Genomic DNA, 57,671 nt, shown 5'->3' on the forward strand with positions numbered 1-57,671 from the left:
ACAACACCACCCCGGTGCCGCCCCCTGACTCCTGGTGGGGGGTCTGGCGGGCGCCGGGCGGCCCCGCGGGGGGGGGGCCGGGGGGGGGCGCGGGCGCCCCGGGGAACCCGCCCGCGGCGGCCGCCGCCCCGCCCCGGTTCGACCTCAAGGACCCGGTGCCGATGTTCGAGCTCAGCCCTGACTTCGTCGCGGGCAAGGCGCAGGCAACCCCCGAGGCCGCACTGCGGCTCACCTATCTGGCCTCCCGGGTGACCGCCTCCGACGGTCACCAGGCCGCCGTGCTACTTACTCCCCAAGGCACTGGCGCCTCCGCCGCCTCGGGCAGCAGCGGGCAGAACGTCGGTGCCGAGGGCTGGCAGCTGGCCGGCATCCGCGACGGCGACACCGACCTCGGCCTTGCCGAACGCGGCACCCCACAGGCCCACACCTTCAGCGAGCCGCAGATCCACGCCTGGTACCGGATCACCACCGACGGCATGGTCGAGCCGCTCAACGAGGAAGCCAACAGCGGTCTCGGCGGACAGCACGGCATTCCCCTCGCCGCCTACCAGAAGCTCGTCGCCACCCGCTACGGCGACAAACTGCCCGGCTCGGAATACGACCACAAGGGCCTGGCCGGCGGCTTCGCCGGCCTGGCGGACGGCCGGCCGCAGCAGACCCCCAGCGCGACCGCAGCTCCGTCGACCGGACCTGACTGGACGCCGGCGGCGCTCACCGGCGCCGCGGCCCTCTCCGCGGTCGGCGCCGCCATGGCGTACCGGCGTCGCCGACAGGCCGCCACTACGCGCTGACCCATCCCAAGCCCCCGGCGCCGGTCCCCCCGGAGTCACTGGCCGGCGCCGGGCCACACGCTGCCATGGCCGTGCGTCCGCCGACGACCGCCCACCGGAAGCCGCACCGATCGATCCGGCCGCCCCGCCTACCGCGTCAGCCATGCGAGCGATGCCGCGGGTGGTGCCTTGCGATTCAAGACGCACGTCCCGCACAGAAAGGCCGCATGAGTGCGCCCCGTCATGTCCTCCGTCCAGTCCGGGGCGGCGCATCCGGTCGCTTCGCCCGGACCTGGGTCACTCGTCCCGGAGTCCGCTCCAGCACCGGTGTTCGTCTCCCGGTCCGGCTTCCGGGGCCGCCTGCTGCGAGGTATCGGTTGGCCGGTCAGTGTGATCGGCTCGATCCTGGCGGCCGCGATGATCACCAGCCTGATCGGTATGCAGTCCGACGCGCCGCCCATCGACATCCCGCCCCGGCACACCACTCTGCCGACGTCCACGCCTGCGCCAGGGTCCCCTGCCGCTTCGCCGGCACCTGGTACGACCGCGCCGACACCGCATCCGTGACCCTCCGCAAGCGCCCCCGAGCGCTCCCGTCACGTCACCCACGCCGCCGGGCTTTCACGGCGTCCGCCCACGCCCGGCCTCTGCAGAACCCGCTCCAGGAGCATCCTTGTCCCGTCACCAACGCCCTCGGCAGTCGCTGCGGCGCCAGCGCCGGTTGGCGGCACCGCCGCTGCGCTTCTTCATGCCCCTGTGTCTGCTAACCTGTCTGCTCGCGCTGCTGGTGCTGCGCGGCCTCGCCACCAACGAGGTGTTCCACGACAACCAGGTCGCGCCGTCCATCGACAAGACCACGGTCCCGCAGAGCGTCCTGACCGGCGGCCCGATCGTCGACGCCCGGGGGGTGAACAACGCCAGTCCGGTGAGCTATCGGGTGCCGGACCACACCGCCGTGCTGAGTTTCGACGACGGCCCGTCCCCGGAGTGGACGCCGAAGATCCTGGACCTGCTGGCCGCGTACCGCATCCACGCCAGCTTCTTCGTCACCGGCTCCATGACCTCACGTAATCCCGACCTGATCCGCAGGATCGTCGCGGGCGGCCACGAGATCGGCGTCCACACCTTCACCCACCCCGACCTGGCGCTCGAGTCCCAGACTCGGATCGCCTGGGAGCTGGCCCAGACACAGCTGGCACTGGCCGGGGTCGCGGGCGTGCACAGTTCGCTGTTCCGCCCGCCGTACTCCTCGACGGCGGACGCGCTGGACGACGCCTCCTATCCGGTGGTCAAGTACGTCGGCGAGCACGGCTACCTCACCGCGTTCATCGACTCCGACACCGACGACTGGCAGCTCCCGGGCACCGACAAGATCGTGAAGGCCGCCATGCCGAGCAAGCCGGGAGCGGGCGAGCTGATCCTGCTGCACGACGCCGGCGGCGACCGCTCACAGACCGTCACCGCGCTCGGGAAGATCATCGACAACCTCCGGAACCAGGGCTACCACTTCGCCACCATCTCCGAGGCACTCGGAGCGTCCCCTGCCACGGTGCCGGTGCACGGCCTCCCCCTGTGGGCGGGCAAAGCCTTCATCTGGACCACCAAGTTCGCGGTCCTCCTGCTACCGGTGCTGGTCGGCCTGCTGGCCTTCGTCGGCTTCCTGAACTTCGGCCGCTTCGCCCTGATGATCGTGCTCGCCACGCGCCACGCCCGTCGCACCCGGCGCCCGGACTTCGCCTGGGGACCACCCGTCACCGAACCGGTCACCGTCCTGGTCCCGGCCTACAACGAACGCGAGTGCATCTCCCACACCCTCAACTCGCTTGCCGCCAGCGACCATCCGATCGAGGTCGTCGTCATCGACGACGGCTCCACCGACGGCACGGCCGACATCGTCGAGGAAATGGACCTGCCGTTCGTCCGACTGATCCGCAAGGCCAACGGCGGCAAGTCCACCGCCCTCAACGCCGGGATCGCCGCCGCCTCGCACGACATCATCGTGATGATGGACGGCGACACCGTCTTCGAACCCTCCACCGTCCGGGAACTGGTCCAGCCCTTCAGCGACCCCACCGTCGGCGCGGCGGCCGGCAACGCCAAGGTCGGCAACCGGCAGACGCTCATCGGTGCCTGGCAGCACATCGAGTACGTCCTCGGCTTCAACCTCGACCGCCGCATGTACGACATGCTCAACATCATGCCGACCATCCCCGGAGCGATCGGCGCCTTCCGCCGGGACGCACTGCGGCGGGTCGGCGGAATGAGCGACGACACGCTCGCCGAGGACACCGACATCACCATGGCCCTGCTCCGCGATGGCTGGCGGATCGTCTACGCCGAACGGGCCCGGGCCTGGACCGAGGCACCCGCCAGCATCCAGCAGCTCTGGTCCCAACGCTACCGATGGAGTTACGGCACCATGCAGGCGATGTGGAAACACCGCCGCTCGCTCACCGCCCGCGGCCCCGCCGGCCGCTTCGGACGGCTCGCACTGCCCACGGTGGCACTGTTCGGCGTCGTCTGCCCGTTGCTGGCCCCCCTCATCGACGTCTTCTTCCTCTACGGCGTGCTCTTCGTGGACGCCCCGCTGACCATCTCCGCCTGGGCCGGATTCCTCCTCGTCCAGGGCGCACTCGCTTGGTACGCCTTCCGGCTGGACGGCGAGAAACCCTGGCACCTCATCACTCTGCCGGTCCAACAGGTGGCCTACCGGCAACTGATGTACACCGTCCTGCTGCAGTCCTCGATCACCGCGCTCACCGGAGGCCGACTGCGCTGGCAGAAACTGCGGCGCACCGGCGAGGTCGCCGCCCCTGTGGAGGCCTGACCATGGACCGTTCCCTCATCCAGGACACCCTCCAACTCCGCATACCGCCGTCCCCGCCTCCGCAGCGGCCGTCCGCAGAGCCGTCCTCGCAACCGCTGAAACACAACGGCGGCGGCCGCGACCGCTACCTCGACCTGCTGCGTGCCCTGGCACTGATCCGCGTCGTGGCCTACCACAACTTCAGTTGGTCCTGGCTGCCGACCATCTTCCCCTCCATGGGCGTGATGTTCGCCCTGGCCGGCTCGCTCATGGCCCGCTCGCTCGCCCGCCCGGCGCTCGGCGTCATCCGCGGCCGACTACGGCGTCTGCTTCCGCCCATGTGGCTGTTCGGCGCCATCACGCTCACCGCCATGCTCCTCGACGGCTGGGGACCGAACTCCGAAGGCCACCCCGGCCGGTGGTGGCCAGAGCTGGCCTTCTGGATCCTCCCGCTCAGCACCCCGCCCTACCCCACGTCCCCGCTGCCCGGATTCCACATCCTGCAGACCAGCTGGGCCGAACAGGCCGCGGTACCCCTGTGGTACCTACGCGCCTACCTCTGGTACGTCCTGCTCTCCCCGCTGATGCTGCACGCACTCCGCCGCCGCCCATGGACCACGCTGCTCACCCCACTGGCACTGTGCCTGGCCATCAACTCGGGCCTGTTCACCGCCGAAGGCCGCATCTGGGAAACAGCCGGCGACTTCGCCACCTTCGGCTCCTGCTGGCTTCTCGGCATGGCCCACCAGGAAGGCATACTCAAAAAGCTCGCGCCCTACCTCATACCCTCCGTCGCACCACTCATCATGGCCGCGGGCCTGTACTGGCTACTCACCCGCCCGGTCGACCCCTACACTCCCACCGACATGGACAGCGTGCCCATCGCCCAGGCCCTGTGGTCCTTCGGCTACGTCGCCCTGCTCCTCCACCTCAGCCCGTCCTGGAACCAATGGCCAAAACCACTCCAGCGCTGGAACGGCCTGGTCGGACTACTCAACGCGCGCGCCGTCAGCATCTACCTCTGGCACACCACCGCCCTCATCCTCGCCATCCCACTCACCGACACCCTCTGGTCCGTCAACTTCCTCTACCAACACGCGCAATGGCTGCTCACCAGCCCATGGTTGCCACTGATGACAGCGATCCCACTCATCGGCCTCCAGGTCCTCATCTTCGGCTGGATGGAAGACGTCGCCGCCAAGCGGCCCCTACGACTCTTCCCCTGGCCCCGCCGCCCACACGGCAAGCGGCGAGCGTGATCCACCAGGTTGGGTCGGCCGCGCGGCGAGGTGCCTGCCCGAGGCAGGTCCTTTTCCGCACGGCCTCCCGCCGAACCGGACATGACAGTTTCCTGGTCATCCGGCTCTCCAGTGATCACAACGTGAGTGATCCGGCCGTTCGTGCTTCGTGGATGCGGTCATGGCAGGCGGCGCAGGCCACGAGGGTCTTGCGCCGCCGGTCGAGCATGACGCGCGCCCAGTCGGACGGCGGCCATCCGGCGCGAGCGAGATCGGCAAGGGCCCGGACATGATGCACCTGGACATCACCGGTGGCCCCGCAGACCTCGCACGTGTCCGCCAGGAGCCGGGTGATCAGCTCCTTCTGCGGATAGTCCACCCAGACAGGCCGACGGTCGACGACCTTCGCCGACCGCTGCTGCTGGAGAGGGATTCCACCGAACCGTGCCACCAGCGGTTGCCTGTTCTTCCGCTCGATGCGGGCCTCGAAGCAGATTCGGGGCCCATTGGGTGTGTCGATCCTGGCCTTGCGCTTGGCGGCCATCTTCGACGCGGTCGAACGGTGCTTGCCTGCAAGGGTCTTGAGCATGGAGGTTTCCATGACCCACTGCAGCCGGTGCAGCCGGAAGACGTCTCCGGCGAGCAGGTAGTACTGGACGATGCCCCGGTAGACGGCCCCAAACGTGGCAACGATCGCGTGATCGCTGCCGTTGGTCAGTTCCGTTCGCTTCGCGGGCTTGCCACGAACCAGGTAGGGCTCGCACTTGGCCTTGATCACGTCCCGGGGGACACGGAGGGCGATCTGACCGTTGACCCTTCGGTAGCGGCCGGTCTTCTTCGTGTCGTTGTGCTGGGTCGTGACCTCGTAGCCGAGGAACCGCGCCGCCCGGGTGCGGGCGTGGGTGATCAACGTCTTTTCCTGGGAGAGTTCCAGCTTGAGTTCGTCACGCAGGAACTCGGCCAGGCGCCGTTTGATCTGCTCGGCCTCGGCTTTCGGTCCGGTAAATCCGAGGAGGTGGTCGTCTGCGTAGCGGACATAACGCAGCCTGCGATATGACGGATCGTTCGGATCCGCGCTCGGCAGGCTGGTCATCCGCTGACGCAATGTCCGGGCCTGGACCTGGGCACCGCGCCGGCGGGCTTTCGCCAGCAGATTCTGCAACTCCAGGTATGCCGGGTTCCTGGCCCGGCGCTCTCCGCGGGTGTACTCCGGGATCAGAACTTTCTCGACGAACTCGTCCAGCCTGTGCAGGTAGATGTTGGACAGGATCGGGGAAGCCACTCCGCCTTGCGGCGCTCCGGAGAGCGTGGCTCCCCATTTCCAGTCCTCCAGGTATCCGGCTGTGAGCATGTTGCGCACCAGCCGCAGGAACCGCTGGTCATGGATCTTCTCGCCGAGGATCGACAGCAAGACCTGATGGTCCAGGCTGCCGAAGCAGTCAGCGATGTCCCCTTCAATGAACCAGGAAGTCCCGGTCCAGGTGTGGGCCACCTCCCGCAGCGCGGTGTGGCAGCCCCGGCGGGGACGGAATCCATGGGATCGGTCGGAGAACGTCGGCTCGTAGTACGCCTCCAACAGCAGGCGGACCACCTCGCCGACGAGCTTGTCCGACCAGGACGGCAGACCCAGCGGTCGCGTCGTCCCGTTCTTCTTCGGGATGTGCACGCGCCTGACCGGCTTGAAGCGGTAACGCTCGTGACGCATCGCCTCGATGATCCGGCCGATCTTCCGCTGGGACATGCCGTCCACGGTCTCCGGCGTGACCCCGGGCGTCATCGCGCCATGGTTGGCGTAGATGCGGCCGTAGGCCAGCAGATACAACTGCGGGTTGAACAACTGTCGATACAGCTCATCGCACGGCAGATGGCGCCTGCCGCGCTCACGCAGGACACCCAGCACCGTTGCGGCGCTCTGCATTTCGCATACCTCCCCATATCCGGGTGTCCGAATCACCTGGCCTCCTTCGCCCTGCGGACGGCTTTCCCGCCCTCCCCGGCCGGGCGTTACTCCGGCGACTACTACGAGGCCTCCGTCGCCATAAGACTCGCGTCCCGTAGGCGATCCCACGTTCGTCCCTGTCTGTACGTTCTAGCGCGACACAGGCGTCCCACTCATCTCCTTGAATGTCCTCGCTGGACATCGCTCCGCGCTCCGGAGGTGCACCACCTCAACCAATCGACGGCGGTGCAGAGTGCGGCGTCGGTTTCAGCTGTCTTTCCGACGGATGGGAACTTGCATCTTCTGGAGATTGGGCTTCAAACAATCCAGTCTTCGCCATATCGCGCGGGCCGCCCAGCACACCGTCCCTGACAACTGGGCCCGGTCACCGGTTTACTGACATGCTCTTGTCCCCTTCACCTTTCGGATCCAGGTGAGTCATCCGGCCCAGGAACCTCCTTCCGAGTTCCTCCCGGCTGAGCCGGGGATACAAACAGAGCGCCTCGTGGCGCACAGGCCCCGTTCGACCACCCACCGTCTTTTCACGACGCCAAATCCAGGGACGTCGCACTTTCGGTGGACGACTTCGACGTCGATGCCCAATTCGCGCCGTGCTCGACGACGGCGTTCTTGGAGCCGGTGTCGACAACCTGTTCCCCTCAAGAACGACGGCCGAGAGATCCCCAGGACGGCGCCGATCCGGCGACGCAGGTACCCCAACCAGGTTGACGGAGCGCCGAGGAAGGCGGGGCAGTCTCTCGTCGGCGCTCAGCAGCCGTGCTGGGCCCGGAGGTTGTTCAGGATGTCCCGGAAGCCGTCGATCAGCACGGACAGGCCTGTCTCGAAGGCGAGTTCGCGGAAGTCGGGCGGAGCGTTCAGCAGCGGGCCGAGCACATGCCGATCCGGGGGATCGCCCGGCACTGGGTATCTCGAAGAACACGATGAAACGGGCCCTGGCCAGCGATCGGCCGCCGGTCTACCAGCGGCCGCTGAAGGGCTCGGCGGTGGACGCCGTGGAGCCCGCGATCCGCGAGCTGCTCAAGCAGACCCCGACAAAGGTGACGAATGTCCGCATTGTCGCATCCGAAAACCGCCAAAAGGCGGCCTACTCTTTACGAGTAGACCGCCTCTGACCTGCGACATCACTGTCGGGACGACAGGATTTGAACCTGCGACCCCTTGACCCCCAGTCAAGGGGTTCAACTATTGTCGGCAGCCGGGACCTCAAGGTCTCGGCTTCTTTGATGTTCAACTAGACTGAGGTACGCGTGAGTTGGAGACTCTCAGCGGAAGTGATGCCACGAACTCCTGACGGTGGCCCAGTGTTTACTTTGCGCACAAGCGTCCGCTTTCGACCATCAGCGTTCATGAGCGCTCAGCTCGCGTGGTCCCAAAGTGGTCCCAGGGCCAGCGACCCCGCTGCAGCTACTGCCGGTGACCGAGATCTGTCGGCCCTTCAGCAAGCACCACCGTGCGCGCCCGACAACCGGTGCGCCGGCCGGCTCCTGCGGGCGGATCACGGTCGCTTACCTACCGGCTACAGATCGTGACCTTCCGGGCGGTGTGTCGTCTTGAGCGTGTCTTCGCCATGTGGATCTGAGTGCTTCGCGCACCGCCCCGCACGCTCTGCCGCCACACCCGGCGCGGAAGCCACTCTTGCCCCAGTGGCACCACCCAGTCCGAGAGAAGGGGAAGCTCATGGGACAGCGTGCGCAGCGTGGTCGGGTGTACCGGCGGTGTGGTTGTTCGGACGGGCAGAGGAGGCAGTTGGGTCCGTGGTGTGTGCGGTTGCTGGAGGAGGCGGGTCATGGGTCGTGGACGTACTGCGTCGACCTGACCCCTGAGGACGGGAAGCGGAAGACCCGTCGGCGCGGCGGGTTCGCCAGCCGCGCCGAGGCGGCCCGGGAGATGCGGGCGGTACTGGACGGTGAGCTGCGCGGTGTCTACGAGGACCGCCGCATGACCGTCGCGAGCTTCTTGCGGCAGTGGCTGGCAGTGAAGAAGGAGGAGCTCGCGCCGAACACCTACGCCGGCTACGAGGCATGCATCGAGCGAGACCTGATCCCCGCCTTCGGCCACTACCGGCTGCCCGACCTGCGCCCGAAGCACATCGCGCGCTGGATCGCCGCCCAGCGCAAGGCCAAGCGCGGCAAGGTCACCGTCCACCGGATCGTCTCCACCCTGCGCAACGCCCTCAACGCCGCCGTGCGCGCCTGGGGGCTGCGCTACAACCCCGCCAAACACTCCGTCCCCGCCAATCCCCGCGCCGCCAAGCGCACCTGCTGGACCCCCGACGAGGCCGCCACCTTCCTGCGCCACGGAGCCGAGCACTACGCCGACCAGCTCACCGACCTGTTCGAGGTCATGCTCGGCACCGGCATGCGCCGCGGCGAGATCCTCGCCCTCCACTGGTCCGACGTCCACCTCATGGACCGCAAGCTCTACGTCCGCTGGACCCTCGCCGCGCCGCTGCCGACCGCCTCCTCGAACGGGACCCGTTCGGGCCGCCGGAGCTGTTCTCCGACATCAACCCCACCGCCGCAGCCGTCGCCGCGGCCCATTGGCCCGCTGCCGCAGCCGAGGTCGCGGCAGAAGCCTCCGGCAAGGCGCCAACCGCAGTGGTCGTGGAGTCCGACAACACGGCAGGCCATCGATACCCTCAGCACCGCCCTCCGCGATCACGCAGACGGCACAGCCAAACTCGGCGACGGCAACGATCCGCCACTTTGTGCACGGACGTTGCCATCAACTACTGCCGCCAGACGCCCAGAAGCCCCGCTGAAGCCCGGATTCAACGGGGTTTCCTATTCAGCGCATCAGGGCCGAATACACCAAGCAAGCAGCCCAGAAGGCGACAATCGCTAAATTAGACCTGGGCGATCCGCCAAATTGTCGAGCAGTTGACGCGCAACCGCAGCCACAGCAATGTCGGAGTCCTGCGTAAGCGACTCTATGATTTCCCTGGACGCCGCCACCGCCGCCCTAGACTTCTTCTCCCAGGAGACCTTTTCCTCATAAAATGAACGGTACTGCGGCGCGGCAGCAGCCGCAGCATCGGCCCATTGCCGGGCAGAATTTACAGCGGCAACCAACCGCAGGATCTCAACCCGACAATTCACATCGGGAATTTCTGCCAATTCCATAAGAAATGGAATTACGCTAGCCGTGGCCTCCGCGAGAACAAATCCCAACGCACACACCCGATCCGCCAGCTCATCAATGGCATCACGAGCATCGTTCTCGCCGGCCCAGGCCAACTTTGCAAGCAACGCCGGAATTTCTACCGCCGAACCAGTAGCGTCAGAGAGTTCGCCCCATCGAACAGCAGAGAGTCGCTTGAGTGGTCTTCCCATTGCATCACCCTTTGAATAGGTCAGTTACCTGGAGTCTCGACATCACGGCCTGGCACTGCGGACACGCCGGGAGCAAGTCCCTGTATCGGGCGTGGTCAAATGGCTTTCGGAGCATCGCCAGACTACTGCTTCCACGCACCAGGTCACCAGCCTCCATCGCCTGGGCGATGCAGCCTATTTCGGCACACCCTCCGTGATGGCCAGTTTGATCAATAACTCGACGCAACGGCAGGGGGAGACTCCTCAAGGCCTCACTCGATCTGCGGGTGCTGATATCGAAATAAGTATTCCCTGAAGGTGTCAACAGAACACTCGCCGCACCCTCATTCTTCCCAGGTGCAAGCCTGGCCAGATCCGTGTACGCCCGGAGATCACACTCCAAGGCGCTCGCATTGTGCACGAGGACGGGCCTAGCCCCCGCCAGCACATAATACGTATGGAGGAAGTTAACGGTGAGGTTGTGGGTGGTGACGGCGTAGGGGTAGTTGTGGAGAGACTGGATGGTGAGGGTGCTGCCGTCTGACTGGCGGAGGCGTTCGCCTGGGGCAAGTTCGCCTGCGTCGACCCACTGTTGGCGAGTTTCGCTCCAGTAGGGGTGGTGGTAGGTCGAGGTGATCTTCGACTGGGGGGCGTTCGGGGCCGTGTCGATGGTGAGGGTGAGGTCGGTGAAGTCCTTGTCGTCGGGGGTGGTGATGGTGGCGGTGACGGGTTCGGGGCGGGTCTCGCCGGTCTGAGGGTCGGTCGCCATGACGACGTCGCCCTCGTGGATGTCCTCGATCGACTTGAGCGAGCCATCGGCCATCAGCACCTTGGTGCCAGTGGGGAAGCTGTTTCGGCAGCCAGCAGGGGCTGCTTCCTCGGCTTCCTTGGCGACCGCCTTGCTCTCGGTACCTGCAGCGTCTGTTGCTACTTCCTTTGCTGCTTTTTCTTCTGCGGCCTTGGCTGCTGCTGCTTCTGCCGCACGTGCTTCGGCAGCTGCTGTTCGGGCAGTGACGACGGCTGCTTCGGCTTCCTTGGCGAGGCGTTCACCGGCCTTGATGGCGTCGTAGGCCTTGCCGATCTCCTTGTAGATCTTGAAGGCCTGGATGCCGATCTTGATGGCCTTGAAGATCTTGCCCCAGGGGACGGCGTTGAGGGCGGTGTTGATGCAGGCCATGACGTCGCCCTTGGTGAAGCAGTCGCGGGCGTCGTTGAAGCCGATCAGTTCTCCGACGAGGTCGATGACCTTGTGGACGATCTCGTCACGCTTGTGCTTGGCCTGGTTGACGGCGTCGTCCGCGTCCTGCTTCGCCTTCACTGCCGCCTGCACGGCTGCGGTGGGCGGCGGGGTCGGGGTTGCGGCGACGACCGGGCTGTAGGTGAAGACTGCGTCGACGGCGCGGCCAGTGCTGGCCACCGTGTCCGAGTGGTTGTTAGCGCACTCGGCCGGGGTGTCGCAGGCGACCTTCAGGCCGTTGGCGTCGGCCTTGTTGATCGGGCTGTTGTTGGCGTAGGCGTAGGCGTTCCACTGCTGTGGGTCTCCGGCGTCGGTGACAGGGTCAGGGCTGATGAAGCGGCCCGTCCTGGAGTCGTACTCGCGTGCGCCGAGGAGGGTGAAGCCGGTGGCCTTCTCCTTGGTCCCGCCGACGAATCCCTTGTCGCCGGCCCACATGCCGTCGCCGGGCTGCGGACCGCGGTCGTTGCCGAAGGGGTCGGTGGGGCGGCGGACCTGGGCGAGGTTGTAGGCGTCGAATTGGACCCCGTTGGTGCCGTGGGGGTCCGCGGACTGGTAGGCCAGTGTGGACTGGCCGTTGACGATGGTGCGGGTGATGGACAGGCCGTTGGGTGCCCCGTAACTGCGGATGTTGGTGACGGCCCCGGTGGTGGTGTCCAGGCTGAGCTGGTCGGCGCCGAGGTTGAGCGTCGTCTTACCCGGGTCGCGGCGGATGAGCTGGTTTCCGGTGAGGTCGTACAGGTAGCTGGTGGCGCCGCTCTGGCCGGTGCCGGTGATCTGGTCGAGCTTGCCCTGGGCGTTCCAGGTGAGGTTCCTGGTGCCGGGGGTGTCGGTGATCGAGGTGGTGTTGCCGACGGCGTCGTAGGTGTACGACGTCACGGCGGTTCCGGCCGGGCCGGTCTGGGTGGACTTCAGCAGGGCGTGCGGACCGCCGGTGCCGCCGCCCGTCCTCGGGTCGGTGGACGGGGTGTTGGGGCCGCTGCCGAAGCCCTGGGTGGTGGTGACGTCCTTGGTGGCGTCGCCGGTGATGTCCTTCTGCACCAGCTTCGTGCGGTTGCCGATCAGGTCGTACTCGTACTGCTGCCAGTACGGCGCCGGCCCGCCGACACTCGGCCTGCCGCCATCCGTCGACGGCCCGTTGGTGTTGGTGCAGGAGCCGACGCCGGGGACGCTGGGCTGCGGCGCGGTGGTCTGGCTGCCGGTGTCGGTCCAGGCCTGGGTGAGCCGGCCGAGGTAGTCGTGATTGAAGCACTGCAGGTCGGCGACCTGACCGTCCTGCGCGTTGCGGGCCGAGGTGAGCTGGCCGAGCGGGTTGTAGGTGTAGTCGATGGCGTCGACACTCGCGGTGGGCGCGTTCTCCTTGTCGAGGATCGAGCGGGTGACGCGGCCGGTGGCGTTGTCGACCAGCATGGTGGCAACCACATGAGCTCCGGGCCCGCCCAGTGTTGTGCGGATCGACCTGCCGTACACGTCGTACCGGACGTCGGCCACGAACGTGGTGGCCGGGTTGAATCCGAACGCGCTGCTGAGCGAACCGAGCTGGCCCACGGTGTCCGTAGTGAAGGTCAGCGTCTCGCGGCCCATGCCGGCCACCGCCGGCATCACCGTGCTCGCCAGCCGGCCGGCCTCGTCATAGGTGTTGTCGGTCTGGTAGGTGCCTGCGAGATTGCCCTCGACCGCGGGAATGGTGGTCTTGGCGCCGAGCTCGCGGTAACCGACGTCGTAGCCGGTGATCTCCGAGGTGTACGCTGCCCCGCTCGCACCGCCGACGTAGCGGGTCGAGGAGGTCGGCTTGCCCAGGGCCAGCGTGTCGTAGGTCCAGCTCGCGACCTGCTTGGCCGGGTCTGGCGCCGTGCCCTCGTAGGCCGCGACCTTGCGCCCGAGCAGGTCGGTGACGGTGGTGGCGCTGACGCCGCGGGAGTCGGTGGCGGTGGCGAGGTTCCTGCTGTCGTCGTACGCGGTGGTGCCGATGCCCGAGTCCGGGTCTGTGGACTTCACGGGGCGGCCGAGCAGGTCGTACTCGTAAGTCCAGAGGTTGCCGGCCGCGTCCTTGCGCCACGACTCCTTGCCTGCCGGCGTGTAGCCGTAGGTGGTCTCGTCGTACGGGCCGGTCGGGGTGTTGGCCTTGTACTGGCGCAGGGAGATGGTGTTGCCCCGGGCGTCCTTGACGGTTGCGGAGGCGTAACCGCCCGCCGGCGGGGTGGTGCGGACTTCGTCGGCGCCGAGGAAGTCGGTGTGGGAACGCCACTGCTCGATGCCGTAGGACTGGAAGACCGAGTCGGTGACCCTCCCCATGCCGTTGTACAGCTGGACGGTCTGCGCGGGGACCTTGCTGTCCGGCTGCACTCCCCCGTTGGGCAGGAAGAGCTGTCCGCCGGGCGAGGCCTCGTCGTTGTAGAAGGCGGCGCTGGACTTGGTCTGCCAGCCGTGGGAATCAAACCGCGCCTCGGTGATCATTCGGCCGGTGGCGCCCGAGGGAACGCTGGCCTGGGTCTGGCGCACGCGGCCGAGGCCGTCGTAGATCGTGTAGCTGGAGGTGTAGGTCGGGGTGGAGTCAGACAGGGTGCTGCCCATCAGCGCCTGGGTGAGCACGTAGGAGGGCGCGTTGATGCCGTTGACGGAATAGGAGAACTTCCGGTTCGGGTTGTTCGGGTTCCTCCCGCGGTCGTTGCCCGGACTCCAGCCGGCGACCGAGCGGCCGAGGGCGTCGAACTCCTGCTCGCTGACCCGCCCGTTCTCATCCGTGACCTTCAGCGGGGAGCCGCGGCCGACGTCGAGGATGCTGACGCTCTGCCAGCCCATGGGGTTGGTGTGGGTGACCTGGGTCGGCAACTGCCCGGTGGCCGGGGAGTAGTCCGTCCTGGTCTCGGCGCCCGTCGGGTGGCCGGCGTCGGTGCGGGTCGGGTCGACGGTGCTGATGATCCGGCCGTAGGCGTCGAAACGCGTGCGGGCGGTAGTGCGGTAGACCGGTCGGCCGGAGTCGTCGTAGCGCTCCAACACCTCGGTCGCGGTCTGCTCCGACGTGGTACCGGTCTGGCCGAGCGACAGGTTGTCGAAGTACGACCGGGTGTCGGCGACCGTGTTGTCCTTCGTCGCGGTCTGGCCGCAGGCGCCCTTGAGGACCAGGGTGCGTGCGGCCAGCTGGGTCAGCGCCCCGTTCGGGCCGGTGGCGTACGTGAAGGACGTGCAGAGCAGCTGTTCGGGATGGGCCAGGTCACCGTTGTCGTAGACCGCGGTCGGCCGGGCGTAGACCGTGCCGTCGTACTGGGTGGAGCGCTCGCTGGTGCGCCAGCCGTTGGCCAGCTTGTCGCGGTTGGTCACCTTGGCGGCGTTGACAGCGCGGGCCGTGATGGGCGGCATGCCGCCCGGCTGGCTGCGGGTGGCGGTGACGGGGCCGATCCACGGGTCGGAGACCACGGTGGAGACGGCGCTGCCGTTCACCGCGTCGTAGTTGGCGGTGTCGCGGATGTAGCCGGCCAGGACGTTGTCGTCGGTGATGCTCCCGCCGTTCACGTCGGCCACCGACACCTGACGCTTGCTGCCGTTGGCGAGGACGTCACCGTCCATGCCACGGAGGAAGGTGGAGACCGTCATGGTACGCGGCGCCTCGACACCGCTGCCGTTGCCGGTGAGCGTCGTGACGGTGGCGTAGCCGCGGAACTGGTCCCAGGTGCGGGTCTTGGGGTCGGCCAGGGCGGAGTCGTTGCGGTGCCAGGCCGCACCACCGCCGTAGATGTAGGTGGCGACGACCGGGACTTGGTCGGTCACCGCGTCCTGCTGAGTGACGGACTGGACGATGATCTTGTTGAACCAGTCGTTGGCCGGGTCCGGCGCGGACTGCCCCGGCATGTACCACTTGACCGGCATGCAGGCCATCGTGTTGCCGTCCTCGGAGGACGGCATCTTGCCGCCGGCCTCGCGCGAGCACTCGGCGGGCTGGTAGACGACGTTGATGAATCCACCGGTCTCGGTGGTGATCTGCTGGATCCGCGGACGCTTGAACGGCTCGACGGACATGGCCGTTCCGTCCGGCCAGACCACCTGCCCTGCGACGCGGTTGGCGATCGGGAGCGGCTTGAAGGAGACCGGCGGAACCGAGATCTTCGTGCGGCCGTTGGTGGCGGAGCGCTGAATGGAGTCCAGCCACAGCGAGGGCGAAGTGCCGTCCCCCGAGGGCGGGAACGACTGGTTCAGAGCATAGGAGTCCACCGGGCGGTAGCCGGAACCGTCCCAGACCTCGGTGTCGATCTGCGACAGCCGCTTGGTGGTCCAGAACGTGGGTGAGTTGATGGAGCAGTCGCCGGTCGCGTCACAGGTCTGGTCGACCGGGGTGTCGGCCCATGCCTTGGCGTTCGCCTTGCGCTGGGACGGGTCGCAATTGGTCGTCGCATCGGCGAAGCAGCGCTCGGCCGTACGGAACCACACCTGGGCGGCCGGGTTGGCCTTGCCCTTGGCGGCGATCTGATCGGGAAGACGCTGGCCGTAGCCGACCCAGACCGGGTAGCTGCCACGCTGGTACTGGGTCCGAGGGCCGTTGCCGTTGTTCTGGCCGCCGCCCTGGACGTAGTAGTTCTGCTCCTGCTCGTACCGGTAGGTGATCAGGTTCTGGTGCGGGTCGACGACGTAGTCCAGCGACCACTGCCAGCCCATCTGGGACCAGGAGTTGGTGGCGGGCGAGCCGTCCTTCAGGCAGGGGTCCTGTCCGCCCGGCCAGTAGATCGGCACGGTGGAGACGGAGTTGGCGGCCTGGTCGGTGCCGTCCCCGCCCGGCAGGTGGTTGGCACCGAAGTAAAACTGGGTGCCGTCGAGGGTGGTGACCCGCCAGGCTTCACCGTTCCAGGAGCCATTGTTCTGACCGGTCAGACGCTCGACCTTGGTGCCGTCCTCGCCCTGGAGGTGCCACTCGCAGGACTTGTCGTCCTTGACCAGCTGGCCGGCATGGCCGGCGAGCGACAGTTGGAGCAGGTCACCACCCCAGCATTGGTCCCCTGAGTTCTGGACACCTGCGTCCTTGCACGCCTTGTAGCCCCGGACGATGGATCCGGGATGCCACTCCCAGCCCTCACCGATCCACGACGGCTGGGCGTTGGTGGAAGCGGTCTTGCCGTCCACGGAGGACGAGTCGTAGCCGAGCGAGACGCTGGGTGCGGCGCCGGCGAGCGCGGAGGGCAGCTCGACGGTGTAGCCGTAGGTGAAGTTGCCCGCGTTGGCGCCGGCCTGCCAGGCGGCCGAGGGGGTGATCGGGGACGCGGTGAAGTCACCGGTGCTGCCCTTGGAACTCGCCTCGACCGCGAGCGCCACCGCGGGGGTGGCCGATGCCTGCGGACTCGCGAAGGCACTGGAGGCAAGGGACTTGGTCGCGGCCCCGCTCGCCTGCGGGACCTCGACCTCCGCGACCAGACGGCCGGTCGCCTCGTCACGGTGGGACGCCACCGGGGTGCGCGTGGTGCACCCGGGCACACCGGGCGTGGTCAGCGCGCAACCGGGCAGCTGAACGATCCTGGCCCGGGACGCCCAGTCGGCGCCGGCGTTCTGCGCCCAGGACCGGGTGTCCACACCGATCTGGACGCGGCCGGGAACCGCCCCCTCACCGGTGTCCGTGAGGGCGACGAGCGCCCCGTTGACTCCGGCGGATTTGGCCGTGCCCTGATCGGCGAGTTCGACCTGGACGCTTGCTGCGCCGTCCTTGGCCGGGGCCAGCGGTACGGCCCTGGACATGGGCTTCGCGCCCTGCGTCGTGGCTATCCACACGGGCAGCGCGCCGGCCTGAACCGGCGCACCCGCAGCGGCAATTGTGGGTGACTCGCCCGTTCCGGCCTGCGCAGACATCGCACGGGCACCGGCACTGCCGAGGACCGCGACGGCTCTGCCGGCGGGCGGGCTGGAGTCTGCCGGCGGCGACCACTTCTTCCCCGTGTCCACGGTACGAGCGGAGGGCTTGGCGTCCGTGCCCTTCACCGGCTGAGTCGCTGGCAGCGGAGTGTTCGGCGGCACCCAGATCTTGTCCTTGGCCCCCGCGGCAACGGCCTCCGCTGAAGGAATCGTCACCAGGGACATGAAGACGGCCAGTGCTGCAAGGGCAGCGACTCTCGTCCGGCGATGGCGTGTGAACAAACGGGCACGACGTGACAACTGATCCCCCCAAATGAGTTGAGCCTCAGGAGACTCGACTGCGGATCCAGGCCACAGCGCACCCTATGTGCACACGATCGACCACGGAAAGTTAATCCTTAAAAAACGCTTATGTGATCAACATCACCCCGAGTGCAATGCATCATGAGCCCCGACAACTCGGACAGTCGGACAGGGAAAGCCTTTGACAGTGGACGAACCGCAACGGCAGCGTGCGGCTGGCCTGCACTCAATTCCCAAACCATGATGGGAACTTCATGTTGAGGTCGAAACTTCACGCTCCCCCACCAGACCGGCATCGGGACAGGAAGCGGACATTCGGCGCCGCTCTCCTTCCCGTTGCCTGCACCGCGATCCTCACGCTCAGTGCTGGAGTCGTGGTGGTCCCCAGTGTCGCCACCGCCGCCACCGCCGACCGAGGCCACGGGCCGGCGGATCCGTCCTGGCCGTCACATGCAGCCAAGCCGGCCGGCGCCACGACACCCCGGAACGAGGCGATACATGCCGCCCAGGCCAAGGCGAAGAGCACTGGGAAGCCCGTCGTCGTCGACCTCTTGACCACGGGAGGAAGCCAGACCGCCGCCAACCCGGACGGAACGCTCACGACCACGTCGGCCCCGGTGACGGAGCGCGTCCAGAGCGCCGACGGAAGCTGGCGTCCCGTCAACGCGACCCTGCGGGCCAACTCCGACGGGACACTCTCCCCGACCACCGTGCCGTCGCCGCTGACCTTCTCCGGCGGCGGCAGCAGCCCGCTGGCCACCATGGCGACACCCGACGGCAGGAAGCTCGCGGTCAAGGCGCCTTTCGCCCTGCCCAAGCCCGAGCTCAACGGCGAGACCGCCCTCTACCGTTCCGTCCTGCCCGACGTCGACCTGGAACTGACCGCGACCACCGCCGGTGGCTGGCGCCAGGTCCTGATCGTCCGCACCGCTCAGGCCGCGGCCAACCCGCAGATCAAGAAGCTGCACCTCGACACCGTCGGCGACGGGCTGGCCGTGAAGGCGGGCGCCTACGGAAACCTCACGGCCGAGGACGCGTCCGGCAAGGTGCGCTTCACCGCGCCGGCGTCGGTCATGTGGGACTCGACACCCGCGCCGGCCGCACCTGCCGCTGCTCCGGAGCCGAAGACCCCTGGCAAGTCTGCCGAAGCGTCCCCTGCGGACACCACGTCCGTCCCGGCAGAGTCGACCACCAAGGCCCCTGGCGGCAACGCCAAGATCGGACAGATCACCACCACCGTCAGCGGCGGCGGCATCGACCTGGAGCCCGATCCGTCCGTGCTCGGGAAGGGCACCGGCCCGTGGTACATCGACCCGGGCTGGAACCCCAGCGTCGACAACGGTGCCCAGGCCTGGGCACAGGTCCAGTCGGCCTACCCCACGAACCCGGAGTACAACGGCACCCAGTACGGCCAGGACACCCCGGCAGCCGGCTACTGCGGCTACATCGACACCAACAACCGCTGCGAGAAGCAGGGCCGCGAACGCGCCTACTTCCAGGTCGGCCTGAACTCGCAGTTCTGGGACTCGGCCGTGCAGTCCGCAAAGCTGTACGCCACCGTCGCCAGGTCGTCGAGCCCCTCCACACCCACGCCGATGGGCCTGTACTCCACCGGTTCGGCGAACAACAACCCGATCAACCAGTGGACCCGCTGGGAGGCCCAGCCCTGCCCGGATCCCTCGAACTGCACCAAGGTCGATACGGCCTTGATCTCCGGGGAAGGCGGCAAGGAGTTCAACGTCTCCGGTGTGATGACGCAGGCGGCACGTGAGCACTGGGGTGGATGGACGTTCATGTTCACGCCCGACGACGAGACCAACAAGTACTACCACCAGCGGTTCGCCAACAACCCGCACATCGTCGTTACCTACGACTTCGCCCCCTCCATTGGCACCCCGGCCACCAGCCCGACCCCCGGCTTCGCCGCCAACTCCGACTACAGCAACGCCTGTCAGACCCCGGGCACCGTCAACCCGTGGGACAACCCGGGCTGGGTCGGAGCCAACACCGACATCAACCTGAGCGTCGACGCCTGGTCCCCGACCGGCGAGCAGCTCTGGACGACTTTCAAGATCTGGGACGACGACGCCGGCGGCGCTTCCTTGCTCTACGACACCAACTGGGCCGCCAGCTCCGGGCGCAGGACCGTCAGCGTCGGCTCACTCGCCGACGGCCACCAGTACGGCTGGTTCGCGGTGACCGACGACGGCACCCTGCACAGCGCGAACACCCCGATGTGCTTCCTGCGCATCGACCGGACACCGCCCACCGCCCGGATCACCTCGACCGACTTCCCCGAATCCGGCACCCTGGGCGGCCATCCGAAGCTCGTCGGCCAGGAGGGCACCTTCGTCCTCACCGGCACCGACCCGGCTCCGCCCACCGGGAGCCGCTCCTCCGGCCTGGCCTGTGCCCGCTGGACCAACGACCCGGTCCAGGCCGCGTCCACCAACTGGAACTGCAACGACGGCGGCAACGTCGTGAAGATGGACGCCAACGGCACCTACACCCTGAAGTACACGCCGTGGCACTGGGGGACCAACTTCCTCTACCTCCAGACCCAGGACAACGCGGGCAACATGTCACAGCCGGTCGCGTACACCTACTACGTGCCGAGCAACCCCGACGCCCCCGCCCCCATCATGGGCGACATCGACGGCGACCGGAAGGCCGACGTCCTCCTGCCGGACGCTACCGGCGCACTGCGCATGATCGGCGCGAACGCAGACCCGTACGCGGCTCCGAACGCCAAACCGCAGTCCGCGCCGGGCACTACCGACTGGAGCGGCGTCCAGACCACCCACCGCGGTTCGTTCAGCGACCGGAACGTCGACGACCTGATCGCCCACGCGCCCGGCGCTTCCAAGCTGTACCTGTATGCCAACGACGACATCGCCGCGCACCTCGACGGCCAAGCCGCCGTGGAAATGGCCAAATCCCGGCAATGCGCGCTGCCCGACGCGACACCGATCACCTGCACCGACTACGGGAACGGCGGTGACTGGTCCGCGGTCACCCAGATCGCCGCATTCGGATCGACCTCCGGCGACACCCCCGTCAAGGCCGGCACAGGCCTCTCCGGGCTCCCCCGCTCGTCGCTGCTCTTCGTCGAGAACGGCAGGCTCTGGCTCGCCAAGTCGTACAGCGCCAAGACCCTCAACGGACCTGCCATCCTGCTGTCCGGGAACAACCAGGACTGGAACCTCTACGACCTGATCACCCCCGGGCCGGCCAACGGCACCGACACGCCCACGCTGTGGACCCGCTCCAAGAACGACGGCACCATCCACACCTACCAGCTGGCCACGACCGCATCCGGTGGCTTCGACGCCACGGCATTCACCGACCCCACCAAGGGCGGGATCGCCGGCGGCATCGACCCGAAGCTGTACCCGAAGGTGGGCTCCAACGGCGACCTCACCGGTGACGGCCTACCGGATCTCTGGGCCGTCGACACCAATAACCAACTGGTCGCCTGGGCCGGCACCGGCACCAAGTCCCCCGGGACGGACAAAAGCGGCCCGACCGTGACCGGGCTGGAGCAGGCTCCAGTCGTCCTCGGCAGTCTCAACCGACCGCTCGGCAACTGGCTCGCCGCCCCCGACGGCAGCACCAACATCCTCGACGGCCAGGGCAAGGCAAACGGCACCGCAACGGGCGTCGGCTGGAGCGGAGACCAGGTGGACGGCCGCCCCGCCACCGTGGCCACCTTCTATCCGGATGCCGGCTCGAACATCACGATGTCCGACCCGGTGGTCGACACCCGCAAGAGCTTCACCGTCTCCACCTGGGCCAAGTCGGGACGGGCCGGCGGTGTCATCGCCGGCCAGGACACCGTCCACGGCAGCAACTTCATGCTGTACAGCGACGGCGCCGGAAAGAACTGGACCTTCGCGATCGCCAACGGCGACAACGACAACTGGCCGTACGACTGGACGTCCACGGCCAACGCCAGCGCGCCGGTCCGCCCGGGCGTCTGGACACGGCTCACCGCCTCCTACAACGCGGGCACGGGGCTGATGTCGCTCTACGTCGACGGCGTCCTCGCCGCCACCGGCTACCACCAGGCCCAGTCCAGCCCACCGTCCACGGGCCCCTTCACGCTCGGCCGCTACAAGTACCAGTCCAAGCCGAGCGTCTCCTTCGACGGCAGCATCAGCAGCACCGCCGTCTACCCGTTCCCGGTCAGCCCGACCGCAGCCGGCGCGAGCGCGCTCGTCCAGTCCGCCGTCAACAGCTCGATGTGCATCGACGACAACAACTTCGGAACCACCGACGGCACCGCCATCCAGCTCTGGCAATGCAACTGGCGATCGTCACAGACGATCACACTGAACAGCGACGGCACCATGCGCGTGCTGAGCGGCTGCCTGACCCCGGCCAACAGCGGCCGCGACAACGGCACGCCCATCGAATACCACACCTGCAGCGGCACCACGGCACAGCAGTGGCTCCCCCTCGCCAACAACACGCTCTACAACCCGGCCTCCGGCCGCTGCCTGGACCTGCCCGCCGGAAACCCCGTCAACGGCAACCGGCTCCAACTGTGGGACTGCAACTCCGGCGCCGGCCAGCAATGGGTCAACGCCAGCCTGCGCACAGCGGTGCTGCCGGCCCCTCCGCGCTCATAGCCTCTGAGCCCTGAGCAAGCATCTCGGGCCCGTTCCGCCAACCAGCGGAACGGGCCCGCGAACGTTTCGCCCACGCGCCTCCGCGCACCCCGACACGCCGCTACACGACTCCGAGGTCAACCGCCGTCCGGTCAATGCCGGCGACCGACGACATCAACGTCCAGGGCCATCTGGCCATCGAGGTGATTCATGCCAACGGCTGGCGCAACCTCGCTTCCCTCCGTTCGGGCAACCGTCGCGACGGGGCGATCTCTACCCAGCACTCGGAACTCCTGAATCACCGAACACACCAGACCCGTCACACAGGCGCAGGCCGTCAGTGTGGGCTCCGGTGGACGGTAGGCGCAGCCTCGAACGTGTACCTGGTGGCGGCCTTCGCGGTCACCCTGCCCTGCACCACGGGGCAAGCACGCGCACCTGGGGGCGTCTTCTTACCAGTCGAGATGGTGGTCGGTGGTTCTCCGGTATCGCATGGAGACCACCGACCACGTTGTCACGCTGCGAGGTAAGGAGCGTTCTCCGCGCGAATCGAATCCTTCTCCCACATCTCCCTGTCGCGGAGGTAGCGGGGCTGATCGGCCACGATGGACCTCGTTTCGGCGCCGCCGGCGGTCAGCCTCCAGCGCACGGTCCCGCTGACTCGCCGCGCGCAGATGTCGATGAATGCCTGCAGCGCACCGTGGAGTTCGCCGTACCAACGCCCCTCGAGGGACTCCCGAACCCACAGTTGTTCAAGGTGCATCTTCTCGCGGATGGTCTCCGCCCCCAGGGAGGCGGTCTCCAGGTGGCGGTAGGTCCGCAGGAGCAGCCAGGCGGCTGGCATCTCCCTGATCTCAAGCACCTTTTCACCGTTGTCGAGGTGCTCCAGGCCGCTGTAGCGGCCGATGCCGAAGGCGCCGACTCGTGCGTTCAGGTCATCGATGAGTTCGAGGAGAGGCTTGTGCACACCGTCGACCGCAACCGGAACTCCCTCGTGGAACTGCACTTCCAGCGTCTCCGGCCGGTGTCCGGATTCCGTCCGGCTCCAGCGGTACATGTGCTCGGGTACGGCGTGGTCCTCGGGGTCGTCGAGAATGCCGGACTCGAACTCGCGGCACCACAGGTTGGAGTCCCCACTGACGATGCGCTCGCTCATCTGGTCCAGGCCGACCTCCTTGAGCTCCTGAATCTTCTGGTCGCGGTCGACGGGCTCGAGGTCGTACGGACTTCCGTAGTGGCCGTCGAAGCCCAACAGGGTGAGGGCGCCGTTGAGCCGCCGCAGGGTGTTCTGCGAGCGGTTGGCCGTGTGCAGGACGGCGGCCGCGCCGATTTCCCGGGCGAGTTCCACGGCGCAGCGGGCGATGAGGGGGCGGCTGAGGGTCGAGCTGACCGGGTGGGTGTCGAGGTAGACCGCCTGTGCCTTGATGGCGGCGCGGACGAACTCCTCGGCGAAGGCCTGCCGGCCGTCGACGATGTGCAGACGGACCCCGAGTTCATCGGCGATGCGCTGCTTCTGCTCTCGCGTCTCGTCCTCGTCGAGGTCGACGCTCAGGGCGTGGACATTGGTGAATCCGGAGTTCCGCAGGCGGAGCAGCAGGTAGCTGCTGTCCAGCCCGCCGCTGAAAAGGGTGACGATCGGGGCGTCCGGGCTGAGGACTTCAGGGCTGAGCTGGCGAAAGGAACGGATGATCTGCTCTGGCTTGTGCACGGCACGCTTTCCGGGTTGGCCGGTGGACGGGACGGACGATGGGGTGATGGTCATGGGCCGCTCGTTGTGCTGCTCGTGGCGCGGGTGAGCAGGATGGCGAACAGGACGAAGGCGGAGACCAGGCCGGTGCAGGCGGTCCCGATGGCGGTTCTGAACGGGATGTGCTCGGCGAGCATCCCGCCGAGCGCGGCTCCCAGCGCGATCGAGGTGAAGGCGCTGGTCCTGAAGACGGCGGCCAGCCGGCCCTGAAGCTCCCTGGGTGCGAGCTCGTGGCGGAGCGTGTTCGAGTGGACGTTGAACACCGTCAGCCCGAACCCGTAGAAGCAGAAGGTGAGTCCGCTCACGGCGATGGACACGATGGGCGATCCCTGGGGAACGAACGGGAGCGCGCACGGTGCGATGGAGGCCAGGCCGGTGGAGAGCAGGAGGATGGTGGAGATGCCGCGCGCGCTCGTGAACCGCGGTGCGAGCCAGGCTCCCGCCACGGACCCGATCGCACCCGCGCCGAAGACGAGGCCCACCTGGGTGGAGTCCAGGTCCAGCTCGCGGAGTGCGAACAGCATGAAGAGCGTGATCACCGCTTGCTCGAAGAGGTTGAACAGGGTCATCTGGAGCAGCAGCACCCACAGGGTGGTGGTCCGGCGCACGAACCGGGCTCCGGCGACGATCGTCGCGAGCCAGGAGTCCGCAGGCCCGCTCTCCTTTTGCACTTCGCGGGCCCGGGTGCGGACGATCATGGCCGCGGCGATGCCGAAGGCCAGTGCGATGGCGAAGAAGACCAGGTTCCCGGAGATGGCCAGCAGGAGGCCGGCAGCCGACGGCCCGATCACCTGGGTGATCGACATGGAGAGCTGCAGGCGGCTGTTGGCCTTGGCCAGGCCTCCTTCCGGGGCCAGGTCCGGCACCAGGGCGAGTGTGCCGACGCTTGCGAGGGCGTTGAGCGCACCTGCCAGGAAGACCGTGAGCCAGAGGACCAGGGCGGACAGCGAACCGTTGGCGGCCAGCAGGCCGACCAGTGCCAGGAGGACCGCGCGCAGTGCATGGCAGGCCATCACCAGCCGGATGCGGTTGACGCGGTCCACGATGATGCCGGCGATGGGTGTGACCACGAGGTAGGGGATGAACTGCAGCGACGTGGTGACCGCGACCTCGGAGGGCCTCAGGTCGAGCAGTGCCGCGGCGATGAGCGGGAATCCGACGTTGAGGACCTGGCCGGCAGCCTGAGCGAAGGATTGACTCGCCCAGTAGTTGTTGAACTGCCTCCAGCTGATGTGCTGTTCGCGTTCGAGGAGCTGGCTAGCCATGGTCGACCGCCCAGCTGAGGAGTGTCTCCTCGGGCAGTTTCGGGCTGCTGGCGCGAAGGTCGGCGAGCCGCATCCGGTCTCCCCCGGTGGTTACGGTGACACCGAGGTCGTCAGGAAGCCGGACGAGGCTGTACAGCGGCACGGCCTGCGCCCCGCGGAGCATCTTGGCGTAGAGGGCTCCGACGCCGAGGTCGACGGCCCGGATACCCGTGCGCATGGCGTACACCAATGGCTCGTAGGCGAGGACGCGTGGGTAGTCCGTGGCTCGGTTCCCGACTCGCTCGTCGTCGAGGCCCACTACGCGGACGGACATCAGGTGGCTGTCCTGCACGCTCAGCGAGAAGGCCTTGGGCTCGGTGAGGCTTCCGGTGAGGAAGAGCTGCGGCTGCAGGCCGGAGTTGGCGCTCGCGCGGATGTACGCGGCCATGCCCGCCTCGTCTGCCGGCTGGCCATGGCGCTGGTTGAGCTTCACGAGGAGAGGAGCCAGTATCGGGGCCAGTGCCTCGATCTCGCTGACCGTGTCGATGCGGATCGCCGGGGCTTCGTCGGCGATGGTGCGCAGTTCTGCTCGGATACGGCCGCGTGCTCGGTTGTCGGGAACTGTCTCGGCGAAAGAGTCGGCGCCCGTTCCGTCGTCCGGCACCCGAAGCTCGGCTGCCGCGTCGACGAATCCCGCGTGCCAGTGCGGGAGTTGGCCGCGGACCTCGTCCAGGAGCGCCCGGTCGAGGTAGAGCATGCTGACAACGCTCGTCCGGTACTCATCGGTGATCGCTTGGAGGAGTTGTCCGGCGAGCGCCGGGTCCGGCCGGCGGGCCGAGCGCAGGAACCCGTTGCGCTGTCCGTTGCGGGTCCCGATGAGGACATGGCGGCGGCCGCGGTGCTTGGAGCCTGCAGCGGGCTGGAGATCATGCCGATGCAGTGACCACACGTCGTAGGTGGACCGGCCGGGTGCCTCCGGGTAGATGTGGACGGGTATGCCCAGCAGCCAGCCTGCGCTGTCGCGAGCGGCCCAGAACTCCACGGGGACAGCGGGGTTGGAGCGCCGTAGGGTCAGGCTCCAGTCGCGGGTGGTGAAGAGGGAGCTCGGTTCACTGAGGTCGCGCCAGACGCTCTCCGGCACCTCCTCGATCTGCGTGAACCTCTGTATCTCGGGGTGATGCATCGGTGGATCCTGTTCTGTGACGCTGGTCAGCCGTGGGGTACGAGGCGCGCCTTGTGATTGCGGTCGAGAACGGCCTCGCCGAAGCGGACGGCCGATGGGACGGCGTGCGCGGGCAGCTCGCCGCGCAGATGCCGCCGGAGCTCGGCCGAGGTGACAGAGTCCCCGTCCCGGACGGTGACGGTGATGGCGAGGACGTCGCCACGCGGGCCCGCTTCCAGCGCGGCGGCCGCCTGGGTGACCTGCGGATGGCGGGTGGCTGCTGCTTCGATCTCCTGCAGGGCGACCCGGTAGCCGTTGACGGATATCTGCCGGTCGGCTCTGCCGGTAATCCGCAGCTCGCCGTCGGCCCCGCGGACGCCCAGGTCTCCGGTCAGGTAGAGCCGGTAGCCCTCCTCGCCCCGCGGGTCCGGCCGGAATCGGTTGCCGGCTCGGTCATCGCCGAGGTAGCCGAGTGCCAGGTTCTTGCTGCGGACGACGATCTCGTCCGCTGCCAGGCCAGCGCCAGGTATCTCGGATCCCAGCAGGACCACGGCTCCTGCCACGCCATTGCCGATCGGCACTCGCTGCCCCGCATCGCTCGGTACGCGCAGCTCGTAGGCGGCCGCTATCTGCGGCGTCTCGGTCGTGCCGTAGACGTTGAACAGGCGGGCGGTGTCACAGAGGGTTCTCGTCCGTTGCGCGATCTCGCCCGGCAGGGAGGCTCCGCCACAGAGGACCAGCCGGAGCTTCGGCAGCCGGTGGTCCGGGTCGGTGCCCAGGAGCAGACCGAACTCGAGCAGGGCCGGCGTGCCGTGCAGGACGGTGAGCTCCGCGTGTTCGGCAAAGGCGACGAGTCGGCCCGGCATACTCAGTACTTCGGGTTCGGGCACGACCAACGTCGCGGTCCCCAGGAGCGCGGCGATCACGTCGCGCAGGATCGGGTCGTGGCCCAGGCCGCCCAGCAGGCCTACCCGGTCCGTCGGGCCGGGGTTGAACTCCTGCGCGTACCAGGCGGACATCGCCCGCAGCGGCTCGGACCCGACGGCGACCGCGGCGGGATCGCCGGTGGTGCCGGAGGTGAAGAGGATGTGGCTCAGGCCGTCCTCCGGCGCCGGTGCGTGGTCGTCGTCGAGGCGAACCAGAACCGGCTCCGGTGTCAGCGACAGCACCCAGTCGGCCTTGGCGGCCTCCCGGTAGCGTGTGATCCGGGCCTCCGGGTGCGCGCCGTCGACCGGAGCTGGCACTGCCCCTGCCGACCAGGAGGCGAGAAGGGCAGTGACGAACAGGCTGCTCCGCTCGCCCCTGATGAGGATTCGGTCCTGAGAAGCGACTCCCTGCTTCCTGAGCCACGCGGCCAGGCCGGCTACCTGTCCGCCGAGTTCCCGGTAGCTGATCGTCCGGTCCGGTGTTTCGATCGCGGTGCCTTCGGGACGGGCCTCGATCGCCCGGTCGAGAAGGCTGACGACCGGGTGTGCCGTTGACCCACAGGGCCGCTCTGTGTTCAAGGATGTCCCCCCGTTTCGGTTGCGTGTGCGGGCGAGTAAACCGTCGGTGGTCAGCCCGCGACCTTGGCGCCAAGGTCGGCCAGGGCGACCGCCATCTCGCGTGCGGTGGGGTGGTCAAAGATCACGCCGATGCTCGGCTCAACGCCGAAACGCTCCGCGATCTCGGGCAGCAGCCGGATGGCGGTGATGGAACTGCCTCCCAGGTCGAAGAAGTCATCGTCGACGGCCACACTGTCCAGGCCCAGGGCCTCCGCCCACAGGGCCGTGATCTCCTTCTCCATGACATCGAGTTCGGGCTGCATTGGTGTTCTCCGTTTCTGACACGGTCGTGCCGGTGGTGGTGAGGTGCGGATCCAGTCCGGCGGCTAGCGGGCCGGGACGGATTCTGCGAGGGCCGCGAGGTGTCGCCCGAAGCCGTCGATGAGCGCGGCCGCCTGCTCGTCGGTGAGCGCGTCGGTGCGCGTGATCATCGACACCGACACGGCGTCGGCGTCGTAGGAGCCGATGAAGTTGACCGGCCGGCGCGCAGACAGGTTCGCCTTCTTACGGCTGGTCCGCGAGGTCTCGATCCCGGGCAGCTTCAGCTGCCGTTCGGCCAGTTCCTTCGGCTGGAAGGCGAACTTCACCGGGTACAGGTCGTCCGCGTCGTAGTGGGCGAGGAGGTCTTCCCACTGGATGCGTGCGCAGTGGTGCCAGCGCTTCAGGCCGCTGTTGACGGAGGCGATGAGCTCGTCCGCGGACTGGTAGGCGCTGAGGTCCTCGCCGACGAACAAGGTCGTCGAGTAGTAGCCGAGCGCGTTCGCGGACGCCGCAGTGGTCCGGCCTGCGTAGGCGGAACCGAACACGGCCTCCTGGTCGCCGAGGACGTCCGCCAGGGCCTGCAGCATCGCGACCGAGGCGATGACGAACGGGGTGACCGAGTGCCTCCTGGCCGCGCCGACGACTCCGGCGCTCAGCCCGGGCCAGACGCGGCGATGGACCGCGCCGGGGCCCTTGGGCGCCTCGGCGGCGGCGTCCAGCTCCCTGGTCCGTCGGTATTGACGGCCGAACAGCACGGACCACCCGTCCAGCGCCCGTTCGTCCTGCGGTGCCTGGGCTTCGGCGTACTGCGGCGGCAGGCGTCGCGACTTGCCGCCGGTGGTGATGGCCCGGTACTCGGCGGCGAGGTCCTCGTAGAACAGCATGAACGTCCAGGCGTCGAACACCAGGTGGTGTCCGCAGACGATCAGGACGGCCTCAGCCGGATCCAGGCGGGTCAGCCACATCCGGAGCGGGGGCTCGACGTCCAGGCTCATCGGCCGGGTCGCCGTGTCCAGGCCGGCGGCCAGCGCCTCGTCGGCCGAGGCGAAGTTCCCTCCTGGTGCCTCGGTCCAGATCCGGTCGATCAGGTCCGTGCCGGAACCGGTGGTCCGGTAGCCGTCCTGACCGGCCGGGTACACGGAGCGGAGCACCTCGTGCCGGTCAAGGACGCGCAGGACTGCCTGCCGCAGGGCGTCGACGTCCAGCTCGCCCTTGAGGACGAACGCCTCGACCATCAGGTAGTAGGAGTCCGTCCGTCCGCCGATGAACTCGAGCATGCGAAGCTGCTGCGGGGACAGGGGGTGGACGGTCGCGGCCGCCGCTGGCGTGTCTGTGGTGGTCATCTACCGGTCCTGGTCTGGCGTCGTTGGGGTCATCGCAGAGGCGAACGCCGCGGCATTCGCCTCGAGATGGCTGATCCGTGTGGTGCCGGTCAGGACGACCGCACGCCGGAAGGCTTCCGCGTGGAAGGTGAAGGGGTTGCCGGTGCCGGCGAGTGCGCCGGACGCCATCGGTCGGTTGAGCAGGGGCAGGTGCGAGCGCTCGGCCTCGGCGAACGCGGTGGTGAAACCGGCGTTGGCGGAGTTCGACGGGAACTGGACGGTATCGAAAACGGCGGCGTCGAGTGCCGTGCGCAGCGCCTCCTCCGAAGAGACGCTGACTCCGATGGCGCCCACCTCGCCGGAGGTCCGCAGTCCCTCGAACCAGGCGAGAAGATGCTCGTCGCGCAGGTCGTCGACCGTGCACTTGTGGAGCTGGAGAAGGTCGATGCGGCCCAGCAGCAGGCGGGAGCGCTCGAAGCTCGTCTCCAGGGCGCCGAGCGAGTGATCCGGCTGGGCGTCCTCGGGGGCCGGCCAGACTTCACCGCACTTGGTCGCGATCAGCAGTTCCTCCCGCCGAGCGGCGGACAGGCCTGCGAGGTACTCGCCGAGCACTGCCTCGCTTTGGCCGTATGCGGCGGCCGTGTCGAAGAAGCGGATGCCCAGCTCGATCGCCCGGTCGAGCAGAGCCCAGGCCTGCTCGGTGGGGCACACCGCGGATTCCGGGGTGGGCCACGGCCGGCCGATGCCGATCAGGCCAAGCCCGAGCTCGACTCCGCCGACTCGGTGGGTAGTCGCACTGTTCATCACTTGCTCCGCGGGTGGTAGGCGAGCTGGCGCTCGACGGTTGCTGTGGCGAAGTCGCCAAGGCCGTTCACGACGTCACCGGCCTCGAGCCGGGTCCCGCGGGCGAGCCCCGTTCCCTTGAGCACGGCGCCGCGCAGGTCGGGGTCGGAGCCGGTGAAGTCGTCGCCCCCGGCAAGCTGGACACTCTGCGCCGAGATGGCACCGATGACCTGAGCGCCGTCACCGATGGCGCTGGAGCCGACGATCTCGGCGCCGTTAAGCAGCCGCGCTCGGTTGCCGACCGACAACACCGAGCCGGGCTGGTTGGCCTTGATCTGCACGCCGCCGGGGCCAAGGGAGCACTCGTCGCCAATGACGATCCGCCCGCCGTCGGCAGCGATCAGCAGCGTCGACGGGTAGAAGGTGTTCCCGCTGCCGATGGAGCACGTTCCGCCGTCGCACTGCACCACGACACCGGGGAAGAAGGTGTTGCCCTCGCCGATCACGGCGTCGACGGCGATCAGGGTCGAGAACGGGTCAAAGACCGTATTCGTCTCAGCGAGGACGGCCATGTTGGCGAGCGTCAGGAACCCGTTCCTGCGCCGGTGTTCGTCCATCAAGCCGGTGATCTTGTCCTGCATTTCCGGTCAGCTCCTCTGGTTGGTCAACTCGTAGGTGTCGATGGGGCGGGCCGTGACGCCGCCCTGGCCGAGCATCTCGAAGACGTGGCTGGCGACGACATTGGCGCTGTAGGGGGCCTCGGTCATCTTCCCGGGCAGAACGACCACGACGTTGTCCAGGACGGGAAGCATCCGGATGTTCAAGGACCGCGCGCTGTTCTCGTGCGCCGCGTAATCGACCTTCACGCAGGCGGTCCGCTTCGTGGCAGTGAGATCGGCCTTGGGGAACCGCCACCGCACGGCCTCTTCAAGCCGGTCGGCAATCGCGGGATCCACGTCGAACGTCGGCCGGTCCACGACGGTCGCGTCCTCATTGAACCCGATGATGCTCCACGCCCCGTGATTGATCATCGCGGCCTGCTCTGGGGCCACGCCGAACACCGACACTGGTGCCACCTTGGGCACGGTCACCAGGTGGCTTCGCCACAGCCGGACCTGCACCGGTGGGATCTCCAGGTCGGCACAGGCGCGTTCCGTCTCGAAGCCGGCCGCACAAACGATGAACCGGTGGGCGAGGTCGAACCTCTCCTCCGCAGTCGCGACGTGCAGACGGTCGTCCGAGCGGCCGAGGATCTGGGCGCCGAGGAGGATCCGCACGCCGCGGGTGCGCAGTTCGGCGATGAGACTGGCCGCCAGCATCCGGGTGTTGATCCCGACGTCGTCGACCGAGAAGGCGACTTCGTCCGCTCCGATGCGAACGTGACCGGCCAGTTGCTCGTACTGCCAGTCACTCAGCTGCACGTGGCCGACACGGGCCTCCTCCCAGCGACTCAGCGACTCCGGCAGGTGCGCTTCGGGAAGGATGGCAACGGCCTTGCCCTTTTCGACCTCCACGCACTCGGGGAAACGGCGCTGGATCTCCTCCCAGCCGAAACGGCAGCGCTTGGCGACGGCCACGGCCTCTCGGCGATCGCGAACCGACAGCGCGTGGTACGTGCCAGCGTGCAGCCATCCCTCGTTCCGGCTGCTGGTGCCCGCCAGAGTTGCCGGCGCCTTCTCGACGATCGTGACCGCATATCCAAGCCTGGACAGGCGATCGGCACACATAAGTCCGGCAAACCCGGCGCCAACCACCACAACGTCGCAAGACTGGACGGAATTCATGAAGCCCCCAAAGATTCAGACAAGCAGAAGGAGATGGCCAAGGCCGATCGAGCCCCTATTAGAGGCCCCGGAGAAACTCCGATCCTGAGACGCCAGACCGCCATCGATATAGCTATGTCTGGCTACCGCCCCCGCGATATGCCCCCTCACCACAGGTGTTCTTGCGGTGAACAGGAGGTAACCATACACGGAGGGTCGGACACCGCAACGGAGCTGTGACCCGGACCACAGAAGCGATGCCGCCGCAGGCCAGGGCACCCTCAGGCCAGGCTCAACTCAGTTGCGCGCGGCGCTCACGGGCCGTAGCGTCGGGGCCCGAGAGTCGCGTGGGGAGCGGCCTGTCTCGCCATCTGCCGCCTTCGGCGAAGCGCGCCCGGGCCGGGGTCCAGGCTTCTGATTTCCTTCACGCGGGCGATATCTCTTCGAATCCATCAATGGGGGGGATTATGTCAACGGAACCGTTTATTCTCGTCGTGGGATCCGGCCCAAAGGAATACCGGGAGGAACTGTTCCGGTCACTCTCCGGAAGTCGCGTCTGGCTGCTTTCCGATCAAGAGCCCACCTGGCAGCGTGACTACATCTCGGGATACACCGTGATACCTCGCCTGAAGGCGGCACAAGTCAGCACAAACATCACTTTCCTCCTCGATACCGTACGAAAGCTCGCCGCATCGGCCGCCATCCGAGGCGTTCTCACCTTCGAGGAGATGTTCCTCTCCGCTACCTGCCAGATCGCCGACGAGCTCGGCCTTCCGTCACTGGGCCGCGGTGTCGCCGAGAACTGCCGTGACAAGGAACGGACCCGGCAGCTGCTCACAGACGCCGGGGTCCGACAGCCCCGCTTTGCCTTCGCCAAAACCGCGGAGGAGGCTGCCGAGATCAGCGAGGAGTTCGGCTACCCAGTGGTCCTCAAGCCCCGGGGCCTCGCCGGCAGTATCGGCGTCATCATGGTCCGCTCGTCAGCGGACCTCGAGGCCGGATTCCACGTCGCGGCCTCGGCTGCGCGAGACGGCGCCCAGCGTCACGGCGGCGGCGCGCTGGTTGAGCAATTCCTGGCGGGCCCGGAGATCGCCGTCGACGCCGTCGTCGTCGACGGACAACTTGAGCCGATGTACATCATCCGCAAGCGCTTCGGCCCGGAGCCGTTCTTCGAGGAGACCGGCCAGACCATCAACGCCGATGACTCGCTGCTCTTCGACGCTGGCCTGATTGAGATGCTGCGGAATGCACACACGGCCCTCGGTATCCGCACCGGCATGACGCACACCGAGATCCGGCTGACTCCGAACGGGCCAGTAATCATCGAGGTCAACGGCCGGCTCGCCGGTGACTTCGTGCCGCACCTGGCGAAACTTGCAACGGGACTGAACGGCGCCACCATCGCGGCCCGGGTGGCCTGCGGAGAGCCTGCCCTCATCGAGCGCAATGTCCAGCGCAGCGCAGCGCATCAGATCGTGTATGCCGACCGGGACGGAACGTTCAATGCCATCAGCCTTCCCAGCCCCGAGTCCCACCCCAACCTCGTAGCCACCGGGACGCTCCTCGCCGCGGGCACGCAGGTCGCGCTTCCTCCGCGCGGTTACATGGCGCGCCTGGGATACGCGATCGTCGCGGCACCGTCAGCCAGCGAGTGCGAGGCCTCCCTCATGGCAGCCGTCGCCGACATGTCGGCCGACATCACTCCGTCGCAGTGACCTCGTACGAGTTCAACCGCGTTTTGTACATGACCCAGCTTCGGCCGTTCACCTATTCGGCTTCCCGCCGTAAGTCGGTGGATCTGACGCGCGCAGGACTCGGAGCCGAAGGACGCCGCCGAGGCCGCAGCCGTCTGTGCCCGGTACCGCGGGGCTGACGAACTGACCGGCGGCACCGTGAGGCAGGCCGTCTGACCCCCAGTTCTCCCTGTCGGCGAGGCTTCGCTGGCAGGGAGAACTGGGGGTCAGGATTAGGCACACCCGGCCATCGTGGACCGGGACCGCGCACACCCGCGTGTCGGCGGCGGCTGAATCCCGTCGCCGAGACCGCGCGCGAGCCGGTGCGGCGCTCGCGCCGCGTGGTCATCGCCAGGCCCACGTCGTGCATGCCGGCTCGTGTCTCCGTACCCCGCTCGGCCGGGGCGCCCCCCTTCTCGGCCGGGGCGCCCCCCTTCTCGGCCGAGGCCGACCCGTCAACGTGACGGGGTTGGCGGTGAGCGCCCGCTAACGAGTTCGACGGCCTCTCGTACCGATGGTGTTTGCGGGTCTCTCGCACAGGAGCGGCGGGTGCTGTCAGTCGCGGCTTCTCCGCAGGGACGACCGCGCGGACGGATCCGGCGGCTTCTTGGGAGGCCGGTGGCCGTGGGTGCGGAACTCGGTCTCGTCGGGGTGCAGCCTGACCCGGGCGGCCCGCCAGGCTGTGTCGAAGTCGATCTGTCCGCTGGCCGCGCGTGTGAGGCGCCAGGCGCACCAACTGGTTCGCGGGGCGAACACCCAGCGCAGGACGGTGGTTTTCATCGTGCCGGTTCCAGCAGGTCGGTTCCCTCCGCCGGGGCGGCCGGGCCAGGCGGGCCGGCGAGCGCGTCGAGGTCGTCCGCGAGGTCGCGGTGGCCTGCCTTACGCATGTAGTCGGAGGTGAAGGCGAGGAGCATGCGCCGCTGGTGCAACTGGTCGAAGCGGGAGAAGAACGTCCGCAGGATCTCCAGGAACTGGAGGTCGGCCGGGCCGGTGGCTGGGGCGCGGGCGGTCGAGAGCAACTGCGACAGGTTTGTCAGGGCCTTGGTGAAGTTGATCCTGGCGCTCTCGTCGGTCAGCTTGAAGTCCTTGAGGTGCTCCGCCCAGGTTTCCGTGTCGGGCATGGTCAGGGCGACGGCCAGGATCGCCGGGTCGGCGAGTGCGTGAGCACGGGCTCTGGCCGCCTGGAGGAAGACGGTGTCCTCCAGTGCCTGGCTGCGGCGGGCGCGTATCAGTACGGCGGTGGCCTCGGTGGCCGTGGGGTCCAGGGCCGTTGTGATCTGGGCCTGCAGGATGACGTCGGGGTTTCCGGGCAGCGGGCGGCAACCGGCCAGGTGCTCGGCCAACGCGTCCTGGGCGCCCGGCAGGTCGGCCGGGTCCAGCCGGGCGGCGGCATCCACGGCGGCGCGGCGGAGCGTGGTGCGGATCAGCCGCGCGAGGGCCGCTGTGCCGTGGCCCGGCAACTGTTCGGGGTAGGTGGTGGCGGTGATCTCGGCGGTGAAGGCGATGGCCGGGTACTGGGTGGGCAGCACGGCCGGGAATGCGGTCACCGCGCGCCGTAGTTCCCGCCGCTGTGCGCGGGTCGGCTGGTCGCCTCTCACGACGGCTCCGGTCGGGCGGAGGGGAAGCGGCGGCTGATCAGGCGCCGGCGGAACTCGCGCATGGCCTTCGACTCGGTGTTGACCTCGCGGCCGATGACGACGGCGGCGACCGGGTCGAGGCTGATGCGGCCGCTGACGACCCGCTCGACGAGGTCGAGTACCTGGTCGGCTGGCAGGGTTCCGTCGATGCTTGCCTCGGCCCAGGAGGTGAGGGTGTTCTCGCAGGTGTGTGCGAGTGACGTGTCGGGCAGAGTGGCGTTCCAGGCTGCGACGATCTCGTCGGTGACGGACTCGTCGTGGCTGGCCGCGGCGAGCAGGAGCTCCGTGGGGTTCGGGTCGGTGGTCAGGTCCGCCAGGGCGAGGAAAGCGCGCCGGCCCGCGCGGGACCGGCCAGCTCTGGCGGGACTGCTGCTGTCCGGCGGTCCGATCCAGTCGTTGACCGCCGCCCAGGTCACGGCGAGCTTGTTGTGCTCGCTCACCAGGGCGCGAATGGCCCGTCCGGCCTCGTCGTTGGCCTGGTCCTCCGCGTCGCGGGCAAGGACGTGGCGAAGGCGTACCAGGGCCTGGCCGGGAAACTCCGCGGCAAAGGCGCCCTGGCACACCAGTGCGGCAACCCTGGCGACCTCTTGGTCCCGGCTCGGCGCCCAGCTCTCGCGCAACTGTTTGCGCACGCCCGCGCCGAGGACCGGGTGCCTGGCGGCGGAGGACAGCATGAGGGCGGCGGCGTCGCCGCGGCTAAGTGCGGGCGGAGCGCCGCCGCCCCGGGTCGTGGGGCTGGGCAGGACGCTGTTGTCGTTGTACTCGGCCGCCAGCTTCGCCAGCAGGTCGGCGATAGTGGCGAGTCGGTCGGCGCCAGTCTCGCCCGTGGCCGTGATCCGCGCGATCCACTGCCTGATGTGGCTTTGGGTGTTGGCGAGTTCGGTCCAGATGTGTTTGAGGACCGCGTAGCCGTAGCCGGGCCGGTGGGTGAAGGTGACCTTGTTGTCGCTGACATTGGCTCCTGCCTCGCGCAGGCGGCTTCCCAGGTCCAGGCCCGACAGTGCGTCGCGCACGCTGTTGTTGTCCGAGTCCCCAAGCAGGTCGCGGGCCGCCTGGTGCACCTGGGAGGGGCTGGCGCCTTCCAGGAGTACCGCGGCCAGGAGCAGTGCGCGGTCCTCCGGGCGTTCGACGGTCCGCCCGAAGAAGCCGGTGATGTAGTCCTTCCAGCCGGCGAACCGTTCAACAGCCGCCGCGAGTCTCTCCTCGCTGTCTGCCGCATCGGCGAGCAGCCGGGCGAGTTCGGCGGCGTCGGCCGGGTGCATTCCCTCGGTCACGAGATGGGCGAGGTCCTGCTCGTGCTTCCGGGGCTCGTGTCCGGACTGCAGCCGCTCGAGGAGTTCCGGGCGGCGGTGGTACAGCCCGAGGTGCGATCTCACCAGGTCCAGAGGGGCTGGCGGCCGTGCCCGCACCAGCGCTGCGGATTCGGGGCCCATGCTGGGCCAGCCGTCACGGCCTGCGATCACGACCAGGCAGGAACCGACCTGCGCGAGACGGCGACCGTAGTCGCTCAGCTTCGAGGGCATCTCCTTCGGCCAGTCGGCGATCTCGGCAGAGACGTCCAGCAGGTATCCGCAGTTCTCCTCGATCGGGAGCAGGCTGGTGTCCGGCGGATCCCAGTCCGGTGTGATCTGCCACAACCGCAGCGAGGATCTTCCCTCGCTGCGGCGCGGCTTCTCCAGCAGAACCAGGGACCGGACCGCGATGGCATAGCGCCCGTCGCCGCCGTCTCCGCCAACGACCGCCAGACCGCCTCCGCGCAGGAGCACGTCACGGGTCTGCTCCGCGGCGAGCACCTCCGTGCCGTCGCGGCCCGTCCTGACCCATGCCTGCCGCACCGCAGAGATCACCGACGGATCGACGGGGTGGACCGGCAACAGTTCCTTCTCGTGGATGTTGACCACGGCAAGCACGCTGGCCCCGCCAACAGCCTGGGCCTGGACGATCACCGACCGGTGGTTGCCATCGGCTCGCTGGGCTCCGGGCGTGTCAGGGCGCGGCTCCTCCACGCGCTGTTCCACCGTCACCGCTTGGGCCGCGTGGAGGCGGTGATGGAACCTGTCCCCGTACTCACGTTGCCGCTTGCCTGGATGACGACACTGCCGGTGTTGCCATTCGCGTTCATCACGGAGCCCGCCTTCCTACTCCCGTCCCCCAGCCCGGCGAGCAGCTGCTCCAGTTCCTCGATCGCGTCGGGGTTGCGCTGCAGATAAGCCCCGAGCTGCCAGAAGCACTGTGCCCGGAGCGCGCCGTACGCTCCGTCACCGTCCGGGCCCTTCTCGGCGGCAGCGTCGAGGTCCGCCAGCTGCCGCTCCACGGCCTCGGGTTCATCGCGCCTCAGGAAGCGGGAGATCCGCTCCTTGACCAGGCCCCACCCGGACCGTGCCACTTCCACGGCCAGCGCCTCGGACGCCCGCGTCGCCAGGTCCATCACGTCGATTTCGGCAGCACCCATGTCTCACCTCTCGTCCGGCCCACGCGACGGGCCGCGCCACGAAAGGATGCGAACGGAATGTGACGCCGCACAAGCCAATCGTGCACATCGACCGGATCCCGCTCACCCGGAGCTCCGACCGGCCGCCGAGGCATCCCGCTCTCGTTCGAATCCTGTGCACGGCAGGTATGTCGACACATGCACAGTCTTCGGCCAGGGGCAGGCCCGTCTTGTTCGACTGCCGGAAGCCCGGCCGCGGCGCGGGGCGGCGGCCTCAGAGTGGCGCGAATCCTGCGGCGGGCCAACACGACCTGCCCTACCGCCCGTTCGCCAGATGGCAGCGGCCGTCCAATTCTCCCCACGAACCGCAGCTGGCTCGAGGGCAGCGCCGACACGGCCGCATCCACGCAGGCCCAGGAGGATTTCCCGACTGCAAGCTGAAGCCTCCCGAACCAGCGGGTGGCCGACGCTTCACGCGTAGGGGTCACGCAGCGGGCGAGGCTCGCGGACCCCGCGGGTGAGAGTCTCGGGGAGGTCCGGCCCCGCAGTGTAGTAGCGACCCTGAGCCTCGCCCTTGGCGGTGAGCCAGCCGGCGCGGACGAGCTCGCGGATGTCGCGTTGGGCCTGCTGTTCACTAAGTTCGGCGTCGGCCTGGTAGGTGGCGCGGCGCAGACGGTTACCCATGGCCGCGGGGTAGAGGGCGTAGAGCATGCGGTCGGGCCAGCCGCGCTGCTCGACGGCTTCGTCGAGGGCGGTCCAGACCTCACGGGTGGTGTTCACCTGGCGTTCGACGCTCTGGGCCTGCTGGTGGTGGGCGCGCAGGCAGAACCTGACCCAGGGCAGGGCGTCCCGCTCCGGGGTCCAGACGGGGCCGCCGACGTCCGCAAGGACGTCGTAGTAGCGGTAGGTGTTGCGGGCCCGCCCAAGCCACTCCTCGATACTGGAAAACTCGGGCGCCATGATCCCTTCACGGGCCAGGACCAGGGTGTGCAGGGCGCGGGACATCCGGCCGTTCCCGTCCGACCACGGATGGATGGCGACCAGGTTCAGGTGCGCCATCGAGGCCCGGACGAGCCCCGGCGCGTCCAGGTCGCCGTCGTTCAGCCACTCCACCAGCTCGCCGGCCAGGCCCGGCACCCACTCGGCGTCGGGAGCCGTGTACGCGGCGATGGTCGGATCCTCGGCCGAGGTCACGTACACCGGCCCGGTGCGCCACCAGCCGGGCCGCTTGAGAAGGTGGTGGCCCTGCATCATGAAGTGCAGCGAGTTGAGCAGGCCCTTGCTGTACGCGAAGTCGTCGCCGGCTTCGGCCAGGCGCTGGATGTAGGTCATCGCCTGCCGATAACCCTCGATCTCCGCCGTGACGGTGTCGTTCGCATCGATCGGCGCCTCACCGACCATGATGTCCTCGACGTCCGACACGCTCGCCGCGAAGCCCTCGATCGTGTTCGATCCGGCGATCGCCCTGGCGGTCAGGTTGCGGCGCAGCTGCCCTTCCCACCGGCGTGGGGTGCGCAGGTGTAGGCGTAGGCGGTCTCGCAATTCCCAGATCTCGCCCAGAACGATTTGATCGACTTCGTGCAGCACCGGCGTCCTGTACAGCATGCGGTAATGACACCATGACGGCATCAAGCAGTCAATCTGGGTCTCGGCGTGACCATGACTTATGAGTACGTCAACATTCCTATCGAGCTCACCCGCCCACGCCCCGGCCGGCCTTCCGGCTCCGCAGCTCACCCGCCGATCCCGTACAGCACGCCCCGTCCCGGCCTTCGCCCCAGGACCCCTACCGCCGGTGCTGCACCCGGTTTCCCCCGCCCAGACACACGCCTGGGCCGACTTCCTCGGCAAGGCCGTCCGCAACGGGATCGACCCGGCACTGGTCACCCAATGGCTGACCATCCTGGCCGACGCCACGGGCAGCCCCCTGCTCCCCTCCCTGGCCTCGATGCCACTGACCGAGTACGTCAACCGCCGCCTCCCGGCCATCCTGGCTGGCCTCGAGACCACGACCCACGTCCCCTACCTCGCCGGATGGCACCACCGAATCGAGCCCGACCTCGGGCACCTGCCCGTTCGCCTGGTCACCACCGGCGCGATCGCGGGCGCGATCTACAGCTGGATCGCCGAAGGCTGCAGCCGCTCCACGATCAAGAACACCCTCGCCATGCTCTTCCGCATCCTCGAACAGGCCGTCGTGGACGGTCTCATCGAACGCGCTCCCGCTCACGTCACCGGCTGGCAGAGCGCGTACCAGCAGGCGGAAGACGAACTGCTGGACCCCCGGGCCCTCGCCCTGCGCGACTGGGACGCCCTCACCGAACTCGCCGACGCCCTGATCGACGCCTCCTACAACCACTACCGCGGCTGGGGCGACGTCATCGTCCACGGCGCCTGCACCGCGACCCGCATCGGCGAGGTCTCAGGAGTACGGGCCTGCGACATCGACACCAGGAACTGGCTCCTGACCTGCCGCCGGCAGACCACCCCAGCACCCGGCGGCCTCGTCGACAAACACACCAAAGGCAAGATCGCCCGCTTCATCCCGATCATCGAACCGCTACGCCCACTGATCACCCGCCGCCTCGAAGCAACCCACGGCAACCCGGACGCCCGCCTCTACACCGGCCCGCGCGGCGGCCGAATCAGCACCGCTGTCCTACGCGATGCCACTCACTGGAACGACGTCACCCAAGATCTCGGCTACGAACACCTGCGCCGTCACGACCTTCGCCATACAGGCCTGACCTGGATGGCCGACGCCGGAATCCTGCCTCACATCCTCCAGGAGATCGCCGGCCACAAGGAATTCAGTACCACACGGCGCTACTTCCACCCGGACATCCGCGAACTCACCAAGGCCGGCGAAGCCTTCACCCGACACCTCGTCGAACAACTCCGCATCACCGGACGGATCCCCCACCGATGGTGACAGACCGTATCCAAATCGTGCGGGAACAAGCCTCCGCGCATCCACCCGAGCCACGCTCGACCATCCGTCAACGCGCCCCATACAGGGGCGCGTTACCCACTTGACCCCACTTTTCAGCCGGTCAAGTGCGCCACAGGGGCCGAAATCGAGGATTCAATCACCTAATGGCTTCCCCACCTTCACCTTGAAGGCCAAATGGCAACTTGACCTGACAACCAAAGGGTGGGAAAGGTGACGAATGTCCGCATTGTCGCGTCCGAAAACCGCCAAAAGGCGGTTTACTCTACGCGAGTAAACCGCCTCTGACCTGCGACTTCACAGTCGGGACGACAGGATTTGAACCTGCGACCCCTTGACCCCCAGTCAAGTGCGCTACCAAGCTGCGCCACGTCCCGTGGTCTCGGTGCCGGCGGCGGGGCCTGGGGGGCTCTGCCGGTTGGCTTCTCGACCTTGTCTCCGGTTGTTGTCCCGGCGACGTGGAAAACAATACAGCACGTGGAGGGGTGCTCGCTGCCAGGTTTCGAGGTGGGGTGGGTCAGGGGGTGGGGTGGCGGGCGTCGTAGGTGAGGAAGGCGGGGCGGCGGGCGGCGAGGAGGAGGACGGCGGCGACGCAGGCGAGGCCGCCGGTGATCACGGAGGTCGCGGGGCTGGTGAGGGCGGCGACGGCGCCGGACTCGAAGTCGCCGAGGCGGGGGCCGCCCACGACGACGACCATGAAGATGCCCTGGAGGCGTCCGCGCATCTCGTCCGGGGCTGCGACCTGCATCATCGTGCTGCGGAAGATCATGCTGACGGTGTCGGCGCAGCCGGCGAGGGCGAGCAGGAGGAGGCCGAGCCAGAGGTTGTGGAGCAGGCCGAAGGTGGCGATGGCGAGGCCCCAGGCGGCGACGGCGGCGAGGACGGCGACGCCCTGGCGGTGGATGCGGGCGACCCAGCCGGAGAAGAGGGCGCCGATCAGGGCGCCGACGGCGGGGGCGGAGACCAGGAGGCCGACGGTGCGGGCGTCGCCGCCGTAGAAGGTGACCGCGATGGCGGGGAAGAGGGAGCGCGGCAGGCCGAAGATCATCGCGGCGAGGTCGGCGAGGAAGCTGGTGCGCAGGTTGGGCTGCTCGCGCAGGAAGCGGAGGCCGTCGAGGACGGAGGCGCGGGCCTTGCCTTCGCCGAGCGGGCGCATGGCGGGCAGGCGCCACATCGCGTAGAGGGTGCCGGTGAAGGCGACAGTGTCGACCAGGAAGGCCGACTGGGCCCCGTAGGCGCCGATGAGGAGTCCGCCGAGCATGGGGCCCACGGTCATGCCGAGGTTCATGCTGACGGTGTTCAGGGCGTTGGCCGCGGGGAGCTGGTGGGACGGGACGAGGCGCGGGATCATCGCGGAGCGCGCGGGCGAGCTGAGGGCGAAGAAGCAGGCCTGGGCGGCGACGGCGGCGTAGAGGACGGCGACCTGGCCGAGGCCCGCCATGGCCTGGACCGCGAGGACGGCGGAGACGGCGGCCAGGCCGGCGGCACCGATCAGGCCGAGCTTGCGCCGGTCGACGCGGTCGGCGATCACGCCGCCGTAGAGGCCGAAGGCGATGAGCGGAACGAACGAGAAGAGGCCGACCACGCCGGTCGCGAAGGCGGAGCCGGTCAGGTCGTAGACCTGGACGGAGACGGCGACGGCCGTCATCTGCTGGCCTATGGAGGAGACGGCCTGCCCCAGCCAGACCCGTCGGTAGTCGGCGTGGTCCCGCAGCGGGCTGAGATCGGCGAACGCCCGTCGGTACCACGGAGCAGCCGGCGAAGGCGGAGCAACCGGAGCGGCCGCAGGAGGCGGAGCAGGCGGCGAGACGGGGTCGGCGGACGGCGGCGAGGCCTCTGAAGGGCGCGTTGATGAATGGTGGTCGTTCGGCACAACCCTCCATGCTCCGCCCCGCCGTCCGCGTGCTCCCCACCGGGGCCCGTCCGAGCAACCCCAGGGCCGCTCCGGGGCAACTCCCGGCCCGGCCCGGCTGCGGCTACCGGGTCAGGACCTGCTTCTCCCCCGCCTCCACCGCGAAGTCCAGCCGGTTGCCCGGTGGCGGGAACGGGCAGATGAAGTGGTCCGCGAAGGCACACGGCGGCAGGTAGGCCCGGTTGAGGTCGAGCACGGTGTGGCCGTCGGCGTCGGGCGCGGGGAGCGTGATGAAGCGGAAGCGGTAGGTGTCGATGCCGCTCGTCGCGTCGGCGATGACGCCGCTGAGGCGGTCGCCGGCGCCGCTGACGGTCAGGGTGCGGTGCTCGCCGGCGACGGTGAACGCGATCTGCCCGCTGACGGCGAGCGGGCGCTCCTTGCCGTCCGCGTTCGGGACGACGACGGACTGCGCGTCGGCCGCCTCGAACGGGGTGAAGACGGCGGGCACGGCCCACTCCGGCGAGTAGGGGTAGGCGGAGATGCCGGCGAAGGACGCCCGGCGGGGTGCGGCGGGGTCGAAGACCCGCAGGGCCAGCTCGCCCTCGCGCTCGATCGGGACGAGCAGGACGTCGCCGAGGACGGCGGTGTCGGCGGCCGGATCGGTGTCGGGACGGAGCAGGACCTCACCGTCGACCGGGGTCGTGGCGCCCCCGACCGTGGCGCCGCCGACGGTGATGCCGCCGACCGTGATGCCGTCGGCCGCCACCGCACGCAGCCGGACGCCCTCCGCGTCGGCCCACCAGCGCCCGGGCAGGCCGGGGATCCCGACCGGCTCGGGCTCCAGCCAGTGCGTGCCGGTCAGTGCGAGCTGCCCGTGCGGCGCACTCACCGACGCCGTCCGGTGGTCACTCCAGTGCTTCCAGTCCTCCGCGGCCGTCTCCGTCATCGGCAGACCCTCCCGGTCCGGTCCGCGGCCCGCCGACCGGCAGGCCGCTCGTCTCGGCGACCAGCCGCTCCGCGGGCCGCCCCTTCTCGATCACCCAGCACAACACCCGTCGCCCGGGCGCGTCATCCCCGTCGCCGCCACCCGACCGGAAACGGAAACACGGCGGCAACGGGACGCAATCCGCAGCACTCCCTGCGACCGCCCCGCAGCGGCCTCACCCCTTCAGCGGCCGGAACAGGCCCTCCTGCACCACCGACACCACCAGCTGCCCGTTCCGGTCGAAGATCTCCCCGCGGGCGAGCCCGCGCGCGCCGTGGGCGATCGGGGACTCCTGCTGGTAGAGCAGCCAGTCGTCGGCGCGGAACGGACGGTGGAACCACATCGCGTGGTCCAGCGAGGCCATGTCGAAGTGCCGGGTGCCCCAGAGCGGCTCGACGGGGGCGCGCACGGCGTCGAGGAGCGTCATGTCGCTCGCGTACGTCAGGGCGCAGACGTGTATCAGCGGGTCGTCGGGCAGGGCGCCGTTCGTCCGCAGCCAGACGCCGCTGCGCGCCTCGACGCCCGTCAGCTCCTCCTTCGTCCAGCGCAGGCGGTCGACGTAGCGGATGTCGAAGGGCTGGCGGCGGCTGATGAACGGGGGCAGTTCGCCGAGCCGGGAGCCGACCTCCTCCAGGGCGCTGGGCAACTCCTCGGGGGCGGGGACGTGCGGCACCGGGAACTGGTGCTCGATGCCGCCCTCCTCGGGGACGTGGAAGTCGGCGGTGAGGGCGAAGATCGAGCGGCCGCCCTGGATGGCGAGCACCCGGCGGGTGGTGAAGGAGCGGCCGTCACGGATCCGGTCGACCTGGTAGACGATCGGCACGCCGGGCACCCCGGGGCGCAGGAAGTACGCGTGCAGCGAGTGGACGGGCCGGTCGCCGTCGACCGTGCGCCCCGCGGCGACCAGCGCCTGCCCGGCGACCTGGCCGCCGAACGTCCGCTGCAGTGCCTCCTCGGGACTGCGGCCGCGGAAGATGTTCAGCTCGATCTGCTCCAGGTCGAGCAGATCGACGAGGTCGTCGACGGGGGTACCCATGGCTGCGCTTCCTCTCCGGGCTCTCCGGGACCACGGCCCGGGCGGAGGTCCTCCGCCCGCCTGCCGGCGCCCGTTCCTCTCGAATTCTCCAGCTCACTCGAATCCTCCGGCGACCGCTGGAATTCCCGTTCCCGGGCCCCGACCCCCCGATTCACTCGAACGAGTGCCCGATCGCCGACCACAGAGCGATCGCAGCCCGCCGACCACCAACCACCAACCACCGACCGTAAACCGACCGCAGCCCGATCCGGCGCCCTCCCCGCCCTACCCGAGCCCGGACTGCCGCACGGTGATGTTGAGCCGCCCCACCAGTCCCAGCGCCGGGTCCGCCGTCCCCGCGAGCGTCCGCACCACCCCGTGGTACGCGAACCGCGCCGGGCCGCCGAAGACCAGCAGGTCGCCGCTGCGCAGCTCCAGGTCGGTCCACGGCCGGGTCCGGGTCTCGGTGTTCCCGAGCCGGAAGACGCAGGAGTCGCCGAGCGAGAACGACACGACGGGGGCGTCCGCCCGCTCGTCGCGGTCCTGGTGGAGGCCCATCTTGGTGCCGTGCGCGTAATGGTTGACGATCGCGATGTCCGGCTCGTATGACGCGGCGCCCGCGATCCCGGCGACGCCCTCCCCGTACGCGTCGGCGACCGCACGCCGGGCGAGGTCACCGAGGAGCGGCGGGAACGGCTTGACCGGCGCGCCGTCGGCGGCGGTGCGCCGGTAGCCGTACGGGTACCAGTGCCAGCCGAGGCTCACCATGCGGACGGACATCACGCCGCCGGTGGGCATCCGGACGGCGTGCAGGCCGGCCGGGCCGCGGGCCCAGTCCCGACAGGCGGCGACGAGGCGCAGCTGGGCGTCGGCGTCCAGCCAGTCGGGGAGGAGGACGGCGCCGGACGCGGGTTCGGAGCGCTCGCGCGGCGCGGAGGGCTCCGACGGTTCACCGAACAGCTCGCCCTGGATCACGCCACCATCCTCGCGCATCACAGAGCCGGAACAGCCGGAACAGCGGGAACAGCGGGAACAGCCAGAGCAGCCGGAACGAATGGAGCGAACGGGACGGCAGGCGTCAACCCAGCAGCCCGAGCTCCCGCGCACAGTCCGGCCACGCCTCCCATCCCTGCCGCCGGAGGATCTCCTCCCCCACGGTGGTCTGCTCGCGCCGGTTCGCGTGGTCGGGCCGGTCGGCGAAGCGCAGGCCGCCCGCGTCCGTCCAGGTGGGTGCCCAGATCTGCAGGCCGCCGTAGTAGCCGTTGCCGGTGTCGGCCCGCCAGTCGCCGCCGCTCTCGCAGTCGGCGAGCTGGTCCCAGATGACGTCCGCGACCCGGACGGCGGACCACGCGCGTCCCCCGGCCGACACCAGCGCCCCCACGCAGAGCGCCGCGGCGAGCAGCACCATCACGACCAGCAGCGCCACCGTGCCCCGCCCGAAACGCTCATCACACGAATGCGGCACAGCAGCCGACCCTAGGCGCGACGCACCGGCCCCCGCCTCGACACGCCGGACACGCCGCCGGCCGCTCCCCCACGCAGCGGAGAAGCGGCCGTGACGATGATGCGCGCGACGAAGCCGGCATCAACGAGCGTCAACGAGAGCCAACGAGCGCCCAACGAGCGCCAATCGACGTCAGCGAACGCCAACGAACATCAACGAACGTCAGATGCTCAGAACCTGGCCGGGGAAGATCAGGTCCGGGTTGCCGCCGACGACCTTGGCGTTGTTCTTGTACAGGTCGTGCCAGTCGAGGCCCTGCGCGGCGGCGATGGAGCTCAGCGTGTCACCGGACTTGACGGTGTAGTTGCCGCCCTTGGCCGGGGCAGCCGGGGCAGCCGGGGCAACAGGCTTGGCGTCGTTCGAACGGTTCCAGGACTGCGCGCCCTTGTCGGCCTTCGGAGCCTGGGTCGGCTTCGCAGCCGGAGCAGCCGGCTTGGCAGCCGGAGCGGCCGGAGCAGCGGGCTTAGCGGCCGGAGCGGCAGGCTTCGCAGCCGGAGCAGCCGGCTTCGCGGCGGTCGCACCGGCCGAGGTGTCGACGGCCGCCGGGGCGCCGCCCTTGGTCAGGCCGGCCTTGACGGAGCACACGGGCCAGGCGCCCGGACCCTGCGAGGCGAGGACCTTCTCGGCGACGGCGATCTGCTGCGCCTTGGTGGCCTGGTTGGCCTGCGAGGCGTAGGCCGTGCCGCCGTAGGCGGCCCAGGTGCTGGAGGTGAACTGCAGGCCGCCGTAGAAGCCGTTGCCCGTGTTGATGGCCCAGTTGCCGCCGCTCTCGCACTGGGCGACGGCGTCCCAGGTGGAGACCGAGGCGGCGGAGGCCGAGGTGGCCGTGACGAGGCCGGCCACCGGCAGGGCCGCGACGGCGGCGCCCGCGACGACCGCCATGCGCACGCGGTTGCGCTTGGTGGCGGTGGAGGTGGTGGCAGCGGCGGTCTCGTGACGGAAGGTCATGGGGTTCCTCTCGACAGCCCCGGGCGGGCAGGCGGAACCAGGCCCTGGAAGGGGCCGCGTTCGTTGCCGCGTCCGTCGGACGGCCGTGCACGTGTCGGACGTGCCGCTGCCGCCCCGGCCACCCAGCCGCTCGCCGACGATCTGTTCGAGCGATCGCGTCGGCGGGCACGTGCCGCTGCCGGTACGGGGACCGGCGGGCTGTGCGTCGGGGGTGAACCCGGGTGGCGCTCGTTGCGCCGACCAAGAAGCTACGAGTCGGTCGGCGGGGAAACCAAAACCCGAACGGTCTGCCCAGCTCACGCAAGGGTTACCAGCGGTAACGACAGCACAATCCTGCCCGGATTGTCCGTTTTGGCCGCCAATTCCAAGATCAAACATCGGCGCCCCGTGACCTACCTCACGGTTTCATTCCGGCAGGCCTGCCCACGACATCGACACATTGCGACCACATGAACACGCGCTGCGGTCGGATCCGGGGCAATTCCCGTCAGCCTCGACGCCCACCCGTGACGCCTGACACAGGGGTCCGTTGGTTATGGCGACCTCCCCGTAACCGCAATCAAGACCCACCCGAGGAGACCCTGTGCCGCGCATGCTCGACGTCAGCGACGAGGTCCGGTCCGAGATCGGCGACGACGAGGCCGACCGCCTCCTCGGCGGCGACCGCGCCCCCGACAGCTACGAGTGCACCTCCTGCCGCACCCCCGGTGACACCTACTCGGACCCCACGAGCACGGTGCTGTTCGTCGGCGACGAGACCGCCGTGCTGGCCTTCGCCCACGCCCGCTGCATCCCGTCCCAGGTGGTGCCGGTGGCGGAGGAGCAGCTCGCCGGTGCCGTCCGCAGCATCAACCAGGCCCAGACCGACGTCCCGGGCTTCCCGGGCGTCGCGGCGCCCGCGCCGTCCGCCGTCGTGACGCCCACGGCCCCCCCCGCCGTCCCCGCGGCGGCCTCCCCGGCGCTCGGCGCCGCGGTCGCCGACGACCGGCCCAGCGCCCCGGGCCAGGCCGCCATCCTCGGCATCACCTGCGGCCTGGTGCTGCACGGCAAGGTCGGGCACGCGTCGCTCGTGGTCGAGCCGACCGGGCCGGTCGGCCGGCCGGGCAACACCAGCGGCGAGGACGAGTTCCTCGACCTGCTCCAGGACGCCGGCTTCCAGCCGGTCGCCGACCTCGACGAGACGCCCGAGCAGCTCCCGGGCTGGTCGGTCCTGGTGGCCATGGGCAAGCTGCACGCGATCCTGCAGCCCGCGGCGGCCGGCGGCAGCACCGGCTGGTGGCAGGCGCACCAGCCGCTCCAGGTGACCGACGCGTGGCGGCTGGCCGCGAGCCAGCTCTCCGAGGTGACGATGTACGCCGTACCGGCCGGGACGGTCGGCCGGCAGCCGCGCGAGGACCTGCTCCGCCAGGCGCTGGAGCGCGCCGTGTCGATGGGCCAGGTGGTCGCGGCCTCCCTCCCGCTCGCCGGCACCTGAGCCGCACCCGCCCTCACCGCGCCCCCGCCCCCGCCCCCACAGCCCTCAACCGCACGCCCCCTACCCCACACACCACGCCCCCATCGCCACACCCCGGCCGGAAGGCGGCCCTCCGATCGGCATACGCCACCTTCCGGCCGGACCCTCGCGCCCCGCATCCCCTGGCGCTCTCGCTCGTTGGCCCCTGTGTGTACAGCTACGACGTCTCCGCGACCCCCGGCAGGACCGCCACCCTCCCCCGCTCGATCCCGGGCATGCGCCCGTCGTACGACGCCGAGCACCCCCACTCGACGACGCCGATCTACGACGAGCTGTACTCCGAGTACCGGCGGCTGTTCCGCGCGCTGCCGGGCGACCGGTCGGGCGAGGAGGACCTGAAGTTCACCGGCTTCGCGATCCGGGAGGGGTACCCGCAGCCGGTGGACCCACGGCCGTACCCGTCGCAGCAGGCGTTCCAGACGTACGGGGGTCAGGCGGCGGGTCTGCCGCAGTTCATGCCCGCCCAGCAGGCGAACCCCCAGACGAACCCCCAGACGAACGCGCACCCCGCCAACCCCACCAGCGACGGCTACGGCCAGGCCACGCACCACCCCACCGGCCACCACCCGCCGGGACACCACACCGTCGGGCCGCACGCGACCGGCCACCACCCGACCGGCCCCCACAGCACCGGCTCCCACCCGATCGGCTCCCACAGCACCGGTCACCACCACGTCGCGAACCACCCCACCACCGGGCACCACACCACTGCCCACCACCCGCCGAACGGTCACCAGCCCTCGCCCGCAGCGCACTTCGCCAACGGCCAGGGCTGGGTCGCCGCCGGCTACCTCGGCTCGCCGGGCCCGGCTCCCCACCCGATGCCCGCGCCGCCCCCGGTCCCGTCCCCGATGATGGGCACGGCCCCGTCCGCCGGAGGACGGCACCGCCAGATGCTGTCCCTCCCCCCGGGCCGCACGGGCGACCACCACTGACCACCCCTGCACCCGCCTGAACCACCGACGCCGCAGAACGACGAACGACGAAGGGCCCCGCCACCGAAGCGACGAGGCCCTCCCCCCGTAAAAGCGCAGGCGCGTGGACGCCCGAACAGCGTTACTACTACTTCTTCTTGCGCTTCTCCCGCACGCGCACCGAGATCGAGATCGGCGTCCCGACGAAGCCGAACTCCTCGCGCAGCCGGCGCTCGATGAAGCGCCGGTAGCCCGCCTCCAGGAAGCCCGAGGCGAACAGCACGAAGCGCGGCGGACGGGTGCCCGCCTGGGTGCCGAACAGGATGCGGGGCTGCTTGCCGCCGCGGATCGGGTGCGGGTGGGCGGCGACGAGCTCGCCGAGGAAGGCGTTCAGGCGCGCGGTCGGGATGCGGGTCTCCCAGCCGTCCAGCGCGGTCTCGATCGCCGGGACGAGCTTCTCCATGTGCCGGCCGGTCTTGGCCGAGACGTTGACGCGCGGGGCCCACTGCACCTGGACGAGGTCACGCTCGATCTCGCGCTCCAGGTAGTAGCGGCGCTCCTCGTCGAGCTGGTCCCACTTGTTGTAGGCGATGACGACGGCGCGCCCGGCCTCGACGGCCATCGAGATGATGCGGGTGTCCTGCTCGGCGAGGGTCTCGCTGGCGTCGATCAGGACGACCGCGACCTCGGCCTTCTCCAGCGCGGAGGCGGTGCGCAGGGAGGCGTAGAAGTCGGCGCCGGCGGTCAGGTGGACGCGGCGGCGGATGCCGGCGGTGTCGACGAACTTCCAGGTCTTGCCGCCGAGTTCGATCATCTCGTCGACCGGGTCACGGGTGGTGCCGGCCAGCTCGTTGACGACCACGCGCTCCTCGCCCGCGACCTTGTTGAGCAGGCTGGACTTGCCGACGTTCGGGCGGCCGATGAGCGCGACACGGCGCGGGCCGCCGGGGGCGGCGTCGCCGAAGGTCTGCGGCGGGGCCTCGGGCAGGGCGGCCATGACGGCGTCGAGCAGGTCGCCCGAGCCACGGCCGTGCAGGGCCGAGACGGGGTATGGCTCGCCCAGGCCGAGGGACCACAGGTAGGCGGCCTCGGCCTCGGTGGACTGGCCGTCGACCTTGTTGGCGCACAGGACGGTCGGCTTGCCGGCCCGGCGGATGATCTTGATCAGGGCCTCGTCGGTGTCGGTGGCGCCGACGGTGGCGTCGACGACGAACAGCACCGCGTCGGCCTGCTCGATGCCGAGCTCGGCCTGGGCGGCGACCATCGCGTCGATGCCGAGGACGTCGATCTCCCAGCCACCGGTGTCGACGACCTTGAAGCGGCGGCCGTTCCAGCTGGCCTCGTAGCTCACCCGGTCGCGGGTGACGCCCGGCTTGTCCTCGACGACGGCCTCGCGGCGGCCGATGATGCGGTTCACGAGGGTCGACTTGCCGACGTTCGGGCGGCCGACGATGGCCAGCACCGGCAGCCGGACGTGCTCGGCGGCGTCGAGGCCGTCCACGTCGTCGAGGTCGAAGCCCTCTTCGGCGGCGAGGGCCATGAACTCGGCGTACTCGGCGTCGTCCAGCTCACCGTGGCCGGTGGCGTGCTCTGCGGTCATGTTCGTCTGTTCCGTTTCCCGGCCCGGCCCTTCCCAGGGGCGCGCCGTGCGTACCTGCCCCGCTCGGGGCAGCGCGAGTACTTCTCCTGCGGCACCTCGGCGGTGCCGCAGCTCATCGGGGCCACCCGGGGCCGAAGCCCGGCAGGTCACCACCGCACATGGTCACCCCGAGCCGAAACCCAGCAGGTCACCACCACACATGGTCACCCCGAGCCGAAGCCCGGCGGGTCACCACCACACGTGGTCACCCGGAGCCGGAGCCCAGCAGGTCACCACCACACACAAGGGTTCACACCGACGACAGGCCGGCCCGCTCCTCCACCAGCGCGACGATCCGCCCGATCACCTGCTCCAGCGTGAGGTCGCTGGTGTCGACCAGGACGGCGTCGGCGGCCTGGGTCAGCGGAGCCGTCTTCCGGGAGGAGTCGGCGGCGTCCCGGCGGGCGAGGTCGGCGGCCATCGCGGTGATGGTCGCCTCGTCGACGCCCTTGGCGCGCAGCTCGGCCGCCCGGCGCTCGGCGCGGGCGGTCTCGGAGGCGGTCAGGAAGATCTTGACGGTGGCGTCCGGGAACACCACGGTCCCCATGTCACGGCCCTCGGCGACGATGCCGCGCTCGGCGACCTCGGCGCAGCCGCGCTGCAGCTCGACCAGCCGGGTGCGCACCGCCGGCACCGCGGACACGGCGCTGACCCGCGCCGTCACCTCGGGGCCGCGGATCGGGCCGGACACGTCCTGGCCGTCCACCGTGATGGTGGGGCCGTCGGCGTCCGTCCCCGAGACGATCACCGGCTTCCCGCACGCGACGGCCACCGCCTCCGCGTCATCGGTGTCGACGTCGTTGGCCTGCATCCACCAGGTCATCGCCCGGTACATGGCACCGGTGTCCAGGAAGCTCAGGCCCAGCCGGGCGGCGACGGCGCGCGAGACGGTCGACTTGCCGGAACCGGAGGGTCCGTCGATGGCGACGACGACCGGGGCGTGCGCTCGGTCGGCAGTGTCCACGGGGTCGAACCTCTCTCTGAGCATGGGACCCGGCGCCTGGACAGCCAGTGGGCAGGCGTTGGACAGGCATACGACCGGGGATTGTCTCCCTCAAGGTTAATGGACCGCCGCAGGAGCCAGCCCCGCAAGGTCCGACCGCCCCCGACGGCCCTTACGGCTCCACCAGCTCCCCCCTCACCGTCCCACCAGCTCCACCACCGCGTTCCCCAGCCGGGGCCGGACGTACTCCCCGTCCCGCTCGATGCCGAGCACGCCGCCGAGGAAGGCCATCTTCGACGTCCCGTCCGGCCGTTCCCAGTCGAACGGCACCTTCGAGACGTGCGACGGGAAGGCGTTCTCCTCGAGGAGCTGCCCCCGCCACCCGAAGTCGGTCCGCGGCTCCGGCCCGGACGACGTCCGGGTGTGCGCGAAGAAGGCCGTGATCCACCCCGAGACGAAGTCCCCGCCCGAGTCCGAGCGCCACTTGTACAGCGAGCGCCAGAACTCCTCGTCCACCGGCCAGCCGGCCGCCGTCCGCGCCAGGACCTTCAGCACCGGGCGCAGCTCGGCGAACCAGTCCGCGAGCGGTTCGAACCAGGGCGCCAGCTCGCCGACCCGCTCCGCCAGCAGCGCCCAGTCGTTCACCGTCCCCTCCAGGCGGACCCGCGGGATGCCGCACAGCGAGTCCCACTTGAACTCGTAGTAGGGGCTGACGACGTCCATCAGCGCGACCAGCACCGACGAGACGTCGTCCGGCGTGGTCGTCGAGAAGGACGGCTGGAAGAGCTCGACCAGCTCCGTCCCGATCCGCTCCGCCAGCGGCTCCCGCACCAGGCGGATCGACCGTGCCCAGTCCGGCTCCGGCCCCAGCAGGCTGTCGTCCCGGACGGCGATCTCCTGCCGCTGCCCCGGCGTGTCCGTGAACAGTCCCTCGTACGCCTTCGCGTTCAGCCGCACGTGCACCGCGACCTCGTGCACCACCGCGTACCAGAGCACGTCCGGCGACAGGCTCAGCGGCAGGTGACCGCAGAACGCCAGGTGCGCCGCCCGCAGCAGCAGGCTCCACGTCGGTTCGTCGCCGGCCGGCCGCTGCCGTTCCCCCGGCGCGGCCGGCAGTGAGTCCGCACTGCGGTGGTGCAGCCGGAAGTCCCGGCCGATCACCGCCGCCAGGAAGGCGTCGTTCCCGACGATGTCCAGCTCGCCCACGTCACCCGGCTCTTGGCCTTCGCCGAGCGGTATCTCGACGATCACGCCCAATCCCCCCTGAACCCGAAACCCGAAACCCGAAACCCGAAACCTGGAACCCAGACCCCGGAACCTCAGTCCCGCACGCTCCACCCGCTCGACCGCAGCGCCGCCGTCAGCGGCTTCACCGCCGTCGGCGCGATGGAGAGCTGGACGAAGCCGACCTGCTGCCCGTCCGAGTGCTCGATGACGACGTCCTCGATGTTGACCCCGGCCGCGCCGACCTCGCCGAAGAGCCGGCCGAGCTCGCCCGGCTGGTCGCCGAGGACGACCGACACCGTCTCGTACCGGGTGGGCGGCGCGCCGTGCTTGCCGGGGATGCGCGCCTGCCCGGTGTTGCCGCGCCGCATGACGGCCTCGATGCCGACCGCGCCCGAGCGGCGCTCGGTCGCCTCGGCGGCGTCCAGGGCGCGCAGCGCGGCGACGGTCTCACGGAGGTCCACGGCGACCTCGTCCAGGATGTCGGCGACGGCGCCGGCGTTGGCGGAGAGGATGTCGACCCACATGCCGGGGTTGGAGGCGGCGATCCGGGTGACGTCCCGGACGCCCTGCCCGGAGAGCCTTATCGCCGTCTCGTCGGCGTGCTCCAGCCGGGCGGCGACCAGCGAGGACACCAGCTGCGGGGCGTGCGACACCAGGGCGACCGCCCGGTCGTGGGCGGCGGCGTCCATCACGATCGGCATCGCGCCGCACAGCGCGACGAGCTCCAGGGCGGCGTTGAGCGTCTCGGTGTCGGTGTCGGCGGTGGGGGTGAGCACCCAGGGGCGGCCCTCGAAGAGGTCCGCGCGGGCGGCGAGCGGGCCGGAGCGCTCGCGGCCGGCCATCGGGTGGCTGCCGATGTAGTGGACGGTGTCGCAGCCGAGCGCGGTGACCTCGGCGCGCGGGCCGGCCTTGACGCTCGCGACGTCGGTGTACCAGCGGGCCAGGTTGCGGCGCTGGCAGTCGGCGAGCACCTTGCCGACCAGGGCGGGCGGGACGGCGATGACCGCGAGGTCGACGGGGCCGTCGGCCGGTTCGGTGGTGCCGGCGCCGAGCGAGGCGGCCGTGCGGGCGGCGTCCGGGTCGGCGTCCTCCAGGTGGACGGTCAGCCCGCGGCCCGTCAGGGCGAGGGCGGCGGAGGTGCCGATCAGTCCGGTGCCGACGACGACGGCAGTGCGCATGGCGGGTCGCTCTCCTTCACGGGACCGGCCGGCGGGCCGGGGTGCTCGCCCCATCCTCTCGCATCGCCCCCGCCCCCGCGTCCACCGCCCACCCCGCGGACAGCCGCACCAGCAGCACCACCACGGAGAACCACCGAAGCCCCGCCCCCGTCCCACAGAGTGCACACGCCACCGCGCGGGCGAAATCCGGAGACGCCCGCCCGGAGGCGCGGCAGACTGGCCGCCCGAGGCAGACGAGACGGACGAGGCACCCGACGCGGACACCGTCGGCGCCGGCGGCAGGACGCGAACGAAGGGGTTGCGCATGGACGATCAGCACAGCGACGGGACCGGACGGCCGAAACCACCGGCCGTGCCGGCGCACCCGTCGGTCCTGGATTCGGTCGTGGTCCACGCCGAGGGCGCGGTGTGCCGCCGCCGGGCCACCGTGCCCGTCCCGCCCGGCGGCCGGCTGCGGCTGACCGGTCTGCCCCGCACGCTGGACGGCCGCTCGCTGCGCGCCCGGGTGCTCGGCGGCCCGCCCGGCACCGCCGTCACCGAGGCCCGTGTGGAGCAGCTCGCCGAGATCCGCGACGAGTCCGAACTCCCGGCCCTGCGGCGCGAATTGGATGAGGCCAGGGAGCGCCTGGGCGCCCTCGTCGAGCGCCACCGCGTGGTCCTCGCGTCGATCGCCGAGACGAGCGACCTGCGCGCCGTCACCCCGCAGCGGCGGCGGCCGGACGAGGTCCTGCGCCGCACGCCCGCCGACGCGTGGCTGGAGCTGGCGGAGTTCGTCGACGAGCGGCTGGCCGGGCTCCAGACGCGCGCCGAGCAGCTCACCCGGGAGATCGAACTCGCCGACCACGAGTGCGAGTTGATCAACGACCGGCTGGAGCGCGCGTCCACCGCCGGCCCGTCCCACCCGGTGGAGACGGCCACCACCGTCCTGCTGACCCTGACGACCGCCCCGACCCACGCCGACGAACCGGACGGCACCCCCACTCCCGCCCACGCCGACGAACCGGACAGCGCCCACACCCCCACCCCCTCCCACGTCGAGATCGAGCTGGAGTACGGCGTCGCCGCCGCCCGCTGGATCCCCGCCTACCGGCTGTCCTACCGGCAGGGCTCCGACACCGGCCGCCTCGTCCTGCGCGCCTCCGTCGCCCAGCAGACCGGCGAGGACTGGACGGGCGTCCGCCTCGCGCTGTCCACCGCCGACCTCGACCGCCGCACCGACCTGCCCAAGCTGCGCTCGCTGCGGATCGGCCGCAGCCAGCCCGCGCCGCCGCCGTCCGGCTGGCGCGAGCCCCCGAGCGGCCTCGCCGACCTGTTCGCGGGCTACGACGCGGCCGACGAGCTGCCCGGCAAGCCCCGGCCCCGCAGCGGCCCGTTCGCCGTCTCGGCGGCGGCGCCCACACCCCCCGCCCGGTCGCGCGGGACGGTCCCGAGCGCTCCCCGCCATGCGCTACCGAGCCGACCGGGCGGCAGCGCGTTCGGCGGGGGCGGGCGCGGCGGCGGCACCCTGGACTTCGCCGACGACGAGTACCCGCTCCCCTCGCCGCCGCCCCCGCCCGGCTTCGCCGGCTACGGCGGCGCACCGGTCCCCCAGGCGCCACTCGCCCCCGCCGCACCCGGCGGCCCGGCCCCCGTCCCGTACGGCGCGGCCCCCGCGCCCGCAGCCGCCCCGATCGCGAAGTCCGCAGCACCCGCGGCCATGAAGCGCATGGCCGGCCGCCAGGACGCCATCGCCCCCGAGCCCCCAAAAGCCGACTTCACAGGAGCCCCCGGCAGCCTCACCCCCGCCCTGCTCGACTACCCCGATCTCGTCCTGGCCGGCCCCGACGCGCCCACGAGCCGCCGCGGCACGCTCCACCCGCCCACCGGCACCCCGGAGGCGAGCCGAGGCGGCCTCGGCCGCGTGCGCAGCCTGCGCCTGCCCCAGCACGCCGTGGCGCCCCGCGTCTCGGCCGGCTCGTTCGACCACCGCTTCGACGCCGCCGCCCCCGCAGACATCCCGTCCGACGGCACCTGGCACACCGTCACGGTGGACGAGATCCCGCTGTCCGTCCGCCCCGAATACGTCACCGTCCCGGCCGTCGAGGAGAAGGTGTACGCGACGCTCGTCCTCGCCAACCGCACCGACCGCGCCGTCCTTGCGGGCCCGGTCGAGGTCACCGTCGACGACGAGTTCCTGCTCACCGCCGCCCTGCCCACGCTCGCGCCCGGCGGCGCGCGGCGCGTGGGCATCGGCGTCACCGAGAGCATCGAGGTGGCGCGCCGCACCGAGCTGCACGAGGCCGTCGCGGGCAAGCTGAGCGTGCTGAACAACAGCACCGTGCTGGACCACCGGGTGCACGTCGAGCTGGCGAACCGGCTCGGCCGCGCCGTCACCGTCGAGGTCCGCGAGCGCGTGCCGGTCACCTCCGACGCCGAGATCCGGATCGACGAGCGCGCCGACTGGCACGCCCCGACGGTCCCGACCCCGCAGTGCCCGCCCAGCACCCGGCTCTGGCGGGTCGAACTGCCCCCGGGCGGGCGCGCCGAGCTCGACGGCGGCTACCAGATCAAGATCCCGGCCGGAAAGGCCATCGTCGGCGGAAACCGGAGGAACTGAGAATGACCGGAACCACCCCCCTCCCCGTCACCCCGCTCCCCGTCACGGCCCTCCCCGTCACCGCCGTCACCTGCCTGGAGGACCGCAGCCAGGTCGAGCGCACGGCGACGGTCGAGCTCGCCGCGGGCGTCCAGCGCCTGCGCCTCGGCCCGCTCACCGCGCTCGCCGTGGACCGCACCCTGCGCGCCGAGAGCAGCGCGCCCGGCAGCCGCGTCCTGGACGCCCGCCTGGTGCGCAGCTGGACCCCGCGCGCCCCGCAGGCGCCCGGTCCGGACGACTCCGCGCTGCGCCACCGGCTGCACGAACTGGACGTCGAGACCCGGCTGACCGACCAGACCCGCACCCGCCTGGAGGCCAGGCTCGCGCTGCTCGCCCAGCTCGCCGCCGACCTCCTGCGCGAGGTCGGCGAGGGCGCCGGCGTCGGCGAGGTCGAACGCGCCCGCTGGACCCGTGAGCTGGACCGGGTGGACGCCGAGCGCGAGCGCCACGGCGAGGAGCTGCGCGCCACCCGGTCCCGGCTGCGCCGCCTGGAGGAGGAACGCTCGCAGGCGCTCACCGCGCTCGACGAGGCCGAGGAGGAGCCGGCCGAGCTGGTCGCCCACCTGGACCTCACCGTCGAGGCCGCCTCGGCCGGCCCCGGCACGCTGACCGTCAGCCACCTGGTGCCGTGCGCGCTCTGGCGCCCGTCGTACCGCGCCACCCTCGCCGGCGGGAGC

At 69.8% G+C, this 57,671-nt stretch carries 40 protein-coding genes, 1 tRNA gene and 2 pseudogenes (1 of these 43 running past the window's edge); 13 read left to right on the top strand and 30 right to left on the bottom strand.

The window, feature by feature from the left end; all coding sequences use genetic code 11:
- Window positions 1-161 precede the first annotated feature (161 nt).
- The 3 genes from AB0O00_RS00390 (at window position 162) to AB0O00_RS00400 (ending at window position 4,835) form a co-directional block, all read left to right on the top strand.
- Window positions 162-791 carry a hypothetical protein gene (locus tag AB0O00_RS00390; protein WP_363647497.1) on the top strand — a complete coding sequence of 210 codons (630 nt, stop codon included), beginning with the start codon at window positions 162-164 and terminating at the stop codon, window positions 789-791.
- Window positions 792-1,518: 727 nt separating this feature from the next.
- Window positions 1,519-3,597 (top strand): glycosyltransferase, encoded by a 2,079-nt coding sequence (locus tag AB0O00_RS00395; protein ID WP_363647579.1) that lies wholly within the window; start codon window positions 1,519-1,521, stop codon window positions 3,595-3,597.
- Between the two features lie 2 nt (window positions 3,598-3,599).
- Window positions 3,600-4,835 carry an acyltransferase gene (locus tag AB0O00_RS00400; RefSeq protein WP_363647499.1) on the top strand — a complete coding sequence of 412 codons (1,236 nt, stop codon included), beginning with the start codon at window positions 3,600-3,602 and terminating at the stop codon, window positions 4,833-4,835.
- A gap of 115 nt (window positions 4,836-4,950) precedes the next feature.
- Here the strand turns inward: AB0O00_RS00400 and AB0O00_RS00405 are convergent, their stop codons facing one another.
- From AB0O00_RS00405 to AB0O00_RS00415, 3 genes and pseudogenes are all read right to left on the bottom strand, one after another.
- Window positions 4,951-6,732, bottom strand: coding sequence for a reverse transcriptase domain-containing protein (locus tag AB0O00_RS00405; protein ID WP_363647501.1), 1,782 nt, complete (start codon window positions 6,730-6,732; stop codon window positions 4,951-4,953).
- A 540-nt stretch (window positions 6,733-7,272) separates the two neighbouring features.
- Window positions 7,273-7,400 (bottom strand): annotated as a pseudogene (locus AB0O00_RS00410) (IS5/IS1182 family transposase); the annotation flags it as partial.
- Window positions 7,401-7,521: 121 nt separating this feature from the next.
- Window positions 7,522-7,647, bottom strand: coding sequence for a hypothetical protein (locus AB0O00_RS00415; protein WP_363647503.1), 126 nt, complete (start codon window positions 7,645-7,647; stop codon window positions 7,522-7,524).
- A gap of 47 nt (window positions 7,648-7,694) precedes the next feature.
- Between AB0O00_RS00415 and AB0O00_RS00420 the strand changes: the two genes are divergently transcribed.
- The 3 genes and pseudogenes from AB0O00_RS00420 (at window position 7,695) to AB0O00_RS00430 (ending at window position 9,618) form a co-directional block, all read left to right on the top strand.
- Window positions 7,695-7,886 (top strand): hypothetical protein, encoded by a 192-nt coding sequence (locus tag AB0O00_RS00420; protein ID WP_363647505.1) that lies wholly within the window; start codon window positions 7,695-7,697, stop codon window positions 7,884-7,886.
- Between the two features lie 565 nt (window positions 7,887-8,451).
- Window positions 8,452-8,661: pseudogene (locus tag AB0O00_RS00425) on the top strand (Arm DNA-binding domain-containing protein); the annotation flags it as partial.
- A 51-nt stretch (window positions 8,662-8,712) separates the two neighbouring features.
- Window positions 8,713-9,618, top strand: a complete 906-nt coding sequence (locus tag AB0O00_RS00430) for a site-specific integrase (protein ID WP_363647581.1) — start codon at window positions 8,713-8,715, stop codon at window positions 9,616-9,618.
- Here the strand turns inward: AB0O00_RS00430 and AB0O00_RS00435 are convergent.
- Both AB0O00_RS00435 and AB0O00_RS00440 read right to left on the bottom strand, forming a co-directional pair.
- Window positions 9,615-10,106 carry a hypothetical protein gene (locus AB0O00_RS00435; protein ID WP_363647507.1) on the bottom strand — a complete coding sequence of 164 codons (492 nt, stop codon included), beginning with the start codon at window positions 10,104-10,106 and terminating at the stop codon, window positions 9,615-9,617. The genes AB0O00_RS00430 and AB0O00_RS00435 overlap by 4 nt on opposite strands.
- A gap of 4 nt (window positions 10,107-10,110) precedes the next feature.
- Complete coding sequence (locus AB0O00_RS00440; RefSeq protein ID WP_363647509.1) at window positions 10,111-17,037, bottom strand: polymorphic toxin-type HINT domain-containing protein; 6,927 nt, start codon at window positions 17,035-17,037, stop codon at window positions 10,111-10,113.
- 791 nt (window positions 17,038-17,828) lie between these two features.
- On the opposite strand from AB0O00_RS00440, the gene AB0O00_RS00445 reads away from it, so the two are divergent.
- A complete protein-coding gene (locus AB0O00_RS00445; RefSeq protein ID WP_363647511.1) occupies window positions 17,829-22,085 on the top strand; it encodes a ricin-type beta-trefoil lectin domain protein in 4,257 nt (1,418 codons plus the stop codon).
- A gap of 493 nt (window positions 22,086-22,578) precedes the next feature.
- On the opposite strand, the gene AB0O00_RS00450 is transcribed toward AB0O00_RS00445, so the two are convergent.
- The 9 genes from AB0O00_RS00450 to AB0O00_RS00490 form a co-directional block, all read right to left on the bottom strand.
- On the bottom strand, window positions 22,579-23,826 hold the full coding sequence (locus tag AB0O00_RS00450; RefSeq protein WP_363647513.1) for an argininosuccinate synthase-related protein: 1,248 nt from the start codon (window positions 23,824-23,826) through the stop codon (window positions 22,579-22,581).
- Window positions 23,823-25,076, bottom strand: a complete 1,254-nt coding sequence (locus tag AB0O00_RS00455) for an MFS transporter (RefSeq protein WP_363647515.1) — start codon at window positions 25,074-25,076, stop codon at window positions 23,823-23,825. The genes AB0O00_RS00450 and AB0O00_RS00455 overlap by 4 nt, the downstream gene beginning before the upstream one ends.
- Complete coding sequence (locus AB0O00_RS00460; protein ID WP_363647517.1) at window positions 25,069-26,238, bottom strand: hypothetical protein; 1,170 nt, start codon at window positions 26,236-26,238, stop codon at window positions 25,069-25,071. Before AB0O00_RS00460 ends, AB0O00_RS00455 begins: the two co-directional genes overlap by 8 nt.
- A gap of 26 nt (window positions 26,239-26,264) precedes the next feature.
- A complete protein-coding gene (locus AB0O00_RS00465; RefSeq protein WP_363647519.1) occupies window positions 26,265-27,722 on the bottom strand; it encodes an AMP-binding protein in 1,458 nt (485 codons plus the stop codon).
- 50 nt (window positions 27,723-27,772) lie between these two features.
- Window positions 27,773-28,024: a phosphopantetheine-binding protein gene (locus AB0O00_RS00470; protein ID WP_363647521.1), complete on the bottom strand. Its 252-nt coding sequence runs from the start codon at window positions 28,022-28,024 to the stop codon at window positions 27,773-27,775.
- Between the two features lie 63 nt (window positions 28,025-28,087).
- Window positions 28,088-29,365, bottom strand: a complete 1,278-nt coding sequence (locus tag AB0O00_RS00475; RefSeq protein ID WP_363647523.1) for a condensation domain-containing protein — start codon at window positions 29,363-29,365, stop codon at window positions 28,088-28,090.
- Window positions 29,366-30,148: an aldo/keto reductase gene (locus AB0O00_RS00480; RefSeq protein WP_363647525.1), complete on the bottom strand. Its 783-nt coding sequence runs from the start codon at window positions 30,146-30,148 to the stop codon at window positions 29,366-29,368.
- The gene (locus AB0O00_RS00485; RefSeq protein ID WP_363647527.1) at window positions 30,148-30,768 is read right to left on the bottom strand and encodes a hypothetical protein; all 621 of its coding nucleotides are present in this window, start codon (window positions 30,766-30,768) and stop codon (window positions 30,148-30,150) included. The genes AB0O00_RS00480 and AB0O00_RS00485 overlap by 1 nt, the downstream gene beginning before the upstream one ends.
- Window positions 30,769-30,774: 6 nt before the next feature.
- Window positions 30,775-31,911, bottom strand: a complete 1,137-nt coding sequence (locus tag AB0O00_RS00490; protein WP_363647529.1) for an FAD-dependent oxidoreductase — start codon at window positions 31,909-31,911, stop codon at window positions 30,775-30,777.
- Between the two features lie 446 nt (window positions 31,912-32,357).
- Between AB0O00_RS00490 and AB0O00_RS00495 the strand changes: the two genes are divergently transcribed.
- Window positions 32,358-33,605: an ATP-grasp domain-containing protein gene (locus AB0O00_RS00495; RefSeq protein WP_363647531.1), complete on the top strand. Its 1,248-nt coding sequence runs from the start codon at window positions 32,358-32,360 to the stop codon at window positions 33,603-33,605.
- Window positions 33,606-34,178: 573 nt separating this feature from the next.
- Here the strand turns inward: AB0O00_RS00495 and AB0O00_RS00500 are convergent.
- The 5 genes from AB0O00_RS00500 to AB0O00_RS00520 all read right to left on the bottom strand — a co-directional run bounded on the left by AB0O00_RS00500 (window position 34,179) and on the right by AB0O00_RS00520 (window position 39,296).
- On the bottom strand, window positions 34,179-34,403 hold the full coding sequence (locus tag AB0O00_RS00500) for a hypothetical protein (protein ID WP_363647533.1): 225 nt from the start codon (window positions 34,401-34,403) through the stop codon (window positions 34,179-34,181).
- Window positions 34,400-35,170: a hypothetical protein gene (locus AB0O00_RS00505; RefSeq protein WP_363647535.1), complete on the bottom strand. Its 771-nt coding sequence runs from the start codon at window positions 35,168-35,170 to the stop codon at window positions 34,400-34,402. The genes AB0O00_RS00500 and AB0O00_RS00505 overlap by 4 nt, the downstream gene beginning before the upstream one ends.
- A 47-nt stretch (window positions 35,171-35,217) precedes the next feature.
- Window positions 35,218-37,206: a hypothetical protein gene (locus tag AB0O00_RS00510; protein WP_363647537.1), complete on the bottom strand. Its 1,989-nt coding sequence runs from the start codon at window positions 37,204-37,206 to the stop codon at window positions 35,218-35,220.
- A 74-nt stretch (window positions 37,207-37,280) separates the two neighbouring features.
- Window positions 37,281-37,712, bottom strand: a complete 432-nt coding sequence (locus tag AB0O00_RS00515; RefSeq protein WP_363647539.1) for a hypothetical protein — start codon at window positions 37,710-37,712, stop codon at window positions 37,281-37,283.
- Between the two features lie 450 nt (window positions 37,713-38,162).
- On the bottom strand, window positions 38,163-39,296 hold the full coding sequence (locus AB0O00_RS00520; protein ID WP_363647541.1) for a Fic family protein: 1,134 nt from the start codon (window positions 39,294-39,296) through the stop codon (window positions 38,163-38,165).
- A 190-nt stretch (window positions 39,297-39,486) separates the two neighbouring features.
- Between AB0O00_RS00520 and AB0O00_RS00525 the strand changes: the two genes are divergently transcribed.
- Window positions 39,487-40,623: a tyrosine-type recombinase/integrase gene (locus AB0O00_RS00525; RefSeq protein ID WP_363647543.1), complete on the top strand. Its 1,137-nt coding sequence runs from the start codon at window positions 39,487-39,489 to the stop codon at window positions 40,621-40,623.
- A 321-nt stretch (window positions 40,624-40,944) separates the two neighbouring features.
- Here AB0O00_RS00525 and AB0O00_RS00530 read toward each other — a convergent pair.
- From AB0O00_RS00530 to AB0O00_RS00560, 7 genes are all read right to left on the bottom strand, one after another.
- A tRNA-Pro gene (locus AB0O00_RS00530) sits at window positions 40,945-41,018 on the bottom strand.
- 140 nt (window positions 41,019-41,158) lie between these two features.
- Window positions 41,159-42,355, bottom strand: a complete 1,197-nt coding sequence (locus tag AB0O00_RS00535) for an MFS transporter (RefSeq protein WP_363647583.1) — start codon at window positions 42,353-42,355, stop codon at window positions 41,159-41,161.
- A gap of 262 nt (window positions 42,356-42,617) precedes the next feature.
- The gene (locus AB0O00_RS00540) at window positions 42,618-43,439 is read right to left on the bottom strand and encodes a DUF1684 domain-containing protein (RefSeq protein WP_363647545.1); all 822 of its coding nucleotides are present in this window, start codon (window positions 43,437-43,439) and stop codon (window positions 42,618-42,620) included.
- A 214-nt stretch (window positions 43,440-43,653) separates the two neighbouring features.
- A complete protein-coding gene (locus AB0O00_RS00545) occupies window positions 43,654-44,514 on the bottom strand; it encodes an acyl-CoA thioesterase II (RefSeq protein ID WP_363647547.1) in 861 nt (286 codons plus the stop codon).
- Between the two features lie 264 nt (window positions 44,515-44,778).
- The gene (locus AB0O00_RS00550) at window positions 44,779-45,468 is read right to left on the bottom strand and encodes an alpha-ketoglutarate-dependent dioxygenase AlkB (RefSeq protein WP_363647549.1); all 690 of its coding nucleotides are present in this window, start codon (window positions 45,466-45,468) and stop codon (window positions 44,779-44,781) included.
- 103 nt (window positions 45,469-45,571) lie between these two features.
- Window positions 45,572-45,919, bottom strand: a complete 348-nt coding sequence (locus tag AB0O00_RS00555; protein ID WP_363647551.1) for a transglycosylase family protein — start codon at window positions 45,917-45,919, stop codon at window positions 45,572-45,574.
- Between the two features lie 240 nt (window positions 45,920-46,159).
- Complete coding sequence (locus AB0O00_RS00560; RefSeq protein ID WP_363647553.1) at window positions 46,160-46,945, bottom strand: transglycosylase family protein; 786 nt, start codon at window positions 46,943-46,945, stop codon at window positions 46,160-46,162.
- A gap of 583 nt (window positions 46,946-47,528) precedes the next feature.
- Here AB0O00_RS00560 and AB0O00_RS00565 point away from each other — a divergent pair.
- Together AB0O00_RS00565 and AB0O00_RS00570 are read left to right on the top strand one after the other, a co-directional pair.
- Window positions 47,529-48,419, top strand: coding sequence for a hypothetical protein (locus AB0O00_RS00565; protein WP_363647555.1), 891 nt, complete (start codon window positions 47,529-47,531; stop codon window positions 48,417-48,419).
- Window positions 48,420-48,607: 188 nt separating this feature from the next.
- Window positions 48,608-49,393 carry a hypothetical protein gene (locus AB0O00_RS00570; protein ID WP_363647557.1) on the top strand — a complete coding sequence of 262 codons (786 nt, stop codon included), beginning with the start codon at window positions 48,608-48,610 and terminating at the stop codon, window positions 49,391-49,393.
- 127 nt (window positions 49,394-49,520) lie between these two features.
- On the opposite strand, the gene der is transcribed toward AB0O00_RS00570, so the two are convergent.
- The 4 genes from der to AB0O00_RS00590 form a co-directional block, all read right to left on the bottom strand.
- Window positions 49,521-50,972 carry a ribosome biogenesis GTPase Der gene (der, locus tag AB0O00_RS00575; protein WP_363647559.1) on the bottom strand — a complete coding sequence of 484 codons (1,452 nt, stop codon included), beginning with the start codon at window positions 50,970-50,972 and terminating at the stop codon, window positions 49,521-49,523.
- A 289-nt stretch (window positions 50,973-51,261) separates the two neighbouring features.
- Window positions 51,262-51,999: a (d)CMP kinase gene (gene cmk, locus AB0O00_RS00580; RefSeq protein ID WP_363647561.1), complete on the bottom strand. Its 738-nt coding sequence runs from the start codon at window positions 51,997-51,999 to the stop codon at window positions 51,262-51,264.
- Window positions 52,000-52,149: 150 nt separating this feature from the next.
- The gene (locus AB0O00_RS00585; RefSeq protein WP_363647563.1) at window positions 52,150-53,205 is read right to left on the bottom strand and encodes a DUF4419 domain-containing protein; all 1,056 of its coding nucleotides are present in this window, start codon (window positions 53,203-53,205) and stop codon (window positions 52,150-52,152) included.
- 68 nt (window positions 53,206-53,273) lie between these two features.
- Window positions 53,274-54,359, bottom strand: a complete 1,086-nt coding sequence (locus tag AB0O00_RS00590) for a prephenate dehydrogenase (protein ID WP_363647565.1) — start codon at window positions 54,357-54,359, stop codon at window positions 53,274-53,276.
- A gap of 304 nt (window positions 54,360-54,663) precedes the next feature.
- Between AB0O00_RS00590 and AB0O00_RS00595 the strand changes: the two genes are divergently transcribed.
- A complete protein-coding gene (locus AB0O00_RS00595; RefSeq protein WP_363647567.1) occupies window positions 54,664-56,955 on the top strand; it encodes a DUF4139 domain-containing protein in 2,292 nt (763 codons plus the stop codon).
- 2 nt (window positions 56,956-56,957) lie between these two features.
- Window positions 56,958-57,671, top strand: partial view of a mucoidy inhibitor MuiA family protein gene (locus tag AB0O00_RS00600; RefSeq protein WP_363647569.1) — the beginning only. 861 nt of this gene lie beyond the right edge of the window; 714 of the gene's 1,575 nt are visible here — the first part of the coding sequence; the start codon lies at window positions 56,958-56,960; its stop codon lies beyond the right edge, outside the window.

This window comes from Kitasatospora sp. NPDC093558 (genome assembly GCF_040683475.1).
GTDB lineage: Bacteria > Actinomycetota > Actinomycetes > Streptomycetales > Streptomycetaceae > Kitasatospora.

Bases quoted from the DNA above. Each gene is read 5' to 3' on its own strand.
- AB0O00_RS00390 (WP_363647497.1), top strand. From the start codon at position 162: ATGTTCGAGCTCAGCCCTGACTTCGTCGCGGGCAAGGCGCAGGCAACC.
- AB0O00_RS00395 (WP_363647579.1), top strand. From the start codon at position 1,519: ATGCCCCTGTGTCTGCTAACCTGTCTGCTCGCGCTGCTGGTGCTGCGC.
- AB0O00_RS00400 (WP_363647499.1), top strand. From the start codon at position 3,600: ATGGACCGTTCCCTCATCCAGGACACCCTCCAACTCCGCATACCGCCG.
- AB0O00_RS00405 (WP_363647501.1), bottom strand. From the start codon at position 6,732: ATGCAGAGCGCCGCAACGGTGCTGGGTGTCCTGCGTGAGCGCGGCAGG.
- AB0O00_RS00420 (WP_363647505.1), top strand. From the start codon at position 7,695: ATGAAACGGGCCCTGGCCAGCGATCGGCCGCCGGTCTACCAGCGGCCG.
- AB0O00_RS00430 (WP_363647581.1), top strand. From the start codon at position 8,713: ATGACCGTCGCGAGCTTCTTGCGGCAGTGGCTGGCAGTGAAGAAGGAG.
- AB0O00_RS00435 (WP_363647507.1), bottom strand. From the start codon at position 10,106: ATGGGAAGACCACTCAAGCGACTCTCTGCTGTTCGATGGGGCGAACTC.
- AB0O00_RS00440 (WP_363647509.1), bottom strand. From the start codon at position 17,037: ATGTCCAGGGCCGTACCGCTGGCCCCGGCCAAGGACGGCGCAGCAAGC.
- AB0O00_RS00450 (WP_363647513.1), bottom strand. From the start codon at position 23,826: ATGACCATCACCCCATCGTCCGTCCCGTCCACCGGCCAACCCGGAAAG.
- AB0O00_RS00455 (WP_363647515.1), bottom strand. From the start codon at position 25,076: ATGGCTAGCCAGCTCCTCGAACGCGAACAGCACATCAGCTGGAGGCAG.
- AB0O00_RS00460 (WP_363647517.1), bottom strand. From the start codon at position 26,238: ATGCATCACCCCGAGATACAGAGGTTCACGCAGATCGAGGAGGTGCCG.
- AB0O00_RS00470 (WP_363647521.1), bottom strand. From the start codon at position 28,024: ATGCAGCCCGAACTCGATGTCATGGAGAAGGAGATCACGGCCCTGTGG.
- AB0O00_RS00475 (WP_363647523.1), bottom strand. From the start codon at position 29,365: ATGACCACCACAGACACGCCAGCGGCGGCCGCGACCGTCCACCCCCTG.
- AB0O00_RS00480 (WP_363647525.1), bottom strand. From the start codon at position 30,148: ATGAACAGTGCGACTACCCACCGAGTCGGCGGAGTCGAGCTCGGGCTT.
- AB0O00_RS00485 (WP_363647527.1), bottom strand. From the start codon at position 30,768: ATGCAGGACAAGATCACCGGCTTGATGGACGAACACCGGCGCAGGAAC.
- AB0O00_RS00490 (WP_363647529.1), bottom strand. From the start codon at position 31,911: ATGAATTCCGTCCAGTCTTGCGACGTTGTGGTGGTTGGCGCCGGGTTT.
- AB0O00_RS00495 (WP_363647531.1), top strand. From the start codon at position 32,358: ATGTCAACGGAACCGTTTATTCTCGTCGTGGGATCCGGCCCAAAGGAA.
- AB0O00_RS00500 (WP_363647533.1), bottom strand. From the start codon at position 34,403: ATGAAAACCACCGTCCTGCGCTGGGTGTTCGCCCCGCGAACCAGTTGG.
- AB0O00_RS00515 (WP_363647539.1), bottom strand. From the start codon at position 37,712: ATGGGTGCTGCCGAAATCGACGTGATGGACCTGGCGACGCGGGCGTCC.
- AB0O00_RS00520 (WP_363647541.1), bottom strand. From the start codon at position 39,296: ATGCTGTACAGGACGCCGGTGCTGCACGAAGTCGATCAAATCGTTCTG.
- AB0O00_RS00540 (WP_363647545.1), bottom strand. From the start codon at position 43,439: ATGACGGAGACGGCCGCGGAGGACTGGAAGCACTGGAGTGACCACCGG.
- AB0O00_RS00545 (WP_363647547.1), bottom strand. From the start codon at position 44,514: ATGGGTACCCCCGTCGACGACCTCGTCGATCTGCTCGACCTGGAGCAG.
- AB0O00_RS00560 (WP_363647553.1), bottom strand. From the start codon at position 46,945: ATGACCTTCCGTCACGAGACCGCCGCTGCCACCACCTCCACCGCCACC.
- der (WP_363647559.1), bottom strand. From the start codon at position 50,972: ATGACCGCAGAGCACGCCACCGGCCACGGTGAGCTGGACGACGCCGAG.
- cmk (WP_363647561.1), bottom strand. From the start codon at position 51,999: ATGCTCAGAGAGAGGTTCGACCCCGTGGACACTGCCGACCGAGCGCAC.
- AB0O00_RS00590 (WP_363647565.1), bottom strand. From the start codon at position 54,359: ATGCGCACTGCCGTCGTCGTCGGCACCGGACTGATCGGCACCTCCGCC.
- AB0O00_RS00595 (WP_363647567.1), top strand. From the start codon at position 54,664: ATGGACGATCAGCACAGCGACGGGACCGGACGGCCGAAACCACCGGCC.